The 52,528-nt window shown below is 62.8% G+C and carries 62 protein-coding genes (2 of these 62 only partly in view); 32 read left to right on the top strand and 30 right to left on the bottom strand.

The genetic code is table 11. The features are described from left to right. Positions 1-475, bottom strand: the beginning of a protein-coding gene (locus AC1DYJ_RS21330; protein WP_477284850.1) for a multidrug effflux MFS transporter. 749 nt of this gene lie to the left of the window's left edge; only the first 475 of its 1,224 coding nucleotides appear in the window; its start codon is at positions 473-475; its stop codon lies beyond the left edge, outside the window. A gap of 212 nt (positions 476-687) precedes the next feature. Then, the gene (gene grxD / locus AC1DYJ_RS21325; protein ID WP_477284628.1) at positions 688-1,023 is read right to left on the bottom strand and encodes a Grx4 family monothiol glutaredoxin; all 336 of its coding nucleotides are present in this window, start codon (positions 1,021-1,023) and stop codon (positions 688-690) included. 160 nt (positions 1,024-1,183) lie between these two features. On the opposite strand from grxD, the gene AC1DYJ_RS21320 reads away from it, so the two are divergent. The 3 genes from AC1DYJ_RS21320 to AC1DYJ_RS21310 all read left to right on the top strand — a co-directional run bounded on the left by AC1DYJ_RS21320 (position 1,184) and on the right by AC1DYJ_RS21310 (position 4,459). Next, positions 1,184-2,017 (top strand): phosphodiester glycosidase family protein, encoded by an 834-nt coding sequence (locus AC1DYJ_RS21320; protein ID WP_477426235.1) that lies wholly within the window; start codon positions 1,184-1,186, stop codon positions 2,015-2,017. A gap of 115 nt (positions 2,018-2,132) precedes the next feature. Next, positions 2,133-3,263, top strand: a complete 1,131-nt coding sequence (locus AC1DYJ_RS21315) for a multicopper oxidase domain-containing protein (RefSeq protein ID WP_477284624.1) — start codon at positions 2,133-2,135, stop codon at positions 3,261-3,263. Next, the gene (locus AC1DYJ_RS21310) at positions 3,260-4,459 is read left to right on the top strand and encodes a ZIP family metal transporter (protein ID WP_477284622.1); all 1,200 of its coding nucleotides are present in this window, start codon (positions 3,260-3,262) and stop codon (positions 4,457-4,459) included. The genes AC1DYJ_RS21315 and AC1DYJ_RS21310 overlap by 4 nt, the downstream gene beginning before the upstream one ends. Before the next feature lie 164 nt (positions 4,460-4,623). Here AC1DYJ_RS21310 and AC1DYJ_RS21305 read toward each other — a convergent pair whose 3' ends face one another. The 3 genes from AC1DYJ_RS21305 to purL form a co-directional block, all read right to left on the bottom strand. Further along, positions 4,624-4,857 carry a BolA/IbaG family iron-sulfur metabolism protein gene (locus AC1DYJ_RS21305; RefSeq protein WP_010909092.1) on the bottom strand — a complete coding sequence of 78 codons (234 nt, stop codon included), beginning with the start codon at positions 4,855-4,857 and terminating at the stop codon, positions 4,624-4,626. 107 nt (positions 4,858-4,964) lie between these two features. Next, the gene (locus tag AC1DYJ_RS21300; protein ID WP_477284620.1) at positions 4,965-5,498 is read right to left on the bottom strand and encodes a hypothetical protein; all 534 of its coding nucleotides are present in this window, start codon (positions 5,496-5,498) and stop codon (positions 4,965-4,967) included. 47 nt (positions 5,499-5,545) lie between these two features. After that, positions 5,546-7,768 (bottom strand): phosphoribosylformylglycinamidine synthase subunit PurL, encoded by a 2,223-nt coding sequence (gene purL, locus AC1DYJ_RS21295; RefSeq protein WP_477284618.1) that lies wholly within the window; start codon positions 7,766-7,768, stop codon positions 5,546-5,548. A gap of 187 nt (positions 7,769-7,955) precedes the next feature. Here purL and AC1DYJ_RS21290 point away from each other — a divergent pair, with 187 nt between their 5' ends. After that, positions 7,956-8,120 carry a hypothetical protein gene (locus AC1DYJ_RS21290; protein WP_185970361.1) on the top strand — a complete coding sequence of 55 codons (165 nt, stop codon included), beginning with the start codon at positions 7,956-7,958 and terminating at the stop codon, positions 8,118-8,120. A gap of 34 nt (positions 8,121-8,154) precedes the next feature. Here AC1DYJ_RS21290 and AC1DYJ_RS21285 read toward each other — a convergent pair whose 3' ends face one another. Then, complete coding sequence (locus AC1DYJ_RS21285; RefSeq protein ID WP_477284616.1) at positions 8,155-9,567, bottom strand: aminotransferase-like domain-containing protein; 1,413 nt, start codon at positions 9,565-9,567, stop codon at positions 8,155-8,157. 93 nt (positions 9,568-9,660) lie between these two features. Here AC1DYJ_RS21285 and AC1DYJ_RS21280 point away from each other — a divergent pair, with 93 nt between their 5' ends. Next, a complete protein-coding gene (locus AC1DYJ_RS21280) occupies positions 9,661-9,900 on the top strand; it encodes a DUF1127 domain-containing protein (protein ID WP_477284614.1) in 240 nt (79 codons plus the stop codon). Between the two features lie 17 nt (positions 9,901-9,917). Here AC1DYJ_RS21280 and AC1DYJ_RS21275 read toward each other — a convergent pair whose 3' ends face one another. Genes AC1DYJ_RS21275 through AC1DYJ_RS21260 form a run of 4 tightly spaced genes read right to left on the bottom strand, consistent with a single transcriptional unit; the run spans position 9,918 to position 12,238 of the window. Then, on the bottom strand, positions 9,918-10,562 hold the full coding sequence (locus AC1DYJ_RS21275; protein WP_477284612.1) for a Pr6Pr family membrane protein: 645 nt from the start codon (positions 10,560-10,562) through the stop codon (positions 9,918-9,920). Positions 10,563-10,566: 4 nt separating this feature from the next. Continuing rightward, positions 10,567-10,977 carry a hypothetical protein gene (locus tag AC1DYJ_RS21270; protein WP_477284610.1) on the bottom strand — a complete coding sequence of 137 codons (411 nt, stop codon included), beginning with the start codon at positions 10,975-10,977 and terminating at the stop codon, positions 10,567-10,569. Between the two features lie 44 nt (positions 10,978-11,021). Then, on the bottom strand, positions 11,022-11,690 hold the full coding sequence (gene purQ, locus AC1DYJ_RS21265) for a phosphoribosylformylglycinamidine synthase subunit PurQ (protein WP_477284608.1): 669 nt from the start codon (positions 11,688-11,690) through the stop codon (positions 11,022-11,024). Next, entirely contained in the window at positions 11,687-12,238 is a 552-nt protein-coding gene (locus AC1DYJ_RS21260; RefSeq protein ID WP_477284606.1) for an RNA 2'-phosphotransferase, read from the bottom strand. Before AC1DYJ_RS21260 ends, purQ begins: the two co-directional genes overlap by 4 nt. A 247-nt stretch (positions 12,239-12,485) precedes the next feature. Between AC1DYJ_RS21260 and AC1DYJ_RS21255 the strand changes: the two genes are divergently transcribed. Next, entirely contained in the window at positions 12,486-13,658 is a 1,173-nt protein-coding gene (locus AC1DYJ_RS21255) for a hypothetical protein (protein WP_477284604.1), read from the top strand. On the opposite strand, the gene purS is transcribed toward AC1DYJ_RS21255, so the two are convergent. The 3 genes from purS to AC1DYJ_RS21240 all read right to left on the bottom strand — a co-directional run bounded on the left by purS (position 13,659) and on the right by AC1DYJ_RS21240 (position 14,967). After that, positions 13,659-13,901: a phosphoribosylformylglycinamidine synthase subunit PurS gene (purS, locus tag AC1DYJ_RS21250; RefSeq protein WP_142868115.1), complete on the bottom strand. Its 243-nt coding sequence runs from the start codon at positions 13,899-13,901 to the stop codon at positions 13,659-13,661. Between the two features lie 42 nt (positions 13,902-13,943). Continuing rightward, positions 13,944-14,738, bottom strand: coding sequence for a phosphoribosylaminoimidazolesuccinocarboxamide synthase (gene purC, locus AC1DYJ_RS21245; RefSeq protein WP_056594372.1), 795 nt, complete (start codon positions 14,736-14,738; stop codon positions 13,944-13,946). Positions 14,739-14,844: 106 nt separating this feature from the next. After that, positions 14,845-14,967, bottom strand: a complete 123-nt coding sequence (locus tag AC1DYJ_RS21240; protein ID WP_281401896.1) for a hypothetical protein — start codon at positions 14,965-14,967, stop codon at positions 14,845-14,847. 47 nt (positions 14,968-15,014) lie between these two features. Between AC1DYJ_RS21240 and AC1DYJ_RS21235 the strand changes: the two genes are divergently transcribed. Then, positions 15,015-15,335: a DUF1476 domain-containing protein gene (locus AC1DYJ_RS21235; protein ID WP_027028128.1), complete on the top strand. Its 321-nt coding sequence runs from the start codon at positions 15,015-15,017 to the stop codon at positions 15,333-15,335. Between the two features lie 156 nt (positions 15,336-15,491). Next, positions 15,492-16,265, top strand: a complete 774-nt coding sequence (locus AC1DYJ_RS21230; RefSeq protein ID WP_477284602.1) for an HpcH/HpaI aldolase family protein — start codon at positions 15,492-15,494, stop codon at positions 16,263-16,265. Between the two features lie 18 nt (positions 16,266-16,283). On the opposite strand, the gene AC1DYJ_RS21225 is transcribed toward AC1DYJ_RS21230, so the two are convergent. Next, positions 16,284-16,838: an RBBP9/YdeN family alpha/beta hydrolase gene (locus tag AC1DYJ_RS21225; protein ID WP_112561443.1), complete on the bottom strand. Its 555-nt coding sequence runs from the start codon at positions 16,836-16,838 to the stop codon at positions 16,284-16,286. Positions 16,839-17,030: 192 nt separating this feature from the next. On the opposite strand from AC1DYJ_RS21225, the gene AC1DYJ_RS21220 reads away from it, so the two are divergent. Continuing rightward, the gene (locus tag AC1DYJ_RS21220; RefSeq protein ID WP_477284600.1) at positions 17,031-17,843 is read left to right on the top strand and encodes a VOC family protein; all 813 of its coding nucleotides are present in this window, start codon (positions 17,031-17,033) and stop codon (positions 17,841-17,843) included. 225 nt (positions 17,844-18,068) lie between these two features. On the opposite strand, the gene purB is transcribed toward AC1DYJ_RS21220, so the two are convergent. Genes purB through AC1DYJ_RS21205 form a run of 3 tightly spaced genes read right to left on the bottom strand, consistent with a single transcriptional unit; the run spans position 18,069 to position 20,682 of the window. Beyond that, entirely contained in the window at positions 18,069-19,376 is a 1,308-nt protein-coding gene (gene purB, locus AC1DYJ_RS21215; RefSeq protein WP_477284598.1) for an adenylosuccinate lyase, read from the bottom strand. Positions 19,377-19,435: 59 nt separating this feature from the next. Beyond that, entirely contained in the window at positions 19,436-19,960 is a 525-nt protein-coding gene (locus AC1DYJ_RS21210) for a hypothetical protein (protein WP_477284596.1), read from the bottom strand. Next, on the bottom strand, positions 19,957-20,682 hold the full coding sequence (locus AC1DYJ_RS21205; RefSeq protein ID WP_477284594.1) for a DUF2259 domain-containing protein: 726 nt from the start codon (positions 20,680-20,682) through the stop codon (positions 19,957-19,959). Before AC1DYJ_RS21205 ends, AC1DYJ_RS21210 begins: the two co-directional genes overlap by 4 nt. Before the next feature lie 137 nt (positions 20,683-20,819). Here AC1DYJ_RS21205 and AC1DYJ_RS21200 point away from each other — a divergent pair, with 137 nt between their 5' ends. After that, complete coding sequence (locus AC1DYJ_RS21200; RefSeq protein WP_477284592.1) at positions 20,820-21,074, top strand: DUF2171 domain-containing protein; 255 nt, start codon at positions 20,820-20,822, stop codon at positions 21,072-21,074. Positions 21,075-21,095: 21 nt separating this feature from the next. Here AC1DYJ_RS21200 and AC1DYJ_RS21195 read toward each other — a convergent pair whose 3' ends face one another. Continuing rightward, entirely contained in the window at positions 21,096-22,115 is a 1,020-nt protein-coding gene (locus AC1DYJ_RS21195) for a P1 family peptidase (protein WP_477426233.1), read from the bottom strand. After that, positions 22,115-23,185, bottom strand: a complete 1,071-nt coding sequence (locus AC1DYJ_RS21190) for a branched-chain amino acid ABC transporter substrate-binding protein (protein ID WP_477284588.1) — start codon at positions 23,183-23,185, stop codon at positions 22,115-22,117. Before AC1DYJ_RS21190 ends, AC1DYJ_RS21195 begins: the two co-directional genes overlap by 1 nt. A 181-nt stretch (positions 23,186-23,366) precedes the next feature. On the opposite strand from AC1DYJ_RS21190, the gene AC1DYJ_RS21185 reads away from it, so the two are divergent. From AC1DYJ_RS21185 to AC1DYJ_RS21155, 7 genes are read left to right on the top strand one after another with little or no spacing between them, the layout of a single operon-like run. Further along, positions 23,367-23,894: a flavin reductase gene (locus tag AC1DYJ_RS21185; protein ID WP_477284586.1), complete on the top strand. Its 528-nt coding sequence runs from the start codon at positions 23,367-23,369 to the stop codon at positions 23,892-23,894. Beyond that, the gene (locus tag AC1DYJ_RS21180) at positions 23,891-24,820 is read left to right on the top strand and encodes an AAA family ATPase (RefSeq protein ID WP_477284584.1); all 930 of its coding nucleotides are present in this window, start codon (positions 23,891-23,893) and stop codon (positions 24,818-24,820) included. Before AC1DYJ_RS21185 ends, AC1DYJ_RS21180 begins: the two co-directional genes overlap by 4 nt. 5 nt (positions 24,821-24,825) lie before the next feature. After that, positions 24,826-26,076, top strand: a complete 1,251-nt coding sequence (locus AC1DYJ_RS21175; RefSeq protein ID WP_477284582.1) for a vWA domain-containing protein — start codon at positions 24,826-24,828, stop codon at positions 26,074-26,076. Positions 26,077-26,118: 42 nt separating this feature from the next. Continuing rightward, positions 26,119-26,457 carry an XdhC family protein gene (locus AC1DYJ_RS21170; RefSeq protein WP_477284580.1) on the top strand — a complete coding sequence of 113 codons (339 nt, stop codon included), beginning with the start codon at positions 26,119-26,121 and terminating at the stop codon, positions 26,455-26,457. Between the two features lie 2 nt (positions 26,458-26,459). Continuing rightward, on the top strand, positions 26,460-27,164 hold the full coding sequence (locus AC1DYJ_RS21165) for an XdhC family protein (RefSeq protein ID WP_477284578.1): 705 nt from the start codon (positions 26,460-26,462) through the stop codon (positions 27,162-27,164). Beyond that, a complete protein-coding gene (locus tag AC1DYJ_RS21160; RefSeq protein ID WP_477284576.1) occupies positions 27,161-28,786 on the top strand; it encodes an NTP transferase domain-containing protein in 1,626 nt (541 codons plus the stop codon). Before AC1DYJ_RS21165 ends, AC1DYJ_RS21160 begins: the two co-directional genes overlap by 4 nt. Positions 28,787-28,818: 32 nt before the next feature. Continuing rightward, positions 28,819-29,715 carry an alpha/beta hydrolase gene (locus AC1DYJ_RS21155; protein WP_477284574.1) on the top strand — a complete coding sequence of 299 codons (897 nt, stop codon included), beginning with the start codon at positions 28,819-28,821 and terminating at the stop codon, positions 29,713-29,715. A 15-nt stretch (positions 29,716-29,730) separates the two neighbouring features. Here AC1DYJ_RS21155 and AC1DYJ_RS21150 read toward each other — a convergent pair whose 3' ends face one another. Then, positions 29,731-30,780: a DUF1176 domain-containing protein gene (locus AC1DYJ_RS21150; RefSeq protein WP_477284573.1), complete on the bottom strand. Its 1,050-nt coding sequence runs from the start codon at positions 30,778-30,780 to the stop codon at positions 29,731-29,733. A gap of 141 nt (positions 30,781-30,921) precedes the next feature. Between AC1DYJ_RS21150 and AC1DYJ_RS21145 the strand changes: the two genes are divergently transcribed. After that, positions 30,922-31,428, top strand: coding sequence for a DUF1993 domain-containing protein (locus tag AC1DYJ_RS21145; protein ID WP_477284571.1), 507 nt, complete (start codon positions 30,922-30,924; stop codon positions 31,426-31,428). A 76-nt stretch (positions 31,429-31,504) separates the two neighbouring features. Here the strand turns inward: AC1DYJ_RS21145 and AC1DYJ_RS21140 are convergent, their stop codons facing one another. Continuing rightward, entirely contained in the window at positions 31,505-31,669 is a 165-nt protein-coding gene (locus tag AC1DYJ_RS21140; RefSeq protein ID WP_023690170.1) for a hypothetical protein, read from the bottom strand. Between the two features lie 424 nt (positions 31,670-32,093). Here AC1DYJ_RS21140 and AC1DYJ_RS21135 point away from each other — a divergent pair, with 424 nt between their 5' ends. The 3 genes from AC1DYJ_RS21135 (at position 32,094) to AC1DYJ_RS21125 (ending at position 35,066) form a co-directional block, all read left to right on the top strand. Next, the gene (locus AC1DYJ_RS21135; protein ID WP_477284569.1) at positions 32,094-32,561 is read left to right on the top strand and encodes a hypothetical protein; all 468 of its coding nucleotides are present in this window, start codon (positions 32,094-32,096) and stop codon (positions 32,559-32,561) included. A 118-nt stretch (positions 32,562-32,679) separates the two neighbouring features. Continuing rightward, positions 32,680-33,747: an aldo/keto reductase gene (locus tag AC1DYJ_RS21130; protein ID WP_477284567.1), complete on the top strand. Its 1,068-nt coding sequence runs from the start codon at positions 32,680-32,682 to the stop codon at positions 33,745-33,747. A gap of 53 nt (positions 33,748-33,800) precedes the next feature. Then, entirely contained in the window at positions 33,801-35,066 is a 1,266-nt protein-coding gene (locus AC1DYJ_RS21125) for a cysteine desulfurase-like protein (protein ID WP_477284565.1), read from the top strand. Between the two features lies 1 nt (position 35,067). Here the strand turns inward: AC1DYJ_RS21125 and AC1DYJ_RS21120 are convergent, their stop codons facing one another. From AC1DYJ_RS21120 to AC1DYJ_RS21095, 6 genes are read right to left on the bottom strand one after another with little or no spacing between them, the layout of a single operon-like run. Continuing rightward, positions 35,068-36,096, bottom strand: coding sequence for a histone deacetylase family protein (locus tag AC1DYJ_RS21120; protein ID WP_477284563.1), 1,029 nt, complete (start codon positions 36,094-36,096; stop codon positions 35,068-35,070). After that, positions 36,093-36,599, bottom strand: coding sequence for an N-acetyltransferase family protein (locus tag AC1DYJ_RS21115; protein WP_477284561.1), 507 nt, complete (start codon positions 36,597-36,599; stop codon positions 36,093-36,095). Before AC1DYJ_RS21115 ends, AC1DYJ_RS21120 begins: the two co-directional genes overlap by 4 nt. A 21-nt stretch (positions 36,600-36,620) precedes the next feature. Then, positions 36,621-37,118: a 2-thiouracil desulfurase family protein gene (locus AC1DYJ_RS21110; protein ID WP_477284559.1), complete on the bottom strand. Its 498-nt coding sequence runs from the start codon at positions 37,116-37,118 to the stop codon at positions 36,621-36,623. A 19-nt stretch (positions 37,119-37,137) separates the two neighbouring features. Next, on the bottom strand, positions 37,138-38,067 hold the full coding sequence (gene kce, locus AC1DYJ_RS21105; protein WP_477284556.1) for a 3,5-dioxohexanoate:acetyl-CoA acetone transferase: 930 nt from the start codon (positions 38,065-38,067) through the stop codon (positions 37,138-37,140). Between the two features lie 13 nt (positions 38,068-38,080). Further along, positions 38,081-39,448, bottom strand: a complete 1,368-nt coding sequence (locus tag AC1DYJ_RS21100; protein ID WP_477284554.1) for an aminotransferase family protein — start codon at positions 39,446-39,448, stop codon at positions 38,081-38,083. Position 39,449: 1 nt separating this feature from the next. Further along, positions 39,450-41,087 (bottom strand): N,N-dimethylformamidase beta subunit family domain-containing protein, encoded by a 1,638-nt coding sequence (locus AC1DYJ_RS21095; RefSeq protein ID WP_477284552.1) that lies wholly within the window; start codon positions 41,085-41,087, stop codon positions 39,450-39,452. A gap of 154 nt (positions 41,088-41,241) precedes the next feature. On the opposite strand from AC1DYJ_RS21095, the gene AC1DYJ_RS21090 reads away from it, so the two are divergent. From AC1DYJ_RS21090 to AC1DYJ_RS21075, 4 genes are all read left to right on the top strand, one after another. Further along, entirely contained in the window at positions 41,242-41,490 is a 249-nt protein-coding gene (locus AC1DYJ_RS21090; RefSeq protein WP_008875526.1) for a ParB N-terminal domain-containing protein, read from the top strand. Between the two features lie 343 nt (positions 41,491-41,833). Continuing rightward, positions 41,834-43,168 (top strand): hypothetical protein, encoded by a 1,335-nt coding sequence (locus tag AC1DYJ_RS21085; RefSeq protein WP_477284550.1) that lies wholly within the window; start codon positions 41,834-41,836, stop codon positions 43,166-43,168. A 302-nt stretch (positions 43,169-43,470) separates the two neighbouring features. After that, the gene (locus AC1DYJ_RS21080; RefSeq protein ID WP_477284549.1) at positions 43,471-43,956 is read left to right on the top strand and encodes an SRPBCC family protein; all 486 of its coding nucleotides are present in this window, start codon (positions 43,471-43,473) and stop codon (positions 43,954-43,956) included. A 42-nt stretch (positions 43,957-43,998) separates the two neighbouring features. Next, a complete protein-coding gene (locus AC1DYJ_RS21075; RefSeq protein ID WP_477284547.1) occupies positions 43,999-44,955 on the top strand; it encodes an alpha/beta fold hydrolase in 957 nt (318 codons plus the stop codon). A 54-nt stretch (positions 44,956-45,009) separates the two neighbouring features. On the opposite strand, the gene AC1DYJ_RS21070 is transcribed toward AC1DYJ_RS21075, so the two are convergent. Beyond that, positions 45,010-46,044, bottom strand: a complete 1,035-nt coding sequence (locus AC1DYJ_RS21070) for an isopenicillin N synthase family dioxygenase (protein WP_477284545.1) — start codon at positions 46,042-46,044, stop codon at positions 45,010-45,012. A 198-nt stretch (positions 46,045-46,242) separates the two neighbouring features. Here AC1DYJ_RS21070 and AC1DYJ_RS21065 point away from each other — a divergent pair, with 198 nt between their 5' ends. From AC1DYJ_RS21065 to AC1DYJ_RS21050, 4 genes are all read left to right on the top strand, one after another. Further along, a complete protein-coding gene (locus AC1DYJ_RS21065) occupies positions 46,243-46,641 on the top strand; it encodes a GFA family protein (RefSeq protein WP_477284543.1) in 399 nt (132 codons plus the stop codon). A gap of 119 nt (positions 46,642-46,760) precedes the next feature. Further along, a complete protein-coding gene (locus tag AC1DYJ_RS21060; protein WP_023690160.1) occupies positions 46,761-46,952 on the top strand; it encodes a hypothetical protein in 192 nt (63 codons plus the stop codon). Positions 46,953-47,187: 235 nt separating this feature from the next. Beyond that, positions 47,188-48,249, top strand: a complete 1,062-nt coding sequence (locus AC1DYJ_RS21055; RefSeq protein WP_477284541.1) for a glycoside hydrolase family 25 protein — start codon at positions 47,188-47,190, stop codon at positions 48,247-48,249. 161 nt (positions 48,250-48,410) lie between these two features. Then, on the top strand, positions 48,411-48,914 hold the full coding sequence (locus AC1DYJ_RS21050) for a DUF2314 domain-containing protein (RefSeq protein ID WP_477284539.1): 504 nt from the start codon (positions 48,411-48,413) through the stop codon (positions 48,912-48,914). A gap of 4 nt (positions 48,915-48,918) precedes the next feature. Here the strand turns inward: AC1DYJ_RS21050 and AC1DYJ_RS21045 are convergent, their stop codons facing one another. After that, positions 48,919-49,863: a LysR family transcriptional regulator gene (locus AC1DYJ_RS21045; RefSeq protein ID WP_477284537.1), complete on the bottom strand. Its 945-nt coding sequence runs from the start codon at positions 49,861-49,863 to the stop codon at positions 48,919-48,921. A gap of 104 nt (positions 49,864-49,967) precedes the next feature. Between AC1DYJ_RS21045 and AC1DYJ_RS21040 the strand changes: the two genes are divergently transcribed. Genes AC1DYJ_RS21040 through AC1DYJ_RS21030 form a run of 3 tightly spaced genes read left to right on the top strand, consistent with a single transcriptional unit; the run spans position 49,968 to position 51,665 of the window. Then, complete coding sequence (locus AC1DYJ_RS21040; protein ID WP_185970365.1) at positions 49,968-50,141, top strand: hypothetical protein; 174 nt, start codon at positions 49,968-49,970, stop codon at positions 50,139-50,141. A 40-nt stretch (positions 50,142-50,181) separates the two neighbouring features. Beyond that, positions 50,182-50,784, top strand: a complete 603-nt coding sequence (locus AC1DYJ_RS21035) for a class I SAM-dependent DNA methyltransferase (protein WP_477284534.1) — start codon at positions 50,182-50,184, stop codon at positions 50,782-50,784. Continuing rightward, on the top strand, positions 50,781-51,665 hold the full coding sequence (locus AC1DYJ_RS21030) for a DMT family transporter (protein ID WP_477284532.1): 885 nt from the start codon (positions 50,781-50,783) through the stop codon (positions 51,663-51,665). Before AC1DYJ_RS21035 ends, AC1DYJ_RS21030 begins: the two co-directional genes overlap by 4 nt. 20 nt (positions 51,666-51,685) lie before the next feature. Here AC1DYJ_RS21030 and AC1DYJ_RS21025 read toward each other — a convergent pair whose 3' ends face one another. After that, positions 51,686-52,528, bottom strand: partial view of a phosphoribosylaminoimidazolesuccinocarboxamide synthase gene (locus tag AC1DYJ_RS21025; RefSeq protein WP_477284848.1) — the 3' portion only. The gene runs 99 nt beyond the window's last position; 843 of the gene's 942 nt are visible here — the last part of the coding sequence; its start codon lies off the right edge, out of view; its stop codon occupies positions 51,686-51,688.

Genomic DNA, 52,528 nt, shown 5'->3' with positions numbered 1-52,528 from the left:
AGGTGGCAAACAGCATGATGAACTGGCCAATGCCGGGCGCAATCACCGGGATGGCCATGAACACCATGAAGATCAGCGACATAACCTCGGCCATGCGCCGGCCGTCGAACGTGTCGCGCACGATTGAGACGGCGATGACACGGGTGGCGGCCGCACCGATGCCTTGAACCAGCCGCAACAGGAGCAGAGTGGTAAATGACGGGGCGATGGCCGCAGCCGCTGCCGCAAAAACATAGATGATCAGCCCGGCTACCAGCGGTGCGCGGCGCCCGAAGCGGTCCGAAATCGGCCCGAAGAAAAGCTGCCCGCCGCCGAAGCCGAGCATATAGGCGGTGATGACATACTGGCGGTGGTTTTCATTCTCGACGCCGAGCGTCGCGCCGATCTGCTGCAGCGCCGGCAGCATGATATCGATGGCCAGCGAGTTCAGCGCCATCAGCGCCGCGCACAGCGCGATGAATTCCCAGCGCGGAATAGGCAATTTGCTTGCCTGTTGCGGCGCTTTTGACTGCTGGTCCACGGCGGGTCCGATCTTCAAAACGAATATGCGCCGGCATGCCGGCGCATCGGTTCGTCCTCACCCCGATAGAGGGAGGTAACATTTTGCCGGGGCGGAGCTGCCCGGGCTCAGTGCATATCGCCCAAAAGTGTCAGCGGTTTTGGGACAACGACATGCGCAAAAAAATATCAGGCGGTAGCTTTGACGCTGACGCCCTTTTCAACGAGGAACGTCTGCAGTTCGCCCGCCTGGAACATTTCGCGGATGATGTCGCAGCCGCCGACGAATTCACCCTTGACGTAGAGCTGCGGGATCGTCGGCCAGTTCGAGTATTCCTTGATGCCCTGGCGCAGTTCGGCCGAGGTCAGCACGTCGACGCCCTTGTAGTCGGCGCCGAGGTAGTCGAGAATCTGCACCACCTGGCCGGAAAAGCCACACTGCGGAAAACCGGGCGTGCCCTTCATGAAAAGGACGACGTCGTTGCCCTTCACTTCGCTGTCGATGTAGTCGTTGATGCCGCTCATGGAATATCCTTTCACGCCTGTGGGAGTCAGGCTCGAAGCATAGCCATCAAATAAACCCATAGATGGGCCGAAACAAGATGTTTGCGCCGCTGCCGCGGAAATGGCGCAAAGGATCGCCTGTCTTGGGCCAAGCATCCCGCCCGATTGCAGCCTCCGGAAGATGATGAAAAGACGATATGGCGCCATCCTCCTGATCGCCATTCTGCTGGCGGTGATTGCCGCTGTCTGGTGGCCGAGACGCCCCGCGCCGCCGCCTTTGGTGATCGGCGGCGAACTGCCGGTCCCTTGCCGGAATGTCGCCTTCGAGGCCGTCACTTATGTCGTGTGCGCGGTCGACCTGCGAACCTATGACCTTGCTGTCTCTCACGCCGGCGCCGACGGCAAGGCCTTCGGCTCGCTGGAGGCCTTCGACAAGGCAATGGCCGGCGAGGGCCGGCCGGTGCTGCTCGCCATGAATGGCGGCATGTATCACGAGGATCTGTCGCCGGTCGGCCTGCTGGTTGAGGATGGCAGCGAAAAGTCCCCGCTCAACAGTGCCGCCGGCGAGGGTAATTTCTTCCTGAAGCCCAACGGCATCTTCTTCGTCGGCAAGGACGGCAAGGTCGCGGTCATGGAAAGCAGCGCCTATGCCGCGGCGAAGCCCGATGCCGTTTTTGCCACGCAGTCAGGCCCGATGCTGGTGATCGACGGGCAGATTCACCCACGGTTCGAGGCGAACGGCACGTCGCGCTACATCAGAAACGGCGTCGGCGTGCGCGACGAAAACACGGTTGTGCTGGCGATCTCGCGGTCTGAGGTGAGTTTCGGCAGCTTTGCGCGGCTGTTTCGCGACGCGCTTGGCTGCCGCAACGCGCTGTTCCTCGATGGTGCGGTCTCGGCGCTGTCAGATGGCGAGAGGATGACCGTCGGCGGAAAGTATCCTGCCGGGCCGATCATTTCGGTGTCGGCGAAACCGATCACGCCCGTGTCGGCAAGGCAGTCCGCGACCGAATAACTTCCAAGAACGGCTTTGCCCGGCCGGTCTGTCAAAACTCGTTTCCGCTAGAATATAGCCCTAGCTAAGTCTTAAAGCATGGACTATGGTTGCTGCGATCTGGAGGGCCGCAGGCATGAGCGAGACGAAATCCTTGCTGGAGCGAAAGCTCGATCGAAGGCTGCTTCTGGCCGGGGGCCTTGCGGCTGCCGGTGGCACGGCGGTCGCGGCGACTGCCGCCCGTGGGCAGACAAGCCATGCTGGTCACACGATGCCGGCAGCCGCCGCGTCTGAAGCGCCGCCGGCGCATCTCTCGGCGCATGGCGCGATGATCACGGTCGGTGATGTCGACGATGCGCGCAACGGCTTCGATCCATCGAAAATGCTCACCGATTGGTACACTGGGACAGTCTCAACACTGCCGGACGGGCGCACGCTTCGCACCTTCGAGGTGACAGCCGAGGACAAGGAGATCGAGATCGCGCCGGGCATCATGTTCCCGGCCTGGACCTACAATGGCCGCGTGCCGGGGCCAACTCTGCGCGCGACCGAGGGCGAACGCCTGAAGATCGTCTTCCGCAACCAGGGCTCGCATCCGCATTCGATGCATTTTCACGGCATCCATGCCGCGCGCATGGACGGCGTTCCCGGCGCCGGCTTGATCGGGCCGGGCGAGGAATTCGTCTACGAGTTCGATGCCAGGCCGTTCGGCTGTCATCTCTACCACTGCCACGCTTTGCCGCTGAAGCGGCACATCCAGAAGGGCATGTACGGCGCCTTCGTGATCGATCCCGATCCGGCCCGGCATCCCGAGCACGAGGCAGTTGCCCGCTCACGCCTCCTCGGCACGCCCGAGAATGCCGGCTGGCAGGAATTCGTCATGGTCATGAATGCCTTCGACACCAACTTCGACAATGAGAACGAAGTTTATGCCGTCAACACGGTCGCCCACGCCTATGCGAAAAAGCCGATCCGGGTGCTGAAGGACAAGCCCATCCGCATCTATCTCGTCAACGTCATCGAGTTCGATCCGATCAATTCCTTCCACCTGCACGCCAATTTCTTCGACTATTACAACCAGGGCACAACACTCACCCCCACGCTCAGGACTGTCGACCTCATCACCCAGTGCCAGGCCGAGCGCGGCATTCTCGAATTCCATTTCAAGGAGCACGAACCGGGCCTCTACATGTTCCATCCTCACCAGTCGGAATTCACGGAACTCGGCTGGTCCGGCATGTTCGACGTCGTGGAGGCCGTGTCGTGAGCGATTTGAGCCAGCCTTCCGCCGACACACGTGCCGACCATTCAAGGCGGGCCAATCTGGTCTGGATCGTGCTGCCGCTCGCGGTGCTCGGGCTGGCCATCGCCTGGCTGCTCTCCTCCGACCCACTATCGAGCTTCCGCAATGGCGCGCCGCCGGTCGAGAACCTCACCTTCGAGCGGACGATCCTGGGAGCCGATGGCATCCGGGTGCTCGTCCGTGCCGGCGGGTCGGAACCGATGACCGTCGCACAGGTGCAGGTCGACGATGCCTATTGGCAGTTCACCCAGGACCCGCCGGGTCCGATCGCGCGCGGCGGCACGGCGTGGATCAGCCTGCCATATCCCTGGGTGCTGGGAGAGGCACATGCCATCAACCTCGTGACCAACACCGGGGCGACGTTCACCCACGAGATCGCTGTCGCCGTGTCCACGCCGACGCGCGATTCCCTGAGTTTCACCGCCCAGGCGGTGCTCGGCGTCTTCGTCGGCATCCTGCCGGTGGCGATCGGCCTGATGTTTTATCCAGCGCTGCGCGGCGTCGGACGCGGCGGCATGGACTTTCTGCTTGCGCTGACCGTCGGGCTGCTCGCCTTCCTGTTCGTCGATGCTCTCGAAGATGCGTTCGAACTGGCCGGGGAAGCCGCCGCCCTGTTTCAGGGGCCGACGATGGTGGTGCTTGCCGCCGCCGCCAGTTTCCTCCTGCTGATGGCGGCGGGCCGTCGGAGCGGTACGCCGACCGGCCTGGCGCTCGCCACCTTCATCGCGTTCGGCATCGGCCTGCACAATCTCGGCGAAGGGCTGGCGATCGGCGCCGCCTTTGCCTCGGGCGCGGCGGGGCTGGGCACCTTCCTCGTGCTCGGATTCACACTGCACAACATCACCGAGGGCATCGGCATCGCTGCTCCGATCCTGAAGCAGCGCCCGCCCTTGCGGACCTTCGCCGCGCTGACTCTACTCGCGGGCGGACCCGCGGTCATCGGCTTGTGGATCGGCAGCCTTGCCTATGCCCCGCAATGGTCGGCGTTGGCGCTGGCGGTCGGGGCGGGGGCAATCTTGCAGGTGATCGTCGAGCTGGTTTCGATGCAGCTTCGTCAGCGGGGCGACAGCACGCGTGCATTATTCGCGCCGAGCGCTATGGCCGGATTGGCCGCCGGCGTTGGCTTCATGTATCTGACGGCGATGCTGGTGAAGATATGAGAGACTGTTTGGAAATTCTACTCTGGCGGCCATCTGATGGCGTTTTCTGCGCTTCCGTTGCTCACGGACCAAATGTCCGCTGCGCTACGGTTCTCGAAACCACCACCATATGACTCGCCAGAGCGAATTTCGAAACAGTCTCTGAGCAGAGCCGGCCTCGAGGTTCAGTCCGGCACGCTGGTCTGCAGCGCCAGCGCATGCAGCACGCCGCCCATATTGCCCTTCAGCGCGTCATAGACCATCTGGTGTTGCTGGACGCGGCTTTTTCCCCGAAAGCTCTCCGCCACCACTTCGGCCGCATAGTGATCACCGTCGCCGGCGAGGTCGCGGATCGTCACCTTGGCGTCCGGAATGCCGTCCTTGATCAGTTTTTCGATGTCGTGGGCATCCATTGCCATGGCAAAATCCTGTTCTGGGCGGCTAGGCAGCTTCTACGAGGGTGACTCGGGGCAAGCCTAAAGCCTTTCTGGTTCGGGTTGAAGCCGTTCTGTCGGTGACGCAGTGTCTAAGGACCATCCTGCCGTGGGTGCACAACACCATCCTCGGTAATGTCGTCGCGGGTCGAGAACCCCCTGCCAAGGCTGAAGACCAGCACATAGAGCGGAATGTTGATCACCAGGTTGACGATGGGGAGATAGCTGGTCATCTGCCAGAGCGGGGAGAAAAACGCCTGGCCGTAGCCGTCGCAAACCAGCGACGAGCCATATTCCCACAGCGCCCCTATGATCGCGGCAGCAGCAAAAAGCTTGATGCAGGCGACGACATGCCTTGCTCGCGCCGGCTCCGGCAAAAGCCGGATCCAAAGCACCAGGCAGATGATCGGAACAGCATACAGGAGGTTCTGCAACACCAGCATCGGCAGCGTGCCGTTGGCCGCCTCAAGGAACTGCTCGCGCCTTTCCAGCAGCGGACAGACCTCGCTCGAGGTCGTCGACAGCAGAAAGAAGACAAACGGGCCGAGAAACCAGAAGAAGAACAGCGACGGCCAGAAGACGACTGCGATCAGCGTCCGGGCAGCCAGTTTTCTGTGATTGAGCATGATCTTTTTCCGAAAACCGGGTTCCCCTTTTCGGGATCATGCTCTGGTCAACTGGCCTGATCCATGAAGCGCGGGAACCAGCCTTCATGGGCTCTCTTCAGATCTTCGATGAGAATCTCGCCTGCCTCACCCAGCTCAAGGATGGCGCCAGTCTGCGTCATGCCAAACCATATTGCGGAAACACCAGCCGTCGCACTTTCTTCCAGCAGCGCATTGACCCTGTCGGCCGGCATAGTCACCACATAGCGTCCCTGGTCTTCGCCGAAGAACACGGCAATTGGAGACTCGCCCTTCGGCTGGTTCACCCTTGCGGCGATGCCGGATGCCATCGCCATCTCGGCGAGAGCCACGGCAAGGCCGCCATCCGACACATCGTGGCAGGCGGTGACTCTTCCCGTGTTGATCAGGCCCCGCACGAAGTCGCCAACTTTCTTCTCGTGATCGAGATCGACCGGCGGCGGCGGGCCGTCGGTGCGGCCGTGGATGTCGCGCATGTAGGCGGACTGGCCGAGGTGGGTTCCCCAGCCCTCAGGCGCGCCGATCAGGACGATTGCCTGGTCTGGAGCGCCAAAGCCGATGCGGGCCATCTTCGACCAATCTGATATCAGCCCGACGCCGCCAATGGTCGGGGTCGGCAGGATGCCCTGGCCGTTGGTCTCGTTGTAGAGCGAGACATTGCCGGACACGATGGGGAAACCGAGCGCCCGGCAGGCATCGCCGATGCCTTTCACCGCGCCGACCAGCTGGCCCATGATCTCGGGCCGCTCCGGATTGCCGAAATTGAGGTTGTCGGTCGCCGCCAGGGGCAGGGCGCCGGTAGCGGTGAGGTTGCGCCAACATTCGGCCACCGCCTGCTTGCCGCCTTCGTACGGGTCGGCCTCGCAATAACGCGGCGTCACATCGGAGGAGAAGGCCAGCGCCTTGGTCGGATGGCCCTCGACGCGCACCACGCCGGCATCGCCGCCCGGCAACTGCAGCGAATTGCCCTGGATCAGCGTGTCGTACTGCTCCCACACCCAGCGGCGCGAGGACAGGTCCGGTCCGCCAAGCAGTTTCAGCAGCGCGTCGGCGACATCGGCCTCCGGTGCATCGCCAGCCGCCAGCGGCGCAGGCTTCTTCGGCTCGACCCACGGACGGTCATATTCCGGCGCCTTGTCGCCAAGGTCCTTGATCGGCAGATTGGCGACCTCGTCGCCTTGGTGGATGACGCGAAAGCGCAGATCGTCAGTGGTCTTGCCGACAATGGCGAAGTCGAGGCCCCATTTGTGGAAGATCGCCTCGGCTTCCTTTTCCTTTTCGGGGCGCAGCACCATCAGCATGCGCTCCTGGCTTTCCGACAGCATCATCTCATAGGCGCTCATGCGCTCTTCGCGCACCGGCACCTGGTCGAGGTCAAGCTCGATGCCGAGGTCGCCCTTGGCGCCCATCTCGACCGCCGAGCAGGTCAGGCCGGCCGCGCCCATGTCCTGGATGGCGATGACCGCGCCCGACGCCATCAGCTCGAGGCAGGCCTCCAAAAGGCATTTTTCGGTGAAGGGATCGCCGACCTGCACGGTCGGACGCTTCTCGTCGATCTTGTCGTCGAATTCGGCCGAAGCCATGGTGGCGCCGCCGACGCCATCACGGCCCGTCTTGGCGCCGAGATAGACCACCGGCAGGCCGACGCCCTTGGCTTCCGACAGGAAGATCGCATCGGTTTTGGCCAGACCGGCGGCAAAGGCGTTGACCAATATGTTGCCGTTGTAGCGGGCGTCGAAATTGACCTCGCCGCCAACCGTCGGCACGCCAAAAGCGTTGCCGTAGCCGCCGACGCCGGAAACCACGCCGCTGACCAGATGCCGCGTCTTCGGATGGTCCGGCGCGCCGAAGCGCAGCGCGTTCATCGCCGCGATCGGCCGCGCGCCCATGGTGAAGACGTCGCGCAAGATGCCGCCGACGCCGGTCGCAGCCCCCTGATAGGGTTCGATATAGGAGGGGTGGTTGTGGCTTTCCATCTTGAAGACGACGCAGTCGCCGTCGCCGATATCGACCACGCCGGCATTCTCGCCTGGACCCTGGATGACCTGCGGCCCGGTGGTGGGCAGCGTGCGCAGCCATTTCTTCGAGGATTTGTAGGAGCAGTGCTCGTTCCACATCGCCGAGAAGATGCCGAGTTCGGTAAAACTCGGCTCGCGCCCGACCAGATCGAGGATGCGCTGGTATTCGTCGGGCTTCAGCCCGTGCGCGGCAATGAGTTCCGGAGTGATCAGCACGGAATTGGAAATGGTCATGGGCAGCGATTGGTATCCGTGGGAGAGGGGGATTTCTGAGTCCCCTCTTATCGCAAGCTTTGGCGCGATACACCCCATCGGATAACGAAAAACGCCGGAAAGCCACAAGGCGAGGGACAGCGTGAGCCGTTGGGGAACGCTATGGCATCCCGGCCGTTAGGTTTCCAATCAATCAGGAGATTTGGACATGGCCACCAAGCAAGGCAAGAAAGACAATCGCCTCTCGGACAAGGAGGCTATGCATCTGGCCGAGATCACCGACGTTTCGCCGCAGCAGGCCAAGGACCTGGCCGAGAAGCACGGCAAGGAGAAGGGCGCGAAGGAAGCCAAAAACTTCAAGGCAGAGGGCTGATCCGGGATCAGGGCCGCGAACACCAGGTCAAGCGTCAGGAAGACCTGTCGTAGCCGGCGCGGCCTTCCTCCAGCAGTCGACGGATCACCGCGACGCCGCCGGCGATGTCGTCTCGCCGCCTTGGCTGAGAGACGCCGAAACGCACACCGTGGAAAACCTGCTCGGAGCGCCCGGCCTTGAACTCGTCCTCGTCGTCGAGGAGCACGCCATTTTCGAGGCAGGCACTCCTGAAGGTGCCGGAGAGCCAGGGGTCGGGCAGGGTCAGCCAGACGAAGGGCACCTTGTCGTGTGACTTGAACGCGAATCCGGCCAAAGTCTCGCGCACAATGGCGATGCGGGCGGCGATTTCGGCGGTACAGCGCCTGCGGATATCGCCGGCCTGCCCGGACAGCACCAGCCGCGCATTTACCTCCGCCAGCAGGAACGGCATGCCGCCGGTCATCATCTTGTGGGCGACGCGGATGCGGTGGCGATAGGCCGGTGGGCAAGAGAGCCAGCCACCGCGAACGCCGGCGGCGACCGATTTCGACAGGCCGCCGGCGACGATGGTGCGCTCGGGCGCATATTCGGCGATGAGCGGCGTCGGGTCGTCGGTCAAGCCGCCATAGAGATCGTCCTCGATGAGGATGACATTGTACTCGCGCGCGACGCGTGCAATCGCCTCGCGGCGCGAAACCGACAGGATCGCCAGCGTCGGGTTCTGTACCGTCGGCATCAGGAAGATCATTTTCGGGTGCTTTTGCGCGCAGACGCGTTCGAAATCCTCGGGATCGAGGCCTTCCTCGTCCGATGCCACCAGTGCAATGCGCCGCCCGATCAGCCCGGCGCTGCGGGCGATCTGCGAATAGGTGAGGTGCTCGAAGGCGACATAGTCGCCGGGTGTGGTCAGCGCCGCGATAGCCGCCATGACAGCGGCATGAGTGCCGAGCGTGGGAACAATGGTCTCGGCCGCCGGGCGGAATGAATTGCGTGACAGCCAGCGCGCGCCGGCCTCGAACCAACGCTCCGGAAAATCCCTGGTGTAGCTGGAAATCTCATGCGGATAGTCCTGCACGGTGCGCTGAAGCGTTTCGGCGACAACGGTGCCCTGGCCGATGTCGGGGGCGGCCGTGCTGTCGAAACGCAGCTTGCCGGGCGGCGCATCGACATAGCGCGTGCCCTGCACGGCGGGCTCGGCGAATTCGGGTGACGCCGCTTCCGATTGCTGGGCCAGCACATAGGTTCCGCGTCCGACCTCGCCGCTGACCAGACCGCGCTCGCGCAGCAGCTGATAGGCCCGGCCGATCGTGCCGACCGTGGTGCCGATGTCATAGGCGAGATCGCGCTGCGGCGGCAATTTTGCCCCGGCGTCGATGACGCCCTTGTCGATGTCCGACTCAATGCTGTCGGCAAGACGCTGGTAGAGCGGGCCGGAGCCGGTGGTGAGGTCAGGAAGCCAATTTGTCATGGTGACAATTTTGTATATTGCACCGAATTGGGAGTCAATACATATCAGAACCGTACCGAAACGGGTACAATTTGCAACCTTGGCAGAAAGACAATGAGCACAATCGAGACAATCCGCCATACGAGCATTGAACTGGTCGGACCGTCGAGCCGGCGAGGCTTTGTCAGCCGCATCGTGCGTGTGGTCAGGTCGCTGGCGCAGCAGATCGACGCGCTGATCGAGCGCCGTCGCGGCCGCCTGGCCCTGCTGGAAATGACCGACGAGCAGCTTAGGGATATCGGTGTCTCGCGTTCCGACGCCTACCGCGAAGGGATCCGGCGCTTCTGGGACTGACCCGGAGCCGGTTTCGGTCAGCGACGGCTGCGCGGTGCCCTGAGGCGTGCGACACCCTTGTCGACAAGCACGGCGAGGATGCACAGCACCAGAAAAACACCGGTGACGGCCAACGCCGCAAGCGCGACGCTGGCCGCGCCGTTTTTCGCAACGTCGAGGAACGGGTAGGGCACTTCGCCCGCGATCGGCGCTCGCGCGAGCGCATAAGCGAGATAGGCGATTGGATAGGCCATCCACCAGGAGATGTCGCTCCAGCGCGTCCTGCCGTCGGCGCCCGCCACCAGCCACCACAGCACGAACAGCACCGGCGTCACATAGTGCAACAGCACGTCGCAGAGCAGGAACAGACCTTGCGGCTGCCAGAGCTGCGCCAGCACCGTGGCATAGACGATGAAGACCAGCGCGATGGAAACCGCAACGCCTGCTCGCATCCGCGGTCCGGCGAAGGCAGGCAGCCAGGCATAGCCGCTGGGTGACAACAGCGAGGTGTGGACCAGCACCGCGCCGATGTTGGTCAGGATGGTGAAGAAGCTGAACAGAAAGACGATAGAGCCGAGAAAGCTGCGGCCGGCTTCCATCGACTGCGGAATGCTGATGCAGAACTGCAGGACAAGGCCGATGAGGCCAACGGCCAATCCCGCAATCTGCAGGAAGCGGCCCATCGCCCTATGCGGCCGCGTTACAGGACGGATTGCCCGTCTGCCAGCGCGCAATGTCGGAGCCGATGCGCGCGCCGAGCGGATCGGCCATCAGCGGACCGAACACGTCGATGCGGCTGGAATTGCCTTGCGCCTGGACAACCAGCAGCGGCTTGCCGCCATAATGCTTGGCCGGCACCAGCAGGAAGCGCGGCGTGCCGCTGAACGAATTCAGCTCATTGGCCATTTGATACGACTTGAAGGCGGGGTCCTTGCTGGCGATCCAGCATTTGTGGGCTGATATCGCCACTTGCTCCATGGCCAGCAGCGAAGCACTCTTGCCCGTGGGCGCCGGCGCGCTCTTCGGGCTCGACTGGCAGGATGCCAGCGCCAAGCCGGCGGCAGCCAGGAGACCCAGGCGAACAATAGACAGTCTCATGGTCAGCCGGCCCCGCGCTTTGAAAGGAATTTCGAAAAATGATATCAGGCGGCGATGCCCAGCGCGCCTTCGAACAGCGCCCGGCCGTCGCTGCCGCCGTGTGCTGCCTCGATCAGGTTCTCCGGATGCGGCATCAGGCCGAGCACGTTGCCCTTTTCGCTGATGATGCCGGCAATGTCGTTGATCGAGCCATTGGGATTGGTGCCTTCGGCATAGCGGAACACCACCTGTCCCTCGCCTTCGATGCGGGCAAGTGTGTCGGCATCGGCGAAGTAATTGCCGTCATGATGCGCAACCGGCGTGCGGATGATCTGACCCGGCTGATAGCGGCGGGTGAACATGGTGTTGGCGTTGGCGATCTCGAGCTTGACCTCGCGGCAGACGAATTTCAGCGATGCATTGCGCATCAGCGCGCCGGGCAGCAGGCCCGCCTCGACCAGGATCTGGAACCCGTTGCACACACCAATGACCATGACGCCCTTGGCTGCCTTTTCCGCAACCGCCCGCATCACCGGCATGCGCGCAGCAATCGCGCCGCAACGCAGATAGTCGCCAAAGGAGAAGCCGCCGGGAATGGCGATCAGGTCGACATCGGGGATTTCGGTGTCGGTCTGCCAAACAGTCGCCGGCGCCTGTCCAGAAATCTTGGTCAGCGCCGCGATCATGTCGCGGTCACGGTTGAGGCCAGGCAGGAGGACAACGGCGGATTTCATGGCAATTCCTGTTCGCTGATGTCAAGCAGATACCGGGACGCAACGCGGTTGGTCAACCAGACGCCGTTGTCGGAGAGAAAGAATATCTCGCCGTCCCCAGCCATGGCCGCCGAGTCGACCCGAAGAATAACATCTTTTCCCTTGCGCCGCCGCGCCACGACACGGGCCGTTTCGACATCCTTCGACAGATGCACATGCTGGCGCGACTGACTGGTCAGGCCTTCGAGCAAAATGCTGGGCAGGAACTCTTCCTTGGTGCCGTGATAGAGGATTGCCGGCGGCAGGCTTGGCGCCAGCCCAAGATCGATGTCGACGCTGTGACCCTGCACGGCGCGGATGCGATTGTCGTCGATGGCAAAGCGCTTTTTCGGGTTTTCATCGACGATGCGCTGAACCTCGGTGGCCGAAGCGCCGAACTTTGCCTTGATGACTGCACAGAGCGCGCCGAGATCAGCCCAGCCGTTTTCGTCGAGCGACAATCCCGCTTCCTGTGGTGCGTGCCGGAGCACAAGGCTCATGAATTTGGAGATTTGCGTGTCGTTGGGCATCTTAATGCTGAATTCGGATGTCGGCGGCTGTGGCGCCGGTACGTGTCTAACGAGGTCGCGGACGTCGGTCAAACGGCCCTGGGCCGACAAATTCATCGCATCGGTGAACCAATGCGCTCGTTTAGCAATTGGTTAGGTATACAGGTGTCCTTGGTTTGTGCTGGGGCGGGATGTCCTCAGTAAAATGCCACGTTGTTAACGACATTGCTTCATAAGCGAAAAAATCCGGCGGCAATTCGGGGTTCTCGTGGATTACGACAAGAATAGAGAGCGCGAATACAAGCAGCGAATGATGTGGGCGGCGACGACCATTGTGGCGGCGCTTGCCGCGTTCGCCGTCATGGTATTCTGGAATGCTTCCGCATCCATGCGATCGTCGTTTTCCGCTTGGCTTTCCCTTGACGTGGATTTGGCTGGTTGCGCCGTTTCTTTCGCACAACTGCTGATGGCCGGAGCGGCTCTTTCGATCGGCCTCGGTATCATTTCCGCAGGCCTGGTGGCGTCAAACGCCATGGATATCTTCAGCTACAAGAGAAACCTCAGGGTCTACCGAAAGCAGCTGTTCATCGGGATATTTCTTACCGTGCTTTTGTTGGTACCGCTCGTGGCGGGAGATGGGGTGTGGCACACCGGTGGGCGTCGCGGCGTTTCGCGGGTGGATCTCGTCACCGCCTGCGCGGCGAGTTTTCATACGACGTTCTATCGATTGCACATGCATCTTCTGATCGCGCTGCTGCTGGGTTGGGCAAACATCCTGGCAATGCTGAATTTGCGATGGATGATTGCCGAGAACCGCGATCCGAACCAGCTTTCTGATGACCCGCGGGTCAGGGCCATTCAATTGGCAGCAATGGAGCGGACCAAAAGCGTCCTGGGATCAGCCCATGTGGTCATGAAACTCGCTGTGACCGGGTTTGCGGCATTGTTCTTCGTTGTCGGCGCTTCGTCGATGCGCCCCGCAGTCGCCCGTTTCATCCATACCTACACCTGGGATCGCCAAACGGCAAATGTGGTCGAGACCGGCATGCAGTGCGCATTGGAGGTGAAAGTCAGGCGGCGCTGGGAGGAGCGGTCGCGTGTCGATTGCTCTTCCGATGCCGCCGCAGTTCCTCCGACGCCGGCACCTGGCGCCGCATCCTTACGCATCACAAAAATTCCGACAGCGAAGCTCACCTATCATCCACCAAGCGGTGGCGAATACACGTTCGATGTGGCTGGAGACTTTTATGTGAAGATGCCGACATCGGTCGGCACGGAGATCGAAGTACTTCGAAATCCGAAGATTCCCGGTTCGATCGACAAGATTTTCGACGGCGGTGACATCGAGCGAATGATCTACAAGCTGCTTGGAATCATAGCAGGTGCCGTCGCCATCTACTATTTATGGCTTCGCAAGCCGCAGAACCCGCGCCCAGTCTAATCAGGCGAGGGTTACGCTGTAGTTCTCAATCACCGTATTAGCCAGCAGCTTGTCGCACATCGCCTTGAGATCGGCCTCAGCCTTGGCCTTATCGGTCTCTGAAAGCTCAAGATCGAACACCTTGCCCTGTCGCACTTGGCCGACACCGCCGAAGCCCAGGCCGGACAGAGCGTGCTCTATGGCTTTTCCCTGCGGGTCGAGCACGCCGTTCTTGAGGGTGACGGTGATGCGGGCCTTGATCATGCTGGACAGGTTCCTGTTCGAATACTTTTTGCTTGGCGCGGCTTAGTGCGGCTTGCCTTTGATGCCTTCGGTCGAGGCGACGAGCACCGGGCCGGTCGGGCGTGGCGGCTCGTTCTCGTTCATGATGCCGAGGCGGCGGGCGACTTCCTGATAGGCTTCGACGAGCCCGCCCATGTCGCGGCGGAAACGGTCCTTGTCGAGCTTGTCCTGCGTCGCCACATCCCACAGCCGGCACGAATCCGGCGAGATCTCGTCGGCAACGACGATGCGCATCATGTCGCCCTCGAACAGCCGGCCGCATTCGATCTTGAAGTCGACCAGCTGGATGCCGACGCCCATGAACAGGCCGGAGAGGAAGTCGTTGACGCGGATAGCCAGCGCCATGACGTCGTCGATCTCCTGCGGGGAGGCCCAGCCGAAAGCGGTGATGTGCTCTTCCGACACCATCGGATCGTCGAGCGCATCGGCCTTGTAGTAGAATTCGATGATCGAGCGCGGCAGAACCGTGCCTTCCTCGATGCCGAGACGCTTGGACAGCGAACCGGCGGCGACGTTGCGCACCACCACTTCGAGCGGAATGATCTCGACTTCCTTGATCAGCTGCTCGCGCATGTTGAGCCGGCGGATGAAGTGGGTCGGAATGCCCATGCGGTTCAGATGATTGAAGATGTACTCGGAAATGCGGTTGTTGAGCACACCCTTGCCGTCGATGACCTCGTGCTTCTTCTTGTTGAACGCGGTCGCATCATCCTTGAAGAACTGGATAAGCGTGCCCGGTTCCGGTCCCTCATAGAGGATCTTGGCCTTGCCTTCATAAATGCGGCGGCGATTTTTCATCTGATTTTTTCTCTGGATTTGCGGGCAGGCGGCAAGCGACCAGTTCCTGTCCGTCTGCCTAAATTAGTGCGGCGACGGGTGGGGTTCAATGCCGGGTCTATCCCAATCACAGCGTTTGCTCAATCGGCAAATCCTTCTCGTTGGCCGCTTTCAGGAATGAAATGCCGCAGCGCAGCAAGTGATGTAGCATATTGACCGACCCGCGCCCTTTTGGTTTGTGCTGCGGCAACACACATATCCATCGCCAACGCGAATCGATTTCACCGGAGGGAAGCCATGAGCAGCATGAAAGACCGCGAAGAGGGTTTTGAGCGCAAATTCGCCTTCGACGAAGAACTTCGCTTCAAGGCCGCGGCCCGCCGCAACAAGGCGCTCGGCCTTTGGGCCGCCGAAAAGCTGGGCAAGTCCGGCGCCGATGCCGACGCCTACGCCAAGGAAGTGGTCGTCTCCGACATCGAGGAAGCCGGCGATCACGACGTGTTCCGCAAGATCCGCAAGGATTTCGATGCCGCCGGCGTCGACCAGTCGGACCATCAGATCCGCCGCACCATGGACGAACTGATGGCGCAGGCGATCGAGCAGATCAAGAACACCTGACGCATGATCACGAAAGTGGCGGCCGGTTTTCGGGATCATCCTCCAAAACACAGCCACTTCTGGACCAATCGACCGCCCGGCCAAGCCGGGCGGTTTTTCTTTGCCTTCGCCACTGTTTCCAGCTGAAACTGTGGATCGTTAACAAGGAAAGTTTCGATGTCCCTGAAATCTCGCCTCGCTGCCGATGAAACGCTGTTCACCGCCTGGTCCGGTGTGCCGGACGCCCTAACCGTCGAAATCATCGCCAAGCAGGGTTTTGACGCCGTCACGCTCGATATGCAGCATGGCGGGCACCACGAAGACTCGGTCTTGCGCGGTCTCGTGCCGGTGCTCGCCGCCAACAAGCCGGCGCTGGTGCGCATTCCGGTCGGCCGCTTCGACATGGCCAGCCGCGCCCTCGATTTCGGCGCCGAGGCGGTGATTGCGCCGATGGTGAATTCGGTGGCCGACGCAAAACTGTTTGCCGCCGCCATGAAATATCCACCGCTCGGCGAGCGCTCCTGGGGCCCGACCTATGCCTTTCCGCGCCACGGCAAGGGCGACTATGCCGAGTGGCTGCGCGACACCAATCAGCGCACCATGGCCTTTGCCATGGTCGAAACGCGCGCCGCGCTCGATGCGCTGGACGGCATTCTCGACACGCCGGGCATCGACGGCATCTTTCTTGGTCCATCGGATTTCTCGATCGCCTGGTCGAACGGCGCCACCGTCAATTCGACGCTGGAAAGCATGATGGAAACCGTCGCCTCTATCGCCGAGCGGACGCGCAAGGCGGGCAAGCATGCCGCAATCTACGTCATTGAGCCGGCCATTGCCGGCCGCGTGGTGGCGATGGGCTACCGGCTGCTGGCGATGGGCTCGGACCACGCGTTGATTTCGCTCGGCGCAAAGACCCTCATCAAGAGCATGAACGATTCGATCAAGGGCTAAGGCACGACGTGCCTCGGGTCAGGCCTTGAGGTCGGTCAGGAACTTGGCGAAGGTCATCGACCCCTCGGGCCACGGGCCGAAGCCGGCATCCTCATTGAGGTGGCCGGTTTCGCCGGCATCGATGAACAGCGAACCCCAGGCGCCGGCAATGTCCTCGGCAACCTCGAAGGCGCAGAACGGATCGTTGCGGCTGGCGATCACGATGGACGGGAAGGGCAGCGGCTCGCGCGAATAGGGGCCGAAGGTCATCAGGTGCCTCGGCCTTATCTCCGGGTTGGCGACATCGGGCGGCGCGACAAAGAAGGCCCCGGCGACCGGCTTCCTGAATTGCGGAATGGCCTGCACGGCCGCCGCCACGCCGAGCGAATGGGCAACGATCACCACCGGCCGCTCGGCTTCGTTGACGGCGTTCGCCACGCTCGCTGTCCAGTCCTCGCGCACCGGCTTCGACCATTCGGCCTGCTCGACCCGGCGCGCCGTCGACAGTTTGGACTGCCAGCGTGTCTGCCAGTGTTCCGGGCCGGAATTGGTGTAGCCGGGCACGATCAGGATATCTGCGTCTTTGACTTTCATTCCGCTGAGATAGCGAGCGGCCCTGTCTCGTGCAACCATGCTGACGCACGCAATGCGTCGCAATTGTGAACAACGTGTTCGGTTATTGGCGTCTTGTGTGAACGATCGCGATAGACGATTTGAGCTGTGAGATTGAAGCCATCGATAGAATTGCTGGGGCGCCTTGGATAGCGCGCCGAAATGGAGAGTTTCATGAGCGAACTGCCTTTTGCCGCCACGACCCCAGTCAGCGTTTCCCGCGTCGGGTTGAAGGCGCGCGATGCCGAAAGCCTCGCCGCCTATTACCGTGCCGTTGTCGGCCTGCAGGAGTTGAGCCGCGCCGACGGCGCGATCACGCTGGGCGCCGCCGAGCGCCCGCTGCTGGTCATCGAGGCGGATGCGGCGGCCAAGCCCGACGATCCGCGCAGTGCTGGCCTGTTCCACACCGCTTTCCTTTTGCCCAGCCGCGCCGATCTCGGCCGCTGGATCAACCATGCCGCCGCCAACAAGATCCGCGTCGAGGGCGCCTCCGACCATCTGGTCAGCGAAGCGCTCTATCTGACCGACCCCGAGGGCAACGGCATCGAAATCTATTCAGATCGCTTGCCGAAGGACTGGACGTGGAACGGCGACAAGATCGCCATGGCGACCGAGCGGCTGAACCTGGCCGCGGTGGCCGCCAGCGTGCCGGCCGGCGACGCCGGCTGGCAGGGCGCGCCGCAAAACAGCATTGTCGGCCATGTCCATCTGCGCGTCGGCCGGCCGGAAGACGCCGAGGCTTGGTGGCACCAGGAGTTCGGCTTCGACACCGTCGCCAAATATGGCGGCCAGGCCGTGTTTCTGTCCTCTGGCGGCTATCACCATCATATCGGTGGCAATTCGTGGCACAGCGCCGGCGCCGGCCGCCGCGATCCGTCTCGCTCGGGTCTGGCCTGGGTGGAGATGCGCTCGGACAAGGCTACGGCTGAAACCACCCGCGAGGATCCGTGGGGCACGGTGATCAGGACGGTGCCTGGCAAGGCGTGATTTGAGGTTGCGTCAAGCTGGAGCACCCCTCATCCGTCTCGGCGCTGCGCGCCGATCCACCTTCTCCCACAAGGGGAGAAGGTAAAGCCTGCCGCTGCGGCTCTGCAAATCTCAACCGTTGATGATTGGCGGCAAGGTCACAGCAGTCTTCCCTTCTCCCCTTGTGGGAGAAGGTGGCCTCGCGAAGCGAGGTCGGATGAGGGGTGCTCCAGCTTGGCGCTGTCCTCAGGCTTCCCCAAACACCCGCTTGAAGATCGTGTCGACATGCTTGGTGTGATAGCCAAGGTCGAACTTTTCGCGGATCTCGGCTTCGGGCAGGGCTGCCGTGACCTCCTTGTCGGCCAACAATTCCTCAAGGAAATCAGCGCCGTGTTCCCACACCTTCATGGCGTTGCGCTGCACCAGGCGGTAGGCGTCCTCGCGTGAGACGCCGGCCTGCGTCAGCGCCAGAAGCACGCGCTGCGAATGCACAAGGCCGCGGAACTTGTTCATGTTCTTCAGCATGTTGTCGGGATAGACCAGCAGTTTGTCGACGACGCCTGTCAGCCGCGACAGCGCGAAATCCAGCGTCACCGTGGCGTCCGGCCCGATCATGCGCTCGACCGAGGAGTGAGAAATGTCGCGCTCGTGCCAGAGCGCCACATTCTCCATCGCCGGCAAGGCCATGGACCGCACCATGCGAGCAAGGCCGGTGAGGTTTTCGGTCAGCACAGGGTTGCGCTTGTGCGGCATCGCCGATGAGCCTTTTTGGCCCGGCGAAAAATACTCTTCCGCTTCCAGCACCTCGGTGCGCTGCAAATGGCGGATTTCGGTAGCCAGCCGTTCGACCGACGAGGCGATGACGCCGAGCGTGGCGAAGAACATGGCGTGGCGGTCGCGCGGAATGACCTGCGTCGACACCGGTTCCGGCTTCAGCCCAAGCTTTGCCGCCACATGTTCTTCGACATAGGGGTCGATGTTGGCGAAGGTGCCGACCGCGCCGGAGATCGCGCATGTCGCAATATCTTCCCGCGCATGCACCAGCCGCTCACGGCAGCGCGAAAACTCGGCATAGGCCTGCGCCAGCTTGACGCCGAAGGTGGTCGGCTCGGCGTGGATGCCGTGGCTGCGGCCGATGGTGACGGTGTCCTTGTGCTCGAAGGCGCGGCGCTTGAGAGCGGCCAGCAGCTTGTCGAGATCGGCGAGCAACAGATCGCTGGCGCGGCTGAGCTGCACCGCAAGGCAGGTGTCGAGTACGTCGGACGAGGTCATGCCCTGGTGGATGAAACGCGCATCCGGCCCGACGAATTCGGCGAGATGGGTCAGGAAAGCGATGACGTCATGCTTGGTGACAGCCTCGATCTCGTCGATCTTGCCGACATCGAATTTGGCGGCGCCACCTCTTTCCCAGATGGTTTTGGCGGCTTCCCTAGGGATGACGCCCAATTCGGCCAGCGCATCGCAGGCATGGGCCTCGATTTCGAACCAGATGCGGAAGCGGGTTTCCGGCGACCAGATGGCGACCATTTCCGGCCGGGAATAGCGAGGGATCATCCGTCAGTCCTGATATGTCGGTGAATAAGTCCGCCTCCTATCAGAGGCAGACCAAATGCTCAACGCTGCTGGCGCGCAAACCACACGCTGGCGATGGCGAGCGCGACGAAACCGACGGGAAAATAGAGCCTGATACCCAGCACCACGAACTGGTAGAGCGCCGTCAGCGAGGTGAACACCAGTTCGAACGCCCAGCGGACGGTGAAGGCCTCCGCGTGCCATTCGGCGTAGTAGGAACGGTATTGCAGGGCAAACAGCCCACCAGTGAAGGCGAGCGTCGCGGCAAGCAGGCAGACAAAGGCGGCGGCGAACGCCACTTCCGAGGGCCTGCCGATCGAGATCAGCCGCGCCGCGAACAGGCCGATGGGGAAGGCGATTGCCGCACCCATGGCAAAGAGCAGGACGACGAAGCGGATCTTTTCAGGCGTCTCCCAATTGTCGAGCCAGAGGCCGGCGAGCGCGCTGGCGCCCATGGCCACCGCCCACAGCAAGGCGCCGAGAAGGGCCGTGACAGTCGATGGCACGGCACGGCGGACACGATTGCCGGCGCGCTTGCGCCAGCTGGATTGATCGAGCGCTGTCACAGGCGGCCGGTAACTGCGATCCAGCGGAAATCGGGCCCTTCGAAGCCGTATTCGCGCACCGCAATCAGCACGGCGTAGGCGCTGATGCTGTCCATCGAAAAGGTCTGCACCGCGCCGATCCGGTAACCGTTGGGGCAGCCGCGGCTTTGCGGGATCGATTTGTCCTCATGCAGCAGATGGGTCTGGCCTCCATCCCTGGCCTCGATGCGCAGCAGGCGAAAGCCGTTGATCTCGCCATGGCTTTGGCAACGTTCGGTGTCGTTCATGCCGATCTCGTCGAGCCGGAATTCCAGCGGTGGGTCGACCGGCGAGAAGATCGGCCGCGGGTTGACCACCATGCGAAACGGGTCGGCCGACAATTCGGTCACCGGGTTGAAGCCGGCGGTGATGCCGCGGTTCGCGGCAAGTTCTGCCTGGGGAATGATTGCCTCGCCCTTCTGCCTGGCCTGGAGACGGGCCGTGTCGAGCGACGCGGTCTCGTCCTCCAGCCGGACCCGGATCGGCGTGCCCTTCAGGAACGTGTCGTCGGCGGTGTCGAGGTAATAGCGATTGGCATAGGGAAAGCCGGACCCGTCCGCGACGCCATATTCCTCGAAGGCGAAGACGCCACCATCCCTGGTAAAACCGAGGATCTCGAGCTCGGCGACATCGCCCGCCCGGGCGGCGATGCCAGATGCCAACTGCACCAGCAGGCACACGCCAATCAGGACAAGATTTCGCATCGGGTTCCCGCTCCAGCCGCCATGGTTCGATCTTTCCCTATCATGAGACAGTCAAAACATCGTGCTATCCCAAAGACGATGCATCCAATTGCGCCCCCGTTTGTTATCGTCGATCGTTTTCAAAAGGAGAACACCCCATGACCGAGGCCAGCAAGATTCGCGAACATATGGAAGTGGTCGGCGCCGACGGCGTTCACATCGGCACGGTCGACAAGGTCGAGGGCGACCGGATCAAGCTGACCAAGGCCGACAGCGGCATGGGTGGGCACAAAGGCCATCACCACTACATTCCGCTCAGCCTGCTGGCCGAGGTCGATGGCAAAAAAGTCTGGCTGTCGGCGAATTCGGATGTGGCGGTCAGCTTCGAGGAAGAAAAGTCCGACCCGACCTGATCCCCCGCACCGGGTCGTCCTTCAGCGCGACGACCACACTGGAAACAGATCACCTTTATCAGGCGTTGCCGCATGGATGCCGCGGCTGATGGCGCGCGCCATGGTGGCGCCGGCGGCGGCAAAGAAATCAACCGCATCGTCGGCGGAAAGTTCGTTGCCGCTCTTGCCGGTTGCCAACGCAAACACCAGGTCGCCGTCTGCCGGCGTATGTACCGGCCAGATGGCGCGCACGAAGCCGTCATGCGCCGATATGGCCAGACGTTTGGCCGCCGCTTTGGTCAGTACGGCATCGGTGGCAATGACGGCGATTGTGGTGTTGCCGCCGGCTTCGCCCGTCCCACCGACGCGTTTGTCGCGGTATTTCAACAGGATTCGCCTGGCGTCATCCGGCATCGGCGAGGGATAGCCGAGCCCGCCGAACTCATCGCCGATCTCGAACGGTGCAGCCCAGAAATACCGGGTCCGGGCAATCGTCACCGAGCCGGTCGGGTTGGCGGCGGCGAGCGCGCCGATGGTGACGCCGCTGTCCAGAACGGTCGATGCCGAGCCGAGACCGCCTTTCAACCCGGAGCTCAGCGCGCCGGTGCCGGCGCCGATCGTGCCGAGCGGAAAGTCGACGACAGCGGCTTGCGCGGCTTCGTAGCCCAGGTCGCGGTAGGGCGGATAACGGCCCCAATCCTTGTCGCCGCCATTGCGCAGGTCGAACAGGATCGCCGCCGGCACGATCGGCACGCGAAAACCGCCGACATCGACGCCGATGCCTTTTTCGCGCAACGCCGCCTGCACGCCCGAGGCGGCGTCGAGGCCGAAGGCCGAGCCGCCGGAAAGCACCACGGCATGCACCGCCTCGATGGAATTGTGCGGTTCGAGCAAATCGGTCTCACGCGTGCCCGGCGCGCCGCCCAGGATCTGCACGCCGCCGACCGCCGGTTCGTCGCACAGCACCGCCGTCACTCCGGACTTCAGCCTGGCATCGCTGGCGTTGCCGACACGCAGGCCGGCGACATCGGTGATCAGATTGCGCGGCCCGGTGCGGAACATCAGTTCGTCTCCGCCGGCACGAAACGCGTTCCGTCGAAGCGGAAGGCGCGATAGAGATTTTGGCTGAGATCGCCCTTGTCGTCGAACCGCAGCGGGCCGATCGCGGTGGTGAAATCACGCGCGCTGAGCGCGTCGGCCAGCCCCTTGCCGGAACTCTCCGATTCAGCAGTGGCCGCTTTGGCGATCTCCACCGCCGCATAGGCCGGCAATGCGTAGCCATCCGGCGCGATGTTTTTGGCCGTAAATGCCGCCAGCACCTTGGGATCGGCGACATCGGCCCATTCCGGCGGCGCGATCATCAGCGTGCCGACGGCGTAAGGCACGTCGCCGGGTGGGGTGCGCAAATTTTCGCCGCCGGCAAAGGTGATGCCGGCCTCCAACTGGCCGGCGTCGCGGCCCATGATGGCGATATCGTCGCCGTCGCCGCCGGCAAAGACATGCGTCGCGCCCGCCTTCTTCAGCCGGCCGATCAGGCCGATCTGGTTGTCGAGCTGCGGCCGGAACGTGTCTGTGAACACCGGCTTCAGCGCTGCCTGTTCGGCCGCTGCCCGCAGCGTCTCGGCGATTTCGCGGCCGTAGATGGTGCCGTCGTCGACAATGGCGAACAATTCGCTCTGCCACAGCCTTGTGAGAATGGCGGCCACCGCATTGCGCTCGTCGTCACCGCGCGGCCCCAACCGGTAGACCGGCCAGCCGGTCTTGGCGCGGCGATCGGTCAGGCTTTCGGTGCGCACGCCGACGGTGATCACAGGAATGTTGGCGTCCTTCAGAATCGGCAGTGCCGCCTGGATTGCCTCGGTGCAGAGGAAGCCGACGACGATATTGACCTTGGCAGCAGTGAATTCCCTGGCGGCGGCAGCCCCGCCATCGGCGGTGCAGGCATCGTCGACGGTCTTGATTTCCAAGCCATTGGCTTCCGCGGCGAGGCCAGCACCCGCCTCGATCTGCTTGCCGAGGATCGCCGACGGACCGGACAGGGGCGCAGCAACGCCGACAAGCAGCGTCTGCGCGCCCGCGCTTGCCGGCAACAGCCAGAGCATTGCCGCTAATACAGCTGCTAGGGGTCGCATTCCTACGAGAATTCCTCCGTGCCGGTCGCATGCTTCCAGCGTCTCTTGCGCCAAGACCTAAAGGCTGCCCGCGCCCTGCGCAACACGCGAATTTGCGGATTGGCGTCAAGCACTTCGCTTGTGTGGCCTATCATATGCCGCCATATATGACGCTCAGGCTCCTGCTTATGGAAAATCATCGGTGCTGAAGTTGAACGACATAGGGCCGCAGGCCTATCGCGACGCGATGGCGCATTTTGCCGGTCACGTCCACGTGGTGACCACTGACGGTCCCGCTGGCAAACGCGGCACGACGGTGATCGCCGCCTGTTCGGTGTCGGATACGCCGCCGACGGTGCTCGTCTGTCTCAACCGCGAAAATGCCAAGAACGAACTTTTTGTGCAAAACGGCCGGTTTGCGCTGAACACGCTGGCTTCGCATCAGCAGCCGCTATCGGTGGCGTTCTCAGGCCTGATCGGCCTGTCGTCTGATGCGCGTTTCGCGCTCGGCGAGTGGGATGTCATATCAACAGGCGCCCCGACCTTGCAGGGCGCTCTCGCCGTGTTCGACTGCGAGTTGATCGACACCAAAGATCTCCACACCCATCGTGTGCTTTTTGGCAAGGTGACAGGCCTGCGCATGGGCGATAATTTGCGGCCGCTGATCTACCACGCCCGCGACTACCACGTGCTGGAAAGCGGAGCAGAGGCGTCAACGGAGAAAGAATGACCGAGCTGAAACCGCGCGCCGCGCCGCGGACGATCGACGAAACGCTCGATCTCCTGACCGGCGCGGACTATGTCGCGGACCGGTCTCTGGCAACCGTTCTGTTCCTATCCCTGCGCATGCAGCGACCGCTCTTTCTCGAAGGCGAGGCCGGCGTCGGCAAGACCGAGATCGCTAAGGTGTTGGCGCAGGCGCTCGGCCGCCGGCTGATCCGCCTGCAATGCTATGAAGGTCTCGACGTCTCCTCCGCCGTCTATGAGTGGAACTACGCCGCGCAGATGATCGAAATCCGCATGGAGGAGGCGGCCGGCAAGGTTGACCGCTCCAACATGGAACGCAATGTCTTTTCCGAAAAATACCTGATCCGCCGCCCGGTGCTCGACGCGCTGACCGGCAAGGCAGGGGCCGCCCCGGTGTTCCTGATCGACGAGCTCGACCGCACCGACGAGGCTTTTGAGGCGTTCCTGCTCGAAATCCTCTCCGACTTCCAGGTGACGGTGCCTGAACTCGGCACGATCAAGGCGGAAGAGCCGCCGATCGTCATCATCACCACCAACCGCACCCGCGAAATCCATGATGCGCTGAAGCGGCGCTGCCTCTATCACTGGGTGGACTATCCCAATGCGGAGCGCGAGCTGGAGATCGTTCGCCGCAAGGTGCCGCAGGCCAATCAAAGGCTGTCGGCCGAAGTGGTGTCGTTCATCCAGAAACTGCGCCGGGTCGAGCTGTTCAAGGCGCCCGGCGTTGCCGAAACCATCGACTGGGCCGGTGCGCTGACCGAGCTCGACAAGGTGGCGCTCGACCCCGAGACAGTATCCGACACGATCGGCGTGCTGTTGAAATACCAGGACGACATTGCCCGGATTGGCGCGGGCGAGGGCCGGCGCATCCTCGATGAGGTCAAGGCCGAACTGGCGGCGGCGGAGTAACAGCGGTGAAGACGCCGGGTCCTGACCCCAGAGAGGCGACGGAAGACGGCCGCATCGCCGACAACATCGTCTATTTCGCCCGCACCTTGCGCAAGGCAGGCATGCGGGTCGGACCGGCCTCGGTCAAGGATGCGATCGAAGCGGTGCTGGCCGCCGGCATCGGCTCGCGTGACGATTTCTACTGGACGCTGCACGCCGTGCTGGTGTCCCGGCACGAGGATCATCCCGTTTTCGACGAAGCTTTCCGGCTGTTCTGGAAATCGCGCGAGCTGATCGAGAAACTGCTGGCGATGTTTTCGCCGGTGGCGCCCGACACCAGGGAGAAGCAGAAACCGCGCGCGGCCGAGAACCGCGTCAGCCAGGCAATGTTCGAAGGCCATCAGAACAGCGCGCCACGCCAGGAAATCCCGGAGATCGAGGTCGACGCCCGGTTCACCTTCTCCGGCAATGAAGTGCTGCGGGGCAAGGATTTTGCCCAGATGAACGCCGCCGAGATGGCGGACGCCAAGAAGGCGATCGCCGAGCTTCGGCTGCCCTTCGACATGGTCAGGACACGGCGCTTCCGGGCTGACCCGCATGGCCGCCGCATCGATCCGCGGGCCATGATGCGCTCGGCCGCGCGCACCGGCGGCGAGTTGATCCTGCCGAAATTCCGCTCGGCCCGTGAGGTGCATCCGCCGCTGGTCGTGCTCGCCGACATCTCCGGCTCGATGAGCCAGTACACGCGCATCTTCCTGCATTTCCTGCACGCACTGACCGAAAAGCGGCGGCGCGTGCACACCTTCGTCTTCGGCACGCGGCTGACCAATCTGACCCGGCAGATGCGCCACCGCGACCCCGATGCCGCCCTTGCCGATTGTTCGGCGGCGGTGAAGGACTGGTCCGGCGGCACACGCATCGGCGACACGCTGGCCGAATTCAACAAGCAGTGGTCCCGCCGCGTGCTCGGGCAGGGCGCCGTGGTGCTGTTGATCACCGACGGGCTGGAGCGCGATGACGTTTCCGGCCTGTCGGAAGAGATGGAGCGCCTGCGCAAATCCTGCCGGCGGCTGATCTGGCTGAATCCCTTGCTGCGCTTCGACGGTTTCGAGGCGCGCGCCCGCGGCGTCAAGGCGATGCTGCCGCATGTCGATGAGTTCCGCTCGGTGCACAATCTCGATGCGCTGGCCGACCTTTGCGCCTCGCTGGACAAGAAATCGGCGGCGTCGGTCGATCCGCGCCGCTGGCTGGACGCTGGCATCAGGCGCGCCGCATAGCCATATGATGTCTAGGAAAAACAGACTCTAGGACAAGCGATCATGGACAACAGCATCTATCTCGATGAGGCCCGCGATCCGCTGATCATCGCGGAAGGCTGGATGAAGGACGGCAAGGATGTCGCCATCGCCACTGTGGTCGAGACCTGGGGTTCGGCGCCGAGGCCGGTCGGCAGCCATCTGGTCATCGACGCCGCGGGCAATTTCCATGGTTCGGTCTCGGGCGGTTGCGTCGAGGGCGCGGTGGTGAGCGAGGCGATCGACGTCATCGATTCAGGGAAAGCAAAGATGCTGGAATTCGGCGTTGCCGACGAAACCGCCTGGCAGGCCGGCCTGTCCTGTGGCGGCCGCATCAAGGTCTATGTGGAGCGGCTCGGTTAGGCATGGATCCCTACGCCCTCAAAACGCTCAATGCCGAACGCCGCGCCCGCCGCGCGGCAATCCTGGTCACCGATCTCGGCGATGGCCGTGACCGCATCGTGCGCGAAGGCGATCCCGTCGCCGGCGATCTCGGAGCGGCGATCGCCAAGGCGTTTCGCACTGGCAATTCGGGTTCGGTCGAGGCCGAGGGACGGACCTTCTTCCTCAACGCGCATCTGCCGCAGCCGCGCCTGGTGGTGATCGGCGCCGTCCATATCAGCCAGGCGCTGGCGCCGATGGCGAAGATCGCCGGCTATCCCCTCGAGATCGTCGATCCGCGCACCGCCTTCGCCACGCCGGATCGTTTTCCCGATGTCGCGCTGCATGCCGAATGGCCCGAAGATGTGCTGAAGCGGCAGCCACTCGACAGCTACACCGCGCTCGCCGCCGTCACCCATGACCCGAAGATCGACGATTTCGCGCTGAAGGCCGCACTCGACGCCAATTGTTTCTATGTCGGCGCGCTCGGCAGCCGCAAGACCCACGCCAAGCGCGTCGAGCGCCTGCTGGCGCTGGGCGCCAGCGCCGACCAGATCGCCCACATCCACGCGCCGATCGGGCTCGACATCGGTGCGGCGAGTCCGGCCGAGATCGCGGTGGCGATATTGGCGCAGACGATCCATGCTTTTCGTTCGCGCGGGCTTGAAGCGAAAGGCGCTGCCGCGTGAAGTTCGGGCCGGTTCCCATCGATCAGGCCGAAGGCGCGGTGCTCGCGCATGCCACGGCGGCCGGCGAGCGCCGTTTTCGCAAAGCGCACCGGCTGAATGCCGACGATGTCGCCCTGCTGAAGGCGACCGGCATTGCCGAGGTCGTCGTGGCGGTCCTTGCCGCTGATGATCTCAGCGAAGATGCGGCGGCCGAAAAGATCGCCGCCGCCATGATCGATCGCAACATCGAGGCGAAGCCGGCTGCGACCGGCCGCGTCAACCTCCATGCCAAGGCTGCCGGCGTCTTCACCGTTGATGCCGCCATGATCGATGCCATCAATGCCGTCGACCCGACCATCACCATCGCCACGCTGGCGCAGCATGCGCCGGTCGAGAAGGGCCAGATGGTGGCGACGGTCAAGATCATCCCGTTCGCCGTTGCCTCGGCTCTGGTCGATGCCGTGACAAGAATCTGCGCCGGCGGCGAGATCTTCGCGGTCAATGCCTATCAACCGGTGCGCATCGGCGTCATCCAGACAGTGCTGCCGGGCATCAAGGCCAGCGTGCTCGACAAGACGCTGCGCGTCACCGAGGCGCGGCTGGCGCGCTCCGGCGCCCGGCTGACGGCCGAGCGCCGCACGCCGCACGAAATTGCGCCCGTCGCAGAGGCAGCGGCCGCGCTGGCGCGCGACAACGACATGGTGGTGATCTTCGGCGCCTCGGCGATGAGCGATTTCAGCGACGTCGTTCCAGCGGCGATCGAGAAGGCCGGCGGCACGGTCGTCCGCGCGGGCATGCCGGTTGATCCCGGCAATCTGCTGGTGCTGGGCACGCTCGACGGCAAGCGCATCATCGGCGCGCCGGGATGCGCCCGCAGCCCCAAGGAGAACGGTTTTGATTGGGTGCTCGACCGGCTGATCGCCGGCCTCGATGTCACGGCTGGGGATATTGCCGGCATGGGTGTCGGCGGGCTGTTGATGGAAATCCCGACCCGGCCGCAGCCGCGCGAGCCGCTGCCGGCCCCACAGTCAGCAAGAGTCGCCGGGCTGCAGGTCGACATCGTGCTCCTGGCCGCCGGCCGCTCCAGCCGCATGGGCGGGCCGAACAAGCTGCTCGCCCTGTTCGACGGCAAGCCGCTGGTGCGCCGCACCGCTGAACGGGCGCTGGGCTCGAAGGCAGCCAGCACCATTGTCGTTACCGGCCATCAGCGCGAGCGGGTGCGCCAGGCCTTGGCAGGCCTTGACGTGACCTTCGCCGACAATCCGGATTTCGCCGACGGCCTGTCCTCGTCGCTCAAAGCCGGCATTGCCAGGGTTGGGGCTGAGGCCGCCGGCGCGATGATCGTCCTCGGCGACATGCCGGGCGTCTCCGCGGCTGATCTCGACAGGCTGATCGACGCTTTCCGCAGGGCCGGCAGCCATTCGGTGGTGCGGGCCGCGCATGACGGCCGCCGCGGCAACCCTGTGCTTTTGCCGCGTGCGCTGTTCCCAGCCATCGCCCATCTCGAAGGCGACACCGGCGCCCGTCATCTGGTCGAGGCCGAAGGGCTCGATGTCATCGATGTCGAGATCGGTCACGGTGCATCGATCGATGTCGATACACGCGAGGCAATGGAAGACGCCGGCGGCGTGCTGCAGGATTGACAAACCGAAGCCGAAAAACGCATGGCTGAGGCATGGTTCTTCGCTTCCAACTCTCTCGCGCGCTGCTGACCGCAATCGCGCTCTCGCTGTCCGCCGTCCACGCCGGCGCGCTCGAACTAAAACCCTACAAGGACGACCTCTTCGCCTATCCGGCGACGCTCTCGTCGACGGACAAGGGCGCCTACACCGTCATCGACTATCGCGAGCTGCGCGACATCAACGAACGCGACGAAGTGCCGGAAAAGCGCGTGCATGCGCAATACACCGACACCGGTGTGCGCAAGGTGCAGCAGGATTTGATGCTGAAAACCGATGCCGGCGATATCAGGCATGTCGCGGTCGGTAAGACCGAGGGTGCCGGCATCATCGTGCTTTACCTGCACGGGCAGGGCGGCAGCCGCAAGCAGGGCGTCGACGACTTCACGTTCGGCGGCAATTTCAACCGCATCAAGAATTTGATGGCCGGCAATGGCGGCCTTTATCTCTCACCCGACTTCACCGATTTCGGCGACAAGGGCGCGGCCCAGGTCGTAGCCCTGATCGGCCACTATGCCGAGGCCTCACCGGACGCCAAGATTTTCGTCGCCTGCGGCTCGATGGGCGGTTCGCTGTGCTGGAAGCTGGCTGGCCGCAACGATACGGGACGGCGCATCAACGGGCTGCTGCTGCTCGGCTCGCTGTGGGATGAAAGCTTCCTGTCGAGCCCGGCCTACAGGCGCCATGTGCCGGTCTTCTTCGGCCAGGGCAGCAAGGACCCGGTCTTTCCCGTGGAAAAGCAGGAAGCCTTCTTCCGCTCCATCATTGCGAACTCGAAAGCCTATCCCTATCCCACCCGTTTCGTCCGGTTCGAGACCGGAACCCACGGCACGCCGATCCGCATGGTCGACTGGCGCCAAACGCTGAACTGGATGCTGTCGAAAGCGCCCTGAGGCGATGGCAATCGATCAAGGCGCGGTGTTGTAGTCGACCACTGTCTGCGGATTTTCCTCGCCATCATAGGACGCGTCTACGTCGTATTGGACCAGCGAAAAATTTCCGTTGCGGAACAGATATGTACCGCTGTCGGAGGCATCGCCGACACCACGCCATTTGTTGAACGTGCGGATCGTCCTGGTTTCTTCGTCATATTCGGGATTGGTCGCCCAGCCGGTCGTGTGGAAGCCGGTAACGGTCACACCCAGCAGTTTGCCGTCGCTGTCATTGTTCTCGTAGCGTATGTCCAGCTCCGGCTCGGCGAACTGCAACTGCAGCACGCCGCCCAGTTCGTCCGTCATGTAGTAGACCGAGGCGGTATTGTAGGCCGCGGCGGAACAGTAGAATTCGAAAAGCCGAGTCTCCTTGTCGGGATCGCCTTCAGCTGCATTCTTGTCCTTGTATTTGATCGAAAAGGCATTCGGCTCTTCGCCGAGAAATTGCTCGTCGCACTGCTTGCCATAGGTCGCCAGGAAAGCCTTCTTGGCCTGTTCGAGCGCGGTGTCCTTTTTCGGTGGCGGTGGTCCATCGCCACAGCCGGCCGGCAGCGCCTCCTCGAAATCGGCCTTGGATGGCTTCAGCGCGCCCTTGTCGATGAAGATCGGGCGGAACGGCGGCGCCTGTATCTGGGCGCTGACCTGGCGCAGCGTGTAGCAGCCGGCAAACACCGCCTCATTGCCATCCTTGCCGGTGGCGCGAATGGCGACCGGCACGCTGTAGTAGATACTGCCGGCCGCGCCTTCGTCGGAAATGGCCCCGGTTTCGACATCGACCTTGTCGGTGCCGTCATAGCCCTTGACGAAAGTGTCGAAATCCTTTGCCGGCTTTGTATCTCCGTAATAACCCCAGGCGCGGGCGAATTCGTGCCGGTTGATGGCGCTGTAAAGCGAGCGGATGACGGCGTCGGCGCTCGAGCGGTCATCGACATAAGGTGCTTCGGGGGCGTCGTCATCGGCAAGCGCCGCATCGGCCATACCGACAAGCGAAAGAATGGCAGTCGCTGCGAGAAGGATGCATCTCATAGGGAATCTCCGCTCGGTAACGAAGATTCTACCACGGCGATTGCGGCGACGCAGTGACGCCCTTCGCCCGCAGCTTGAAGAATCGCCGGGGAAGGCGCTACGTCCCGCCGTCGGCGCTTCAGCCGTTAGGGAGATTTGAACGTGACACTATCGATGTACGAAGCCTCGGTGCCGGTGTTTTCGGCCAGGCTGAAGGCGCTGTCCGGCGTGCTGTCGGCAGCCGAGCAGAATGCAACCGAACGCAAAATCGACCCGCAGGTGTTTTTGACCGCAAGGCTGGCGCCGGACATGTACGCGCTGGTGCGGCAGGTGCAGGTCGCCACCGACCACGCCAAGGGCGCGCCGTCGCGCCTGGCCCGCCGCGAAGTGCCGAAATACGAAGACAATGAAGCGACTTTCGCCGAGCTTCAGGCGCGCCTCACCAAGACGCTTGAGCTTCTGGCGTCATTCTCGGCTGCCGAATTCGATGGTTCGGATGACAGGATCGTTGAATTGAAGTTTGGTCAGCGCGAGGTCTCGATGCCCGGACTGCAGTATCTGCTGCATGTCGCCATGCCCAACTTCTATTTCCATGTCACGACGGCTTACGACATCCTGCGCCACAACGGCGTGCCGCTGACCAAGGGTGCCTATCTCGGCAATCGTTGAGGAATTCGGCGTTTCGAGGTTTCCCGATCGCTGCCGGGAAACCTCGTCTTGCGCTGGTTCAGCGCCGAAGCCTTAATCAGCGCAGTGACATTTCGCGCGCGATGCGCGGGAAATCGGCTGGCTTGACGCCGATGTCGGCGCGGTCGGCATTGCTCATCGAGTGCAGCAATGCCAGTGCCGAGCGGTAACGCTGATGCTCCTGCGGACGCGGACGAGCAAACATTTCAGTGAAGAACCCCATGATTCGGCCCCTAGTTGATCCTCCACGGCACCGAATATAGGAAAAATGTGAAGATTGTGCAGTGCAGCATTTGCATGGCAGCCATGCCATGCGATTTTTTTTCGGCACAATTGGCTCATCTGCTGAAACTCTTGGCGCGTCCTGACCGTACGCATAGACGCTGGCACATGGCCGGCTTTTCCTCGCCACTCCTGGCGAATTTCCGGACTGCATGAAAATGCAGTCCGGCTTTTTGTTGGGCCTTGCGTCGGCAGGCAGCAAACCGGCCCAGCAAATCGCACAGTCAGCCTGGCGAACGCCTAAACTGGTTAAGATCAGTGGCATTCATTTTTAACGAGCCGGTTCTATGGTGCGACCGTCTCGAACGCATACGTATGCTCACAAGGGGGAGGCTGACATCGGCGCCAAGCGGGATTTCGCTTCCTTGCTCGACGATCTCTTCGTGGTCTCGGAAAAAGACGAGGCGGGCGACGAGACAGGCGCGCGGCCGTCTATCCCGTTCGACTATCTCTCCGTGGCCGACGAGCTTCATTCCGGCCGCATAAAGGTCTCTGGCGAAACCTTCACCGCCGAATATCGCGAGGTGGGGTCCGATCTCGCCGCCGAATTCGCTGCATTGCTCGATCAAGCCAAGCTGGCGCTGGCCGGTGAGGAGGCAAAGCCCGAGGAAAGACTGCCGCCGATCGACCCTGACGCGATCGCCATCGAACTCGGCCTCGATCATCCGGTCAAGAGCGCCGACCTTGGCCGCATGCGCCGCAGCTTTGCTTTCGCCAACCATCCCGACCGTGTCGCGCCGCATCTGCGCCAGCGCGCCATGATCCGCATGCAGGTGGCGAACATGCTGATCGACGAAGCCAAGCGGCGCGCTTTGGCCGGCGCCCGGCGCTGATTTTTTTCCTTCACGCAAAAGTCGGGTTCCCTGAGGCTTGGAGAGCGGCGCCCCTTTGCCTATAGATGCGGCTTCATTTCCCGCGCAGCCGCGCAAAAATTCCCGCCGGAGAAATTCCATGCACAAACGCCGTCTCGGTCGGACCGATCTTCTTGTTACCCAGATCTGCCTGGGGTCGATGACCTGGGGCCAGCAGAACACCGAGGCCGAAGGCCATGCGCAGATGGATCTGGCTTTTGAGCGCGGCGTGAATTTCATCGACACCGCCGAGCTCTACCCGATCCCGCCCAAGGAGGAGACGCAGGGGCGGACGGAGAAGTTCATCGGCAGCTGGATGAAGGCCAAGGGCAATCGCGACAAGGTCATCCTGGCCTCGAAAGTGGTCGGCCGCACCGCCAACCGCTGGTTTCGCGGCGACCGTCCGTCGAAACTGGTGCGCGCCGACATTTTCGACGCCATCGACAAATCGCTGGCCAAGCTCGGCACCGACTATCTCGATCTCTACCAGATCCACTGGCCGGAGCGCGACATTCCCTGGGGCGCCAACCCGACCCGCGTCGGCGCTACGCCGCGCCGTGCGGATGCGGTCGGCGCGCCGGCCGGCGAGACGCCGATTGCCGAGACGCTGGCCGTCTTCGACGAACTGGTGAAGGCTGGAAAAATCCGCCATCTCGGCCTGTCCAACGAAAACTCCTGGGGCGTCATGCGGTTCATCGCCGAGGCCGACAAAGGCGTCGGTCCGCGCGTCGTCTCGCTGCAGAACGCCTACAATCTCGTCAACCGCACCTTTGAGGTGAATCTTGCCGAGGTCTGCGACCGCGAGCAGGTCGGCTTTCTCGCCTATTCGCCGCTGGCGCAAGGCTATCTCACCGGCAAATACGACCATGGCGCGCGGCCGCAAGGTTCGCGCTCGCAGCTGTTCAACCGCGGCCAGCGCTATGAGACGCCGAATGCCGCGGAAGCGCAGCTTGAATACAACGAGCTGGCGCGCTCCTTCGGCCTGGAGCCGGCACTGTTTGCCAACGCCTATGTCGCCAGCCGGCCCTTTGTCACCTCCAGCATCATCGGCGCGACGACGATCGCCCAGCTTGAGATGGCGCTGTCTTCAGCCGACGTGACCTGGACCGAGGAGATGCAGAAGGCCGTCGATGCGATCCACCAGCGCGTCGGCAATCCTTGCCCGTAAGGCAGGCTGCTCGAGCGGAATTACCAAGCAAAGACAAGGGGAAGGGGACAGCCATGGATTTTCCGATCGAGACCGTCAGGGGAAAATTTCCGGCGCTGGACCTGACCGACAAGGGCCGGCGGCGCATCTATCTCGACAATCCGGCCGGCACGCAGGTGCCGCAAGCGGTTGCCGACGCGGTGGCGCGCTGTCTCTTGACCACCAATGCCAATCTCGGCGGCTATTTCGAAACCACGTTAGCGGCGCAAAAAGTGGTCGATGACGCCCATGCGGCGATGGCCGATTTCCTGGGGGCCGCAAGCGTCGAGGAAATCATCATCGGCGCCAACATGACGACGCTGACCTACCACATGTCGCGCACGCTCGGCCGTGGCTTCAAGCCTGGTGACGAGATCATCGTCACCCGCATGGACCATGAGGGCAATGTCTCGCCCTGGCTGCAACTGGCCGAAGACCTCGGCCTCGTCCTGCGCTTTTTACCCTTCGACGAGACGAGCTGGCAGGTCGAGGAGGCGGCGCTGGTTGCCTTGTTGTCCGACAAGACGCGGCTGGTTGCGCTCAACTATGCCTCGAACCTCACCGGCTCGATCAACCGGGTCAAGGCGCTGACGGCAATCGCCAAACAGGCCGGCGCGCTGGTCTATGTCGATGCCGTGCAGTTCGCGCCGCATGGCCTGGTCGACGTGCAGGACCTCGGCTGCGATTTCCTCATCTGCTCGGCCTACAAATTCTTCGGCCCGCATATGGGCATCCTTTGGGGCCGGCGCGAAATCATCGATGCGCTACAACCCTACAAATGCCGCTGCTCCTCCAACGGCCTGCCGGAGCGTTTTGAACTCGGCACGCCGCAGATCGAACTGATGGCGGGGCTGACGGCCGCAGTGGACTACTTTGCCGATCTCGGCGCTGCCGCCGGCGAGGGCGGTTCGCGCAGGCGCAAGATCGCCAGGGCATTCGAAGCAGCCATCGCCCACGAGAACCCGCTGGCGCTAAGGTTGATCAAAGGCCTGTCGGACATTGAGGGCCTTACGATCCGCGGGATTACCGATCCCGCACGTGTCAACGAGCGGGTGCCGACAGTGTCCTTCACCGTCGATGGCATCGTGCCGGAGACGATTGTGCGGCAGATGAATGCCGAAAACATCTTCCTGTGGTCGGGCCACAACTACGCCTGGGAGATCGTTCATCAGCTCGGCATTCCGGCCGAGCAGGGCGTCGTGCGTATCGGCATCGCGCATTACAACACGGCGGCCGAGATCGACGAAACGCTGGAGAGCGTGCACCGGGTCATCGCCATGCTGAGGCAGCAGCGAAGCTAGCTCAGCCCTGCTTGCCGCCGAAACCCGTGAGGAAGGCGGTAAGATTGTCGCCCAGCGCGTCGCAGAGATAGCCGCCTTCCTGCACGATCACCGTCGGCAGGCCGAGTTTGGCAATCGCCTCGCCGATGCGCGAAAAGCCGGGCGTGGTCACGGAAAGCCCGCCGAACGGATCGCCCTCGAACGCGTCGAGACCGAGTGCCACCACCACCGCATCCGGAGAGAAGGCGCGGATGCGCTGGAACGCGACTTCGAGTGCTTCGAGAAACGCCGCGTCGGCGGATTTGCGCGCCAGCGGCAGGTTGAAATTGTAGCCGAGGCCCGGCCCTTCGCCGCGTTCGTCGGCATGACCCCAGAAGAACGGATAGAAGCGCACCGGATCGGCATGCAGCGAGACGGTCAGCACGTCGGGCCGCGCGTAAAAAATGCCTTGCGTGCCGTTGCCGTGATGCAGGTCGACATCGAGGATCGCCACCCGCGCCGCTTGCTTGCGCAACACTTGCGCCGCGACGGCCGAATTGTTGATGAAGCAGAAGCCGCCGGCGACATCGGCAAAGGCATGATGGCCGGGCGGCCGACAGAGTGCATAGGCGGCGGGCGCGCCTGCCATGACGTCTTCTGCGGCCTCGACCGCGCTCCAGGCACTCCACAGCGCGCTCTGCCAGGTCTCGGCCGAGATCGGGCAGGCGGTGTCGGCCATGTGATAGCCGGCCTGGCCGACCGCCGAGGCCGGATAGGCGCCGTCGCGCGCCAGCGGATGGATGTTGGGGATCACTTCCGCCGAGGCGCCTTCGATGCGCTGCCAGCGCGCAAAAATGTGTTCGAGGAAGGCGAGATATTCGGGCGTGTGCACGGCCGCCACCGGGCCGAGCCCGTGATCCCGGGGCCGTTCGACCGTCAATCCGGCAGATTTCGCGCCGGCTAACAATCGCTCGGCGCGCTCTGGCTGCTCGGGATTGGGCTGCGGTGCGCCGCTGGACAGAAAGGCCTTCGGGTCGTGGCGTTTCTGCTCTTCGGCAAAGAAGGCCTTCATTCCGTTTCCCCATCCTGCACTGCATCGGCAAAGGCGAAAAAGGCCTCGCCGACAATCTTCTGCGTCTGCTCGTAATGCGCCCAGCCAATGCCGAGCTTTTCATAAAAGGCCTTGGCACCGTCATTGTCGGTATCGACCGACAGCCTGAGATAGACGCCGCCATCCCTGCGGCAGTCGCGCGCGACCCGGCGCAGCAGCTTTTCGCCGATCTTGCGGCCGCGAAAGCGATCCTCGACATAAAGATCCTGGATATAGACGCCGGGCCGACCCATCCAGGTCGAGAAGATCGGGAAATGCAGGCAGAGCCCGGCAAACTCGCCGCCGACTTCGGCGATCAAGGTGGAGAAGGCGGGTTTGTCGCCAAAGCCATAGCGGCGGAAGTCCTCAGCGGTGGAGGTGATCTGCTGGTGCCCGCCGGTATGGGCGCCGAAGCGAAGAAGCGCGGCGTGGATGGTATCGACGTCGTCGATGGTGCCGGGGCGGAGGATGGTATCGCCGGTCATGCTGATCTTCTCTGCCATGGATCAGGCCGCGTTTCCGGCTGAACCGTTCAGGAGATCGTCAAGGTCGCTGATATTATCTTCCGAAAAGACGCGAATGCCATTCGCTTCCAGCAGCGCGGTGGTCGTGCCTTGGCCGGCCACACGCTTGCCCGAAAAACTGCCGTCATAGACGAAGCTTGAGCCGCAGGACGGGCTGCCTTCGGTGAGAACCGCATAACGGCATCCGGTTTCCCGCGCGAGTTCCAGGGCAATCTGCCCGGCTTCGAGATAAAGTGCAGTCACATCGTTTCCCGTCTGCTCGACCACCTGGCCTTGGCCATTCAGCACAGCGTCGCCTGTGCCGTGAATTTCCGCTGGAGGGCGCGGCGTGGAGAAGCCCGCGGCAACCTCCGGGCAGATCTGCACGACCCGGCCTTCAGCCTGCCACCGCGTCAACACGGGATGGTTGTCGAGCCGGTAGGAGCCGTTGTAGCGGACGTGGCTGCCGAGCAGGCAGGCGGAGACGAGAACCCTTTCCATTTCAGCTCCTCCGGCACACCTAGAACGCGACCCTATCTCCACCCTTCAGCGCCAGCATCTCGCGCGCCTCCGCTGGTGTGGCGACGTCCAGCGACAGGCCATCGAGGATAGCACGGATGCGGCGCACCTGGTCGGCGTTGGATTTCGCCAGCTGGCGGCCGTCGTAAAGACTGTCCTCCAGCCCGACGCGGACATTGCCGCCCATCGCCGCCGCAATCGAGATCAGCGGCATCTGGTTGCGCCCGGCGGCGAGCACCGAGAACTGGTAGCTGTCGCCGAACAGCTTGTCGGCGATGCGCTTCATGTGGATGAGATTGTCGGGATCGGCGCCGATGCCGCCCAGAATGCCGAGCACGAACTGGATGAAGAGAGGCCCCGACACCAGCCCGCGATCGCGAAAATGCGCCAGCGAATAGAGATGGCCGACATCGTAGCATTCGAACTCGAAGCGCGTGCCGCAGCCCTTGCCGAGCTTTTCGAGCACGCCTTCCATATCGGCAAAGGTGTTCTTGAAGATCGTGTCACGCGTGGCCTCGAGCAGCTTCGGCTCCCACTCGTGCTGCCATTCGCGTGGCTTGTCGAGCATCGGGAACAGCGCAAAATTCATCGAGCCCATGTTGAGCGAGCACATTTCAGGCTCGGCCCTGAGCGGTGCGGCCAACCGCTGGTCCAGCGTCATCAGCGACGAGCCGCCGGTGGTGATGTTGATCACCGCATCGGTGGCGTGCTTGATGCGCGGCAGGAACTGCATGAACACCTCAGGATCGGCCGTCGGCCGTCCGTCCTTGGGATCGCGGGCGTGCAGATGCAGGATCGACGCGCCGGCTTCGGCTGCCGCGATGGCGTCTGTCGCGATCTGGTCCGGCGTCAGCGGCAGATAGGGCGACATGGACGGCGTGTGCACCGAACCGGTGACGGCGCAGGTGATGATGACTTTTCTCGGCGCCATCTTTTTGTCCCCCTCAGCCTTCGACCGGCAGGTCGAGTTCGGCGGCCAGAACTTCCAGCGAGTCGCCGATGATGGAAATGATCTCGCCGACCTGCTCGGCGGTGACGATCATCGGCGGCGCGACCATGAAATTGTCGCCGTCGACGCCGCCCTTGACCCTGCGGCCATAGATGATCAGGCCGCGTTCGTAGGCAAGGTCGAGTAAGCGCTGGGTCGCCTTCTTGCCTTGCTCAATCGGCCGCAGCGTCTCGGGATCGGCAACCATCTCGGCGCCGGTGAGCAGGCCCTTGCCACGCACGTCGGCGATGAACGGAAAGCGCTTCGCCAGCCCTTTCAGCCCGTCCATCAACACGTCGCCCATGGCGGCGGCATTGGCGATCAGGTCGAGCCGGTCCATTTCGCCGAGCACGGCAAGCCCGGCGGCGCAGGCGAGCGGATTGCCGGCATAGGTATGGCCATGCTGGAAACCGCCCGACGCCAGCAGCGGCTCGACCAGCCGCATCGGGGCGGCGAGCGCGCCGAGCGGCGCATAGCCCGAGCCCAGTCCCTTCGACAGGGCGACGAGGTCGGGCTTGCAGTTCCAGTGGTCGCCGCCGAGGAATTTGCCGGTGCGCCCGGCGCCGCTCATCACTTCGTCATGGATGAGCAGGATGCCGTAGCGGTCGCAGATCTCGCGGATGCGCGCATAGTAGCTGTCCGGCGCCACCAGCGCGGAAGTCGCCGCGCCGCCGATCGGCTCCATGATGAAGGCGACGACGCTTTCCGGCCCTTCGGCCTGGATCTTCTCCTCCAGCATGTCGGCATAGCGGATGCCGCGCTGCTCCATGGAAAGATTGTCGCGGTCGCGCCAGGCGGTTGGCGCCGGCACGGTCGGCATCACCCGCATCATCGGCGTAAAAGTTTCGGCCAGCGCGTCGTCACCGGTGACCGACAGCGAACCCAGCGTGCCGCCATGATAGGAGGGAAAACGCGTGATCACTTTCCAGCGCTTCGGCTGGCCGGTCGCAACCGCCCATTGCCGCGCCAGCTTGATGCAGGATTCCGTCGCTTCGGAACCGCCTGAGACGAAGAAGATGCGGTCCATGCCTTCCGGCAGTTTGCCCGCCAGTTCGCGCGCCAGCTCTTCGGCCGGCTCGTTCTCGAAATGCAGCCGGTAGGCGAAGGTGGCGCGGTCCATCTGCCGCTTCATGGCATCCAGCACATTGCGGTTTGAATGGCCGATGTTCGCGACCATCGGGCCGCTCGATCCGTCGATGAAGCGGCGGCCATCCTGCGTCCACATATAGATGCCCTCGGCCCGGTCGATCAGCGGCCGGCGCAGGCTGGAGAGGTAGAACAGATGCGACGCGCGGCGGGCTTCGGGTGCGGCAGGTTTCTGCATGTCAGGACTTTCCGAGATAGCGGTCGATTACATTTTTGGTCACGCGCTCGACCATCGGGTCCTGCCTGAGCAGGCCGGCGACCCATTCGCAGCTTCCGGCATGAAAGACCTCGCCTTTGCCGCGCGGGAAATTGACGATCATGCCGTTGCCGCGTTTGACTTTTTCGAGATTGGCATCGCTCGCTTCGCCAAACAGCGTTTCGGCGGTGAAGCGGCCATCCTCGTCGGTAAGGAACTGGTCCTCGATCGGGATGTCGGCACTTTCCTCGACCTGGCTCGCCATGCCGACCGCCAGCACCTGCAGGCCATCTGGCGCGCCGCTGTCCGATGTCGGGTAGGGCAGGCCGCCGCGAATCTCGAAATCGAGCCCGTCGACTTCATAGCCATAGACATGGCTGTCGGCGCCGAGCAGGTCACCGTAATAGATGCCGGTGCCGGCAAAGGCCCAATGCTCCGGACGGTAGACTGGAAAGCCGCGCACGCCGCGCGGTGCGCAACCGCCCCAGCCGGCGTAGACGCCCCTGGTCGCGTTGAGGCCGAAGGTCAATGCACCGGGGCGACCGATCTCCGGCGCTTCCCAGGAATTGGTGGCGCGGGTGACGTCGCCGCTGTAGGCGGGGTCTTCGGCCCGTGCCCGGTATTTGTAACAAACCTGCCGACGGCCTTCGTCTTCCAGCCTGGTCTGCCACATGAAATTGCCGGCAAAGCGCGCGGCGTGGCCGCCGCGTTCGACATAGGCGTCGACCGCATCGCGCATTTCCCAGGTCCAGTATTCGTCATGACCGACGAAGACGACGCAGTCATAGCCATCGAGGATTTCGGGCGAAAAGTGCAGATCGTGCTGGCTGGCGAGATCGACGCCGTAGCCGGCGCGCTCGGCGAAACGGAAGAAGTGGCTGTCATAGCTCGCCCAGCCGGATGACGTGTATTTCTTCGAATGGCCGGTGGCATAAGCCCATTCCATATGGGGGTAGCGCGGCACGGTCTTGGGCGGCACCGCGACCTCCAGCGGCACGCGCGGCGCATCCTTGGGCAATACGACGAAACCACGACACCACGGCCTTTGCGTCGACACCATGCGCGCATACTGGTCACGGCCCGGACCGGTGATGCCCTGATAGGCGTTGGAGCCGCCCCAGGTGTTGTAGGAGAGCCACGTGCCGGTCGCCGCCACCTGCAGCACCCGGCCGGGTTTTCTGCCGGGCTGGGGCGCGACGATGATGAGGTGGTGGCACTGGATCGGCTTGCCGTCGCGGCCCTCCGCCGTCAGCGTCAGCCGGTAGGCGCCCGAGAGCCAGTCGTCGCCGACGCGGAACTCGAACGACGCCTCCCAGCCGCAGCCTTCGACCGAGCACTGGTCGGGCGTGTCCTGCCAGCGCGCCGACAGGCCCGTTTGCTCGAAGACCTTGGTTTCGGCGCCGCCGTCTCGAATGACGACAATGCTGAAGCGCGGCGCCGTCGAGCTGACATGCAGCGTCACTGTCTCGCCGGCGCGATAGGAGAATCGGTCCGAATAGCACCAGATCTCGCCGCGCTCGCCATCCATGCCCGGCGATTCGTAATAATGGCCGCGCACCGCCTCGCGGCGCTGTTCGGGCGTCAGTCCGAAATCGGGAAATTCGGTCGGCAGATGGGTCATGGACACCGGAAACGTGACAGGCCGCCATTTCGGCTATCTCCCGGCCAAGCGTCAAATGGAAACGATCGGGCCAGCAATTGCTTAGCCGCTCTTGGCCACACCCGGCAAAGCGACTATCTCAGGCAGAGCGGTATTGTCCGCCTCGGGAGCCCGCATGCTGAGAGTGCAGAAGGTCAAGGTCGACGACATCTACGTGCCGACGGCGCGCAAGAAGACGCTGCATCCCGAAACGGTCCGCCATCTGGCCGAAGACATTCTGGAAAACGGCATGAAGACGCCGATCCAGGTTCGCCACGACGGCAAGCGCCACATCCTGGTCGAGGGCCTGCATCGGCTGGAAGCCGCCAAATGGCTCGGCGAAACAGAGATCGACGCCTATCTCGTGCAGGCCAAGCGCCACTAGGGCCTGCTTCATCCCGATGGAATCGGGATGGAACTCTATCCCTTGGTTTGGCCCGATCTTTTCCGAAAACCGGTTCCCCCTTTTCGCGATCATACTCTAGGCTGCTGGCCCTCTCTCCACCGCTCCAATGAATTTTTCGCCAGGCAGTGTCGGCTGGCGCCCTATCGGCGCGTTGCGCCTGCCCGGGGGCGCCCGCACAAAGCCCACCGTTGGCGTGCATTGGTTTGGCGGTTTGCCGATGCCAAAGAGCTTTCGCACACTATCCATCACTACGAACATCGTGCAATGGTGAAAGTATTGGCAGAAAGCACTGCTTGTCGAAATTTCTGCCGGTAGGGGAGCTATGAAGGTTCAGCAAGTATTTACGCCCAACGACACGCCGACGGTCACTTATGTCGACCGAAGTGAGCACAAACTTGAGCAGAAATTGCGCGATTATTGCGCGACCCCGAACATGGTGGTTTCGCTGTCTGGTCCTTCGAAATCAGGCAAGACGGTCCTCATAAAGAAAGTCGTACCGGAAGACCTTTTGATCTCGGTAGTAGGCGCAGGCATTTCGAGTGCGGACAATCTTTGGGAGCGCGTCCTAAATTGGATGGGAACGCCGATAGAAACGACCGAGACGAAGGCTTCGGGAGGCGAAATTTCGGGCGGGACAGAAGCAGGAGGAAAGGCCGGCGTTCCTTTCTTCGCAGAGGGCACCGCATCCGTTCAGGCCGGAACCTCCAAGACATGGTCGTCGGAGAAAAGTGCAACAACCAAAGTGGATGGACTAACCCAGGTCATCAGAGAAATTGCAGGTAGCGAGTTCGTCGTGTTCGTTGACGACTTCCACTACATAAGGTCTGAAATCCGCGAAGAAATTGGCCGCCAGATCAAGGCAGCAGCAGAGAACGGCGTGAGGATCATTACGGCGTCAGTCCCTCACCGGTCGGACGATGTTGTAAGGAGTAATCCCGAGCTACGGGGCCGCGTCGCTTCCCTCGATCTGGCCTATTGGACAAATGATGAGCTGATACAAATCGCCGAAAAGGGTTTTGCACAGCTAAACGTCGATTTGGCGACATCAGTCAAAAACAGGCTTGCAAGCGAGTCCTTCGGTTCGCCGCAGCTGATGCAGAGTATTTGTCTTAATCTCTGCTATGAGTTGGGTATCAGAGACACAATTCCCGAGCAGAAGCGCATCGAGGTATCGGCCAGCGACGTGACCGAAACCCTGTTGCGAACATCGTCATTTTCCGATTTTTCCAAGATGTTGACAGCACTTCATACTGGGCCACGAACGCGGGGAACCGAGAGGAAGCTCCATGATTTCATGGATGGGTCGGGTGGCGATGTGTACAGGGCCATTTTGATCGCTATCAAGGAAGACCCAGCTCAACTTTCATTTCCTTATGATGCGATATTAGATCGAGTTCGAAAGGCCTGTCTTGGAGATCCGCCAGTAGGTTCCAGTGTCACCTCCGCGCTTGAACAAATGCATATTATTGCGGAAGAAGTTCAACCCGGAACAAGTCCTATATCTTGGGACGGTGCAACACTCGATATTGCCGATCCTTATTTCCTGTTCTTCTTGCGTTGCTCGGGAAAGCTCGAAAGCCTTGGGCATGGTCCGGGCATTTTCTCGTCTCCAGATCAAACGTCGTTTGATTTGAAAATTGCTACCGAAGGCTCATAAATTTTTCGGTGTCGGCGATCTAGTTGGTGTATGCGGATTCGGGTTGGAAGACGGCCAGCGTCTTGGTGGCGGCTTGCCTCCTTGCCCAAGGACAGGCAATCGCCAGTCTCCCGTCGAGCACGAGCGGGACCATGTGCCGGCTGAGGCTCATGTAACTCCTTCGGGATGCGGCTCACCGAATTAGCCCCAAAATGATCCAGCCCTCTGTCCACCGCTCTCGTGAATTTTTCGCCAGGCCGTGTCGGCTGGTGCTCCGTCGGTACGTCCTTGGGGCACAACCCAGATCAAACCAAGGAGATCCCATGACCACCAAGCTCGACATCGCCCCCGCCAACGACCGCGAACTGGTGCTTGCCCGCATCATCGATGCGCCGCGCCAGAACGTCTACCGCTGCTGGACCGAGCCGAAGCTGGTGACACAGTGGTTTGCGCCCAAGCCGTGGACGGCGCCGCGCGCCGAAATGGATGTGCGCAGCGGCGGCTCCAGCCTGGTCGTCATGGCCGGTCCCGACGGCAACGAGTTTCCCAATCCCGGCGTCTTCCTCGACGTCGTCCCCGGCGAGAAGATCGTCTTCACCGATGCCTACACCAGCGCCTGGGAGCCGTCCGAAAAGCCGTTCATGACTGTCGTTCTGACCTTCGAGGACGATGGCAACGGCAAGACCCGCTACATCGCACGGGTCAGGCACTGGAACGCTGCAGACCGCGAGCAGCACGAGAAGATGGGTTTTCACGAGGGCTGGGGCCAGTGCACCGAGCAGCTCGAAGAACTCGCCAAGAGCCTTTGATTTCACCCCCCCCTTTTTGACCGGACACTGGAGGAGACTGACATGTCCAGATCGACCCTTTTTGCCATTCTTGCCTCGGTCGCTGCCTTGTTTGCAGCGCCCGGCCCAGCCAATGCAGAGGAGACGAAGCCCGCCATGACCACCGAAGCAACAGCCATGCCGAAGCCGGAAAAGTCCGGCCTGCTGCCGATCGACGGCCTGAACTACTACTACGCCGTCTACGGCAAGGGCGAACCACTGCTTCTGCTGCACGGTGGCCTCGGCACGTCCGACATGTTCGCGCCGCTGTTGCCGAAGCTGGCGGAGAACCGCACCATCATTGCCGTCGACCTGCAGGGCCATGGCCGCACCGCGCTGGGTGAGCGGCCCTTCAGCCTGGAGGGGATGGGCGATGACATGGCCGCCATCGCCAAGGCGCTCGGCTACGACAAGGTCGACGTGCTCGGCTATTCGCTGGGCGGCGGCGTCGCCTTCCGCATGGCCGTCCAGCATCCCGAAGCGGTGCGCCGGCTGGTGCTGGTTTCAACCGGCTTTTCCCCCAATGGCTTCTATGACGAGATGCGTCCGCAGCAGGCGCAGGTGAGCGCGGCGGCGGCCGATTTCATGAAGGACACGCCGATGTACAAATCCTACGTCGCCGTGGCGCCGCGGCCGCAGGATTTTCCGAAACTGCTCGATACGCTCGGCGACTTCATGCGCAAGGACTACGACTATTCCGCCGATGTCGCGAAGCTCAAGATGCCGGTCATGCTCGCCTATGGCGACAGCGACATGTACAAGCCCGAGCACGAGATCAAGTTCTACCAGATGCTCGGCGGCGGGCTGAAAGACGCCGGCTGGATGCGCGAGAACCTCTCGCAGAACCGGCTGGCCATCATTCCCAACCGCACCCACTACGACGTTTTCTTCGCGCCGGAACTGACAGCCGCGGCGCTGCCCTTCCTCAACGGCGAGACCAAGGTGAAGACCTGGGACGAAGTCGTCAGCGAAACGAAGTAGCTTCGCTTGAAAGTGGTGCCGGCCGCCTCCAGCGAGGCGGCCGGTTTTTTGTGCCTACGACGCCTTGGCGCGGCGCGGTTCACGCAAATGCTTGATGCCGCTCATCTCGACGAAATTCGTCGCCTGTTCCCAGAGATAGTCGCCATAGAGGAACGGCTCGAAGGGCGCCGCACCGGCCAGCGGCAGCGGCGCGATTTCGGCATCGACGCGCGGCTCGTAGAAGAACGGGATCGAGTAGCGCGCCGTCTTCGGCGCAATCACCCGGTGCCGGGTCGCCCGCACGCGCCCGCCGGTCCAGCGTTCGAGCAACTGGCCGAAATTGACCGCCAGCGTGCCGTCCGCGGGCGGCACGTCGATCCATTCGCCGGCAAGGTTCTTTGCCTGCAGTCCCTCGACGCCGTCCTGCGCCAGCAGCGTGACGAAGCCGGAATCGGCATGTTCACGCCCGATGATGGTGCGCTTCTCGCCCTTGTGGACGACGGAAAATTCCGGCCCGCTCAAATCGACGCTGATGTTGGCATCGCGCAAGGGATAGCGGATCAGCCGCAGCGTCGAGATGCCGCCGTCGAAATCCGCGTCGAAGATTGTCTCCGGCAGGCCGAGCCCGCGCGCAATCGAGCGCATCAGCGCATTGCCGAGCGCTTCCATGGCCAGATAGTAGCTTGCGGCGGAAGGGCGCCAACCGGGCAGCACGGCTTCGGACGGCAATGGCGTCGGCTCCCGCAGAGGATCGTCCGCGTCGCCGCCGCCGGCCGTTTGCGCATGCGCAATGTCCGGCCCCATGTCGATGCCTTCCTTGTAGGAGACGGCAGTCGGCTGCAACGGGAACCAGCCGCGATAGACGTTCTTTTTGGTGCGGTCGAAATTCCAGCGCAGCAGCTTTGCCTTCTCGGCGTCGGGCAAGGCAAAGATGTTGAGCAGATTCGCCCGCTTGTCCCGTGTCAGCCAGTCGTCGCCCGGAAAATCCCGGATCGCCATGAAGCCGATGCCGGAGGCGGCAGCCAGGATCCGGGCGTCGGTGCGCTCGCGGCCGGGCGAGGGCGGCCCGAACAGATCCGCGACGGCAATGGTTTCGATGTGATGCGCCATGGTTTTCCTCCCGGTCGGTCCAGGGCAAGCAGGCGCGGCGGCCAGCCGGGTGTCAATCCTTCGCCGGTATCTGAGGTTGGGCCAGTGGCGGTCCATCGGTCGTATCAAGGCAATCGATCGCGCCATCAGGGCTTTTCAATTGACCGAAAGCTGCCTGTCGATACTTTCAAAGACCTTCGGCGCGACGGGGTTCAGATGATGGCGAAATATCAGGGCGGGTGCCTGTGCGGGGCAGTGCGCTACGGCACCGATGCGGCGCCGGTCAACCAGCGCGTCTGCCATTGCCGGCGCTGCCAGAAGGTGATCGGCGCGGCCTTCAACGCGCGTCTGCTCTTTCGCATCGACGACGTCACCGTCGAGGGGCAGGTGGCGACCGTCAACACCTCTCCGGACCTTCAGCGCGGCTTTTGCGCCGCTTGCGGCACGACGCTGTTTTCCCGGCGCGACTCCGCAGGCATCGTCGGCATCACCACCGGTTCGCTGGACGATCCCTCGCTGTTCAAGCCGGAAATGCATATGTGGACCGCCTCGAAGCAGCCCTGGCTGCGGCTCGATGACGGGCTGCCGCAACATGAAGGTGCACCGCCTCCGAACTGACGCCGGGCCTTACGAGAAAGTAATGCCAAAAACACGCCATAGCCGGCAAAGCGTCATTGGCGGGCCATGATTGGCTGCCTATCTATCGGCTGCGGGTCTGGTATTCGAGGAGACGACCGATGAGCGACAGAATCAACACCCTGGACGAGCTTTTGAGCGATCCGATGGTCCTGCTCGTGATGGAGCGCGACCGCGTGCGCCCCGAACAGGTTCGCCTGCTGCTCGAACGAGCGCGTCGCCCTGCTGCCGACGCCGTGCCACCTGCACATGTGGTGGCCAAAAGCTGCATGCAGCAATGGCTCGGCAGGTAAGTGGAACGGACGCCTGGCAATCCACCTGCCGGGTCCCCGCTGCTTCGCAGCGTCCCGGCGCTCGCCGGCCTTTCATCGTGCCACTGGCACGATGAATTCGCCTGCGGCGAACCGGCTGCTCACCCTTAACAATTCGATTCAAACTTTATTGGTAATTTATCGTTAGTAATCGAAGCCGGTTTGTCCGGCGGCGTCCTTCTGCCTTCGGTCTGTTGTGTTTTGCGTACAGGTCCAGATGCGGATTTCAGGCGTCGTCGGTTTTATGGTGGCATCGCTGTGCCTTGCCGGCTGCTCGTCCACAGCGGGCGTCGATGCCTTGCAGCCGTCCAACGAGACGACCAGTTCGGTCGTGCGGCCAAGAGCGCCGGTCGCGGCGGCTCCGGCGACATCCGAACTCGCGCCAATGCGGTCCGACTTGGTGACCGACAATGCCGTGGCCGACAATGCGCCGCCCTTCTCGATGGTCGAGGAAGAGGAGGCCATTGTCGCGGCTTCGGCCGATGGCAACGCCAGCCCGCAGCTTGAGCCGGTAGCGCTGATGTCGCCGCCGAAGCGGCTGACGCGCGCGGCGCCGGCCATGCTGGCCTCGCCGGTCACCCGTTACGGCTTTCGTGATGCCAAGCCGATCAATTTCGGCAAGGCATCGCCGCGCTATCTCGCCGTGCATGGCGTCGACGTCTCGCGCTGGCAGGGCAACGTCAATTGGGGCAAGCTGCGCGCACAGGGCGCCAACTTCGCCTACATCAAGGCGACCGATGGCGGCGACCATCTCGACCCGATGTTCATGAAGAACTGGCGCAATGCCGACGCCGCCGGGCTGAAGCGCGGCGCCTATCATTTCTTCTACTGGTGCCGCACTGCCGGCGAACAGGCCGACTGGTTCATCCGCAATGTGCCGAAGATGGACGGCGCGCTGCCGCCGGTGATCGATGTCGAATGGAACGGCGAATCCTCCTGCAAGCGGCGGCCTTCGCGTGCCACKGTGCTGGAGAAGATGCAGGTGTTCATGGACAAGCTCGAGCGCCACTACGGCCAGCGGCCCATCATCTACACCAGCCCCGATTTCTACCGCGACAATCTCAAGGGCGCCTTTCTCGATTATCCATTCTGGCTGCGCGCGGTGGCGCGGCATCCCTCAAAAGTCTATCCCGGTCGCAAATGGCTGTTCTGGCAGTATTCCGGTTCCGGTCTGTCGCACGGTGTGACCGGCCGCATCGACCTCAACGTCTTCCATGGCGACGAGCGCGCCTGGCGGGCATGGGCGGGCGGACAGACGACCGTCGCTGACGCCAACTGAGCCCCGCGCGAGCTGACAGTTCGCCGGTAGCGCCGTGGCCATTTGAGCGACGCCTTGGGTCGAATTTTCAGCGTCTCGCTAACGATCCGGTCACTCTGTCCTTTAGCGGTATCGCAACAGCCCTAAGGTAACGTGTCCGTGATCGGGTTTCGGAGGGGTCCATGCGCAATCCAGTTGTGGCCATCGCTGTTGTCGCCGCTGTCGGCTACGGGTTTTTCAATTCGCTTTGGCATATGCCGGGTAGTGGCGACTCGCTGGCGGAGTCGAAGCAAAACGTCGTGTCCTATTCCACTGAGGACAAGGCGATGCAGGCTGCCAAGACCAGCGGCCGCTCTACTCTCAAGCGCTTCCACGAATTGATGGATGCCGGCACGCCCGGCACCTACACGGTGAAATTTCCGCTGACCCAGAACGGCGCCACCGAGCACATCTGGCTGCAGCTGGTCGGCTACAGCGACGGCTCCTATATCGGCCTGCTCGCCGACGTCCCGGTCAACGGCAACAAGTACAAGATGGGCGACAGGATGACGGTGGCCGAGGCCGACGTCGAGGACTGGATGATCAAGAACGGCAAGGTGATCTACGGCGGCTACACCACCCGCCAGGCGCTTGCGGACATGCCGAAGGAACAGGTCGCCAAATACGGGTTCACCTTCAAGGACTGAGGACCTACGCGCGGGCGAGCTTCATTGCGGCGCCTTGAGGGGCATCGCGCCACTCGTGCTCGCGTATCTCCGCGGTTTGCGCCAGCACCCAGTCGCGAAACACCTTGATCTTGGGGGTGTTGCGGCGGCTCTCCAGGTGCACCAGCCAATAGCCGTCGCCGTCCGATCCAAGCACGTCGAATGGCTGTATCAACTGGCCCTTTGCCAAAAGGGCGCTGTAGAGGTTTTTGGTGAGGATCGCGGCGCCCTTGTCGGTCAGCGCCGCCATTGCATCATAGGCCTGCGTACCCAGCTTCGGGCCTGCGATGATGCGATCCGGCTCGTAAGGCACGCCGGCGGCTTCGAACCAGATTTTCCACCAGGGATCGTCGGCGCAGCACAGCGGCACCTTGTAGAGATCCTCGGGGCGATGGATGCCGCCGACGCTCTCGGCGAGCTTTGGACTGAGCATCGGCGTGTAGTCGGCCTTGAACAGATAGTGCGCCGTCAGGCCGGTCCATTTTCCAGAGCCGGTGCGAATGCCGACATCCATGTCGCCACGCGTGAAATCGACCAGGCCATGCGATGTATTCACCTTCACGGCCAAGTCGGGATGCATCAGCTGGAATGTTCCAAGCCATACGGCAAGCCAGTTCGTTGCGAAGGTCTCCATGGTTGTCACCGACAGCACGCCGGTCGCTCCACCCTTGGTGGCGACCCACGCATCGGCCAGCGTCGAGAACGCGCCGGATGCGTGCGGCGCCAGCTGCTGCCCAGCCTCTGTCAAGGCGATCTGTCTTGTTTTCCTTATGAAAAGCGGCGTTCCGGCGCGTTCTTCCAGGACCTTGATCTGATAGGAGGCAGCTGACTGGGTCATGCCAAGTTCCTCGGCAGCCTTGGTGAAACTGCCGAGACGCGCGGCGGCTTCAAACACCCGGATGGCTCCTAATGGCGGTAGTTCCCAGCTCATGATGCATCAATCCTCCTGATGCATACTACGCGACGTTCGATTGGAAACCAAGCCCGGAAAACGGCATGTTGTGTCCATCAGATCAAACCCTGGAGGACACGGAAATGACCACCACAATCGCTCTCTACAACACGCTTCGCCGCCCGGTACTCGACCTCTTCACCGCGCCGTTCAGACCCCGCAAGCGTGGCCTGCTCGATCACCGCTCGCTGTCGGATCATTTCCTCAGGGATATCGGTATGCTTGATGGACGCGTGCCTCCCGGCACCATTCGCTAAGCAAGCTGCTCTGACCTGAAAAGATGCGAGGGAGGGAACTGTGCTGTCCGAGGATCTGGCGAAGAGCCGCAAAACCATCAACGCCTACGAAGACTATGCCGAACGCTACGACGCACTGGTCAGGCACGTTCCCAACCAGAGAGAACAGAAGTGGCTGAAGCGGCTTGTCGCGATCACCGGCAAAGGCGGCCGGATTCTGGAAGTCGGCTCGGGACCCGGATACGATGCGGACTTCGTCGAGGGGCTCGGCGCTCAGGTTCGACGCACCGACGCGACAAAGCGCTTTCTCGAGCTGCAGGCCGCACGCGGCAAGCACGGTGAGTTTCTCGACCTCATCACCGACGATCTCGGCGGCCCCTATGACGCGGTGCTCGCTTTGTGCGTTCTGATCCATGTGCCGCGCGAACAGACCGACCAGGTTCTTACCAAGATAGCCGCGTCGCTGCGGCCGGGTGGCGCCTTCCTCGTGTCGATGCGCATTGGCGATGGCGAGAAGAGCGGCGAATATCATACTGTCTACTGGCAAAGGGACGATTTCGCGGCCCGTCTCGAAAGCGCCGGGCTGGTCCTTGTCGGCGACGAATTCAACGTCGGCCGCGATCGCGAGGAATGGACCACGTTCCTCGCTGTGAGGCCGTCATGACGCGCCGTGGACTGTTGTTGTTTGCGCTGCTCAGCCTGCTGTGGGGCATTCCCTATCTGTTGATCAAGCTGGCGGTCGCCGAAGTCTCGGTTCCCTTCCTGGTCTTTGCCCGGGCAGCCGTCGGCGCTCTGGCGCTGTTGCCCTTCGCCCTTGCCCAGGGCAGTTTCGGATGGCTGAAGACACAATGGCTGGCGGTCGCGGCATTCTGTGTGGTCGAGATGGTTTTGCCATGGGGGCTGATCGCGCATGGCGAAGTCAGCATCGACAGTTCCACCGCCGGGCTTTTGATTGCCATGACGCCGGCCGTGACCGTCGCACTCTCCAAGCTGATGGGCTCGGATGAGCGGCTTGGGATACGCCGCTGGACCGGTCTTTTCCTCGGCTTTGCCGGTGTCTTTGTGCTGGCGCTGCCGACACTGGGTGGCGGACTTCTTGCGGTCATCGAAGTTCTCATGGCCGCGGCCTGTTACGCCTTGGGGTCGATGATCGCGTCGCGCTGGCTGAACGATGTGCCGGCCAGCGCGCTGACAGCCGTCTGTCTGTTCGGGGCCGCCGTGATCTATGCCGTGCCGGCAGCGCAGGCCTGGCCGACGGTCATGCCGTCGATGACCGCGGTGGGCGCGATTGTCAGTCTCGGCGTGTTTTGCACGGCGATCGCCTTCGCCACCTATTTTCTGCTGGTGCGCGAGATCGGCCCGGAGCGGGCAGTCGTCATCACCTATGTGGCGCCCGCCGTCTCGGTGGCAGCCGGCGTGCTCGTCCTTTCAGAACCGCTCGGCATCAGCATTCTGGCTGCTTTCGCGCTCATCCTGTGCGGGTCGTATCTCGGCACATGGCGAGCTCCGCAAGAACCGTCCGTCGCCGCAACCACGGCAAGCTGATAGCGGCCGCCCGGCCGCTATCAGAAGTAAGGCTTCAAATTCTCGCGAATGCGGTCCAGCACCGTCTTTCCCGAAGTATCGGCAGTGAAGGTCTTGCCGGTGATGGTTTCATAGGCCTGCGTGTAGACCCGCGACGTCTGCTCGATGAGCTCGGCCGGGATTTTCGGGATACGATCCTTGTAGGGATCGCAGCGCGCGGTGACCCAGGCGCGAATAAAATCCTTGTCGAAGCTCTGCGGCCGCTCGCCTGACTCGAAGCGCTGCTCATAGCTTTCCGCCAGCCAGTAGCGGCTGGAGTCGGGCGTGTGGATTTCATCGGCAAGGATGACGGTTCCATCCTTGTCCGTGCCGAATTCGTATTTGGTGTCGACCAGGATCAGGCCGCGTTCTGCGGCCAGCGCCTTGCCGCGCGCGAACAACGCCAGCGCATAGCGCGAGACGGTGTCCCACTGCTCTTCCGACAACAGGCCCCGCGTCAGGATATCGTCGCGCGTCAACGGCTCGTCATGGCCGCCATCGAGCGCCTTGCTGGTCGGCGTGATGATGGCCTGCGGCAGCTTCTCATTGTCACGCAACCCGTCCGGCAGGCGCATGCCGTACATGTCGCGCTCACCGTTTTTGTATTTCGTCAGCACCGAGGTGCTGGTGGTGCCGGCGAGATAGTCGCGAACGACGATTTCCACCGGCAATATATCGAGCCGCGTGCCGACGACGACATTGGGGTCGGGATAATCGAGCACATGGTTCGGGCAGATATCGGCCGTCTCTTCGAACCAATAGCGCGCCGTCTGCGTCAGCAGCTCGCCCTTGAGCGGGATCGCGGTCAGGATCACATCGAAGGCGCTCAGCCGGTCGGTGGCGAT

This window comes from Mesorhizobium sp. P2_B11, from assembly GCF_056404855.1.
Note: the sequence above shows the minus strand (reverse complement) of the source record. Positions and strands in the feature narration are given on the sequence as shown.

What these genes read in the sequence shown, in the direction of transcription:
- grxD (WP_477284628.1), bottom strand. Translation starts at nt 1,023, where the DNA reads ATGAGCGGCATCAACGACTACATCGACAGCGAAGTGAAGGGCAACGAC.
- AC1DYJ_RS21320 (WP_477426235.1), top strand. Translation starts at nt 1,184, where the DNA reads ATGATGAAAAGACGATATGGCGCCATCCTCCTGATCGCCATTCTGCTG.
- AC1DYJ_RS21315 (WP_477284624.1), top strand. Translation starts at nt 2,133, where the DNA reads ATGAGCGAGACGAAATCCTTGCTGGAGCGAAAGCTCGATCGAAGGCTG.
- AC1DYJ_RS21305 (WP_010909092.1), bottom strand. Translation starts at nt 4,857, where the DNA reads ATGGCAATGGATGCCCACGACATCGAAAAACTGATCAAGGACGGCATT.
- AC1DYJ_RS21300 (WP_477284620.1), bottom strand. Translation starts at nt 5,498, where the DNA reads ATGCTCAATCACAGAAAACTGGCTGCCCGGACGCTGATCGCAGTCGTC.
- purL (WP_477284618.1), bottom strand. Translation starts at nt 7,768, where the DNA reads ATGACCATTTCCAATTCCGTGCTGATCACTCCGGAACTCATTGCCGCG.
- AC1DYJ_RS21290 (WP_185970361.1), top strand. Translation starts at nt 7,956, where the DNA reads ATGGCCACCAAGCAAGGCAAGAAAGACAATCGCCTCTCGGACAAGGAG.
- AC1DYJ_RS21285 (WP_477284616.1), bottom strand. Translation starts at nt 9,567, where the DNA reads ATGACAAATTGGCTTCCTGACCTCACCACCGGCTCCGGCCCGCTCTAC.
- AC1DYJ_RS21280 (WP_477284614.1), top strand. Translation starts at nt 9,661, where the DNA reads ATGAGCACAATCGAGACAATCCGCCATACGAGCATTGAACTGGTCGGA.
- AC1DYJ_RS21275 (WP_477284612.1), bottom strand. Translation starts at nt 10,562, where the DNA reads ATGGGCCGCTTCCTGCAGATTGCGGGATTGGCCGTTGGCCTCATCGGC.
- AC1DYJ_RS21270 (WP_477284610.1), bottom strand. Translation starts at nt 10,977, where the DNA reads ATGAGACTGTCTATTGTTCGCCTGGGTCTCCTGGCTGCCGCCGGCTTG.
- purQ (WP_477284608.1), bottom strand. Translation starts at nt 11,690, where the DNA reads ATGAAATCCGCCGTTGTCCTCCTGCCTGGCCTCAACCGTGACCGCGAC.
- AC1DYJ_RS21260 (WP_477284606.1), bottom strand. Translation starts at nt 12,238, where the DNA reads ATGCCCAACGACACGCAAATCTCCAAATTCATGAGCCTTGTGCTCCGG.
- purS (WP_142868115.1), bottom strand. Translation starts at nt 13,901, where the DNA reads ATGATCAAGGCCCGCATCACCGTCACCCTCAAGAACGGCGTGCTCGAC.
- purC (WP_056594372.1), bottom strand. Translation starts at nt 14,738, where the DNA reads ATGAAAAATCGCCGCCGCATTTATGAAGGCAAGGCCAAGATCCTCTAT.
- AC1DYJ_RS21235 (WP_027028128.1), top strand. Translation starts at nt 15,015, where the DNA reads ATGAGCAGCATGAAAGACCGCGAAGAGGGTTTTGAGCGCAAATTCGCC.
- AC1DYJ_RS21230 (WP_477284602.1), top strand. Translation starts at nt 15,492, where the DNA reads ATGTCCCTGAAATCTCGCCTCGCTGCCGATGAAACGCTGTTCACCGCC.
- AC1DYJ_RS21225 (WP_112561443.1), bottom strand. Translation starts at nt 16,838, where the DNA reads ATGAAAGTCAAAGACGCAGATATCCTGATCGTGCCCGGCTACACCAAT.
- AC1DYJ_RS21220 (WP_477284600.1), top strand. Translation starts at nt 17,031, where the DNA reads ATGAGCGAACTGCCTTTTGCCGCCACGACCCCAGTCAGCGTTTCCCGC.
- purB (WP_477284598.1), bottom strand. Translation starts at nt 19,376, where the DNA reads ATGATCCCTCGCTATTCCCGGCCGGAAATGGTCGCCATCTGGTCGCCG.
- AC1DYJ_RS21205 (WP_477284594.1), bottom strand. Translation starts at nt 20,682, where the DNA reads ATGCGAAATCTTGTCCTGATTGGCGTGTGCCTGCTGGTGCAGTTGGCA.
- AC1DYJ_RS21200 (WP_477284592.1), top strand. Translation starts at nt 20,820, where the DNA reads ATGACCGAGGCCAGCAAGATTCGCGAACATATGGAAGTGGTCGGCGCC.
- AC1DYJ_RS21195 (WP_477426233.1), bottom strand. Translation starts at nt 22,115, where the DNA reads ATGTTCCGCACCGGGCCGCGCAATCTGATCACCGATGTCGCCGGCCTG.
- AC1DYJ_RS21190 (WP_477284588.1), bottom strand. Translation starts at nt 23,185, where the DNA reads ATGCGACCCCTAGCAGCTGTATTAGCGGCAATGCTCTGGCTGTTGCCG.
- AC1DYJ_RS21180 (WP_477284584.1), top strand. Translation starts at nt 23,891, where the DNA reads ATGACCGAGCTGAAACCGCGCGCCGCGCCGCGGACGATCGACGAAACG.
- AC1DYJ_RS21170 (WP_477284580.1), top strand. Translation starts at nt 26,119, where the DNA reads ATGGACAACAGCATCTATCTCGATGAGGCCCGCGATCCGCTGATCATC.
- AC1DYJ_RS21165 (WP_477284578.1), top strand. Translation starts at nt 26,460, where the DNA reads ATGGATCCCTACGCCCTCAAAACGCTCAATGCCGAACGCCGCGCCCGC.
- AC1DYJ_RS21155 (WP_477284574.1), top strand. Translation starts at nt 28,819, where the DNA reads ATGGTTCTTCGCTTCCAACTCTCTCGCGCGCTGCTGACCGCAATCGCG.
- AC1DYJ_RS21150 (WP_477284573.1), bottom strand. Translation starts at nt 30,780, where the DNA reads ATGAGATGCATCCTTCTCGCAGCGACTGCCATTCTTTCGCTTGTCGGT.
- AC1DYJ_RS21140 (WP_023690170.1), bottom strand. Translation starts at nt 31,669, where the DNA reads ATGGGGTTCTTCACTGAAATGTTTGCTCGTCCGCGTCCGCAGGAGCAT.
- AC1DYJ_RS21130 (WP_477284567.1), top strand. Translation starts at nt 32,680, where the DNA reads ATGCACAAACGCCGTCTCGGTCGGACCGATCTTCTTGTTACCCAGATC.
- AC1DYJ_RS21125 (WP_477284565.1), top strand. Translation starts at nt 33,801, where the DNA reads ATGGATTTTCCGATCGAGACCGTCAGGGGAAAATTTCCGGCGCTGGAC.
- AC1DYJ_RS21120 (WP_477284563.1), bottom strand. Translation starts at nt 36,096, where the DNA reads ATGAAGGCCTTCTTTGCCGAAGAGCAGAAACGCCACGACCCGAAGGCC.
- AC1DYJ_RS21115 (WP_477284561.1), bottom strand. Translation starts at nt 36,599, where the DNA reads ATGACCGGCGATACCATCCTCCGCCCCGGCACCATCGACGACGTCGAT.
- AC1DYJ_RS21110 (WP_477284559.1), bottom strand. Translation starts at nt 37,118, where the DNA reads ATGGAAAGGGTTCTCGTCTCCGCCTGCCTGCTCGGCAGCCACGTCCGC.
- kce (WP_477284556.1), bottom strand. Translation starts at nt 38,067, where the DNA reads ATGGCGCCGAGAAAAGTCATCATCACCTGCGCCGTCACCGGTTCGGTG.
- AC1DYJ_RS21100 (WP_477284554.1), bottom strand. Translation starts at nt 39,448, where the DNA reads ATGCAGAAACCTGCCGCACCCGAAGCCCGCCGCGCGTCGCATCTGTTC.
- AC1DYJ_RS21095 (WP_477284552.1), bottom strand. Translation starts at nt 41,087, where the DNA reads ATGACCCATCTGCCGACCGAATTTCCCGATTTCGGACTGACGCCCGAA.
- AC1DYJ_RS21090 (WP_008875526.1), top strand. Translation starts at nt 41,242, where the DNA reads ATGCTGAGAGTGCAGAAGGTCAAGGTCGACGACATCTACGTGCCGACG.
- AC1DYJ_RS21085 (WP_477284550.1), top strand. Translation starts at nt 41,834, where the DNA reads ATGAAGGTTCAGCAAGTATTTACGCCCAACGACACGCCGACGGTCACT.
- AC1DYJ_RS21080 (WP_477284549.1), top strand. Translation starts at nt 43,471, where the DNA reads ATGACCACCAAGCTCGACATCGCCCCCGCCAACGACCGCGAACTGGTG.
- AC1DYJ_RS21075 (WP_477284547.1), top strand. Translation starts at nt 43,999, where the DNA reads ATGTCCAGATCGACCCTTTTTGCCATTCTTGCCTCGGTCGCTGCCTTG.
- AC1DYJ_RS21070 (WP_477284545.1), bottom strand. Translation starts at nt 46,044, where the DNA reads ATGGCGCATCACATCGAAACCATTGCCGTCGCGGATCTGTTCGGGCCG.
- AC1DYJ_RS21065 (WP_477284543.1), top strand. Translation starts at nt 46,243, where the DNA reads ATGGCGAAATATCAGGGCGGGTGCCTGTGCGGGGCAGTGCGCTACGGC.
- AC1DYJ_RS21060 (WP_023690160.1), top strand. Translation starts at nt 46,761, where the DNA reads ATGAGCGACAGAATCAACACCCTGGACGAGCTTTTGAGCGATCCGATG.
- AC1DYJ_RS21050 (WP_477284539.1), top strand. Translation starts at nt 48,411, where the DNA reads ATGCGCAATCCAGTTGTGGCCATCGCTGTTGTCGCCGCTGTCGGCTAC.
- AC1DYJ_RS21045 (WP_477284537.1), bottom strand. Translation starts at nt 49,863, where the DNA reads ATGAGCTGGGAACTACCGCCATTAGGAGCCATCCGGGTGTTTGAAGCC.
- AC1DYJ_RS21040 (WP_185970365.1), top strand. Translation starts at nt 49,968, where the DNA reads ATGACCACCACAATCGCTCTCTACAACACGCTTCGCCGCCCGGTACTC.
- AC1DYJ_RS21030 (WP_477284532.1), top strand. Translation starts at nt 50,781, where the DNA reads ATGACGCGCCGTGGACTGTTGTTGTTTGCGCTGCTCAGCCTGCTGTGG.